This window comes from Nocardioides sp. (assembly GCF_047607365.1).
In the GTDB taxonomy this organism is placed as follows: Bacteria; Actinomycetota; Actinomycetes; order Propionibacteriales; family Nocardioidaceae; genus Nocardioides.
The window spans coordinates 1-50,333 of sequence record NZ_JASGDD010000057.1 but is presented as its reverse complement, the minus strand read 5'-3'; the positions used below and the strand labels follow the sequence as shown (position 1 = coordinate 50,333).

Below are 50,333 nucleotides of genomic sequence, written 5' to 3'. Positions count from 1 at the left end.
CGCGCGCCCGCCGCCGCCAGCGCGGCGAATGCGAGGAGCGCGGCCCAGGCGAGCGGCCCCTGGCGTGAGGCGGGCACCACGTCGGCGTTCCAGATCCCCCCGAGGGTGAGCACGGCCAGGGGGGCGGGCAGGCCGTCGGAGGAGGTCGCGAAGGCGCGATACCCCTCCGCGCCGGCCGCGGCGCCGGCATGCGCGAGGCCCGCGACGACCCAGGGCGCGTTGACGATCGCGACCGCCGCCAGCACCCAGGCGACCCGCGGGCGCCGGACTCCGCCGGCTGCGACGGTCACGACCAGGACGGCCGCGCAGACCAGCCCCGCGTTGGCGCTGAGGCTGCCCGCGGCGAGTGCCGGGACCAGCCACCACGGCGCGCCGTCCCCGCGGGCGATCCGCCGGCCGGCGACGGCCAGCCACGGCACCATGCCGTAGCCGAGGAGCAGGGGCCAGTGGCCGATGCCGAGGCGCTCGACGACGAACGGGTTCCAGACGGCCAGCGTGGTGGCACACAGGCGCGCCGTCGTACGCGTGCCGACGAGGGCGGCCGCCCCGGTTCCGGCGGCGACGAGCGAGCCGAGCAGCACGAGCTTCTGCAGCAGCATGCCCGGGAGCAGCTCGTCGAGGGCGGCGACGACGGCGTCGGAGGGGACGGCTCGCGGCAGCGCGCTTCCCAGCCCCAGCACGTCCGAGCGGCCCAGCGCCAGGTCGGGCACCCACGCCATGTCGCGCTGCAGGACGTAGCCCGGGGCCAGGGCCGGGCCGAGCAGCAGCGCGCCGAGCACCACGCTCCAGGCCAGCGGCCACCATCTCCTCCGCACGCCGGTGACCCTAACCGGTCCCGGCCGCCCGCCACGCCCTAGGAGCCGGCAGGTCTGAGGCTTGAGGGCCTGGTCCCTGACGGCTGGATCCTGCTCGAGGTGAGCCCTTGGCTGCCCGAGTCCAGCCGGTTGCATCGAGCGGCGCCTGCGTGGTCACCGCCGGGTCACAGTGAGCCAATCACGTTCTCTCCTTCACGGAGGATGCTCGACCAAGCAGCTCGTAGGCATGTCACCTAGACGACGAAATTCCAACGGGTGTCAGTGTCGTGGGCCGTCAGTGAGCGTCTGACCGCGGTCGGACTAAGCCCAGCGCGACAGGATCACGCGGGCGCAGTCACCCTCCAGAAGTTGCCGCGAAGGGTGACTGCCACAGGCGTTAGCGATGTGCCAGCTTTTCGGTGAGGGCCCATGCGGCAACTGATGCCACGGTGAGGCCACCGGAGATGGGCCCAGAGTTGCTTACGTGGTTGCTGTCCAATACCCAAGCGACCACGAGCGCGGGGGTGAGGCATAAGAGGAATCGGACTCCGTAGGGGATTCGCCAATACCGGTCCATCACTTCGCCTTGCAGTAGGTCGAGTTGCTGCTGTGACCCGCATGGAGGATCACCTCAGGGTACCTCGTGTACGTCAGCGTGAAGCATTGCTTGTGGTTGTGAGCGGCCCGGAGGTTGTCGAGGATCCCGTTCGCATACAGGTTGCCGGCGAGGCCGCACAACGTGGCGCTGATTCCGCCGAGGCTGAGACAGGCCGCGGCGAAGATGCCACTGACGACGGAGCTCGACTGCCCCGAGTGATCTGCGAGCTTGTCGTACAACTTCTCTGTGTCGGCCTTCGTGAGGTACTTGGTGCAGGTGAACAAGCCACAGTCGTTGTAGGTGGGGTCTGCGACCACCGGGTACTGCGTGTCCTCGGAGGCGAGGACCGACTGAACGATCTGACCGTCGACTAACTCGAAGCTGGTGGGAACAGGCTGTCCGGTTGCGTCGGTCGCCCAGGGTGCCTCAATGTCGCCGAGCAAGCTGACACCGTCCGAGCCGATGACGTCGATGCCGCCGTCGGTCCTCAACCTCAGAGCGGCTCCCTCTGGGAGGCTCACGGGGCCCCATGTCGGCGTGGGCGGCCGCGGTCTGCCCGGTTGCCGTGCTCAGGACCCGTACATCGCAAAGACCACTTCGTTCAGACTCGGCGCGACACCAATACCGGCGTCTGGCGAGCGTCGGCAACGCCACGAGGCGCGTGCTGGGAGTGCGGGAAGCGTTCCGGAGCTTTCCGGACTGACCACTAGGCTCACGAGGTGAGCATCACCCTGGACCGCCTGCGGCAGCTTCTCGGCAGCGGCGGGATCATCGCCATCGCCGTCGTGGTGATGAACCTCAGCACGTACGGCTTCCAGATGATCGCGGCCCGCCTGGTCGGTCCCGCGCAGTTCGGCTCGATCGCGAGCCTCCTGGCCATCAGCCTCGTCGCCTCGGTGCTCATGCTCGGCCTCCAGGCCACGGCCGCGCGACGGATCGCGGCGAGCCCCGAGGAGGTCGACGAGGTCGAGCACGCCATCCTGGCGCTCGGCTGGCGCGCCTCCCTGGCCGTGGCGCTCCTGCTGGTCGCGCTCTCCCCGCTCGTCGAGCACCTGCTGCACCTGCGCAGCGTCTACCCGGCCCTGCTGCTCGCGGCGGGGACGCTGCCGATGAACGTCATGGGCACCCAGGCTGGGATCCTCCAGGGCGAGCGGCGCTGGCGCGAGCTGGCCGTCGTCTACCTCGCGGCGGGCGTCCCGCGGGTCGTGATCGGCGTGGTCGCGCTCGCCGTCCGGCCCACCGAGGGCTCGGCCATGGCCGCGGTCACCCTCGGCTGGATCGCCCCCTGCGCCGTCGGCTGGTGGTTCCTCACCCGCGGCCGCCAGGCCCGGGTGCGCCGTCTCGGCCGACCGGTCGCGCTGCGCGCGGTGTCGACCGAGGTGGCGCACAGCTCGCTCGCGCTGCTCGGCTTCTTCGCCCTGGCCAACGTCGACATCCTCATGTCCCGCCACGTGCTCACCACCCACGCCTCCGGCCTGTACGCCGGCGGCCTGATCATGACGAAGGCCGTGCAGTTCCTTCCCCAGTTCGTCTCGATCGTCGCCTTCCCGGCGATGTCGACCCCGCGCGAGCGCCGGACCGCGATGCTCCGCTCGCTCGCGGTGATCGGCGTCGTCGGCGCGGTCGCCGTGGCGGGGTCGATCCTGCTGTCGGGTCTCGCGATGACGTTCGTCGGCGGCGCGGAGTACGCGCCGATCGAGGGGCGGCTGTGGCTCTTCGCCATCATCGGCACGCTACTCTCCGCGCTCCAGCTGCTGGTCTACTCGGTGCTCGCCCGGCAGAGCCGCCGCTCGACCTGGCTGCTGTGGGCCGCCGTCGTCGTCGTGGTGGCCGTCGGATGGTGGCAGGTCGACACCATGGACGACGTGCTCGAGCTGGTCGTGCTCACCGACGGCGCCCTCTTCGCGGCGCTGCTGGGGCTGAGCCTGTGGACGATGCGCGGCGACGCGACCGGCGCCACCGCTCCCACCGACGGGGCCGGGGCGTCAGTGGGCGGCGTCGTGCCAGCTGCGGCCGGTGCCGACGCTCACGTCGAGCGGCACCCGTAGGTCCGCGGCGGCGCCCATCTCGCGGCGCACCAGCTCCTCGAGCGCGTCCCGCTCCCCCGCCGCGACCTCGAGCACCAGCTCGTCGTGGACCTGCAGCAGCAGCCGCGACCGCAGCCCCGCCTCCTCGATCGCCTCCTGGACGTGGAGCATCGCGACCTTGATGAGGTCGGCCGCCGAGCCCTGGATCGGCGCGTTGAGCGCCATCCGCTCGGCCATCTCGCGCCGCTGCCGGTTGTCGCTGGTGAGGTCGGGGAGGTAGCGCCGCCGCCCCATGATGGTCTCGGTGTACCCCGACCTCCGCGCCTCGGCGACGACGTCGGCGAGGTAGTCGCGGATGCCCCCGAAGGTGAGGAAGTAGTCGTCCATCAGCGCCCGGGCCTCGCCGGGCGAGATGCCGAGCTGCTGGGAGAGGCCGAAGGCCGACAGCCCGTAGGCCAGGCCGTAGTTCATCGCCTTGATCTTCGCCCGCTGCTCGGTGCTCACGGGCACGCCGTCGGGGACCCCGAAGACGCGCTGGGCGGTGATGGTGTGGAAGTCGCGGCCCGAGCGGAACGCCTCGATCAGCTGCTCGTCGCCCGACAGGTGCGCCATGATCCGCATCTCGATCTGGCTGTAGTCGGCGGTCATGAGGGACTCGAACCCGCCCCCCACGATGAAGCCCTTGCGGATCCGGCGACCCTCCTCGGTGCGGACCGGGATGTTCTGCAGGTTGGGCTCGGTGCTCGACAGCCGGCCCGTGGCGGCGATCGTCTGGTTGAACGTGGTGTGGATCCGGCCGTCGGCCTGGACGGTCTTGAGCAGGCCCTCGATCGTGACCCGCAGCCGGCCCGCCTCGCGGTGCCGCAGCAGGTGGAGCATGAACGGGTGCTCGGTGGTCTCGTAGAGCCACTGGAGCGCATCGGCGTCGGTGGTGTAGCCGGTCTTGGTCCGCTTGGTGCGTGGCATGTCGAGCTCGTCGAAGAGCACCACCTGCAGCTGCTTGGGCGAGCCGAGGTTGATCTCCTTGCCGATGACGTCGTACGCCGACTGGGCGGCCCGCCGGACCTCCTCGGCCAGCCGCGCCTCCTCCGTCTCGAGGTGGTCGACGTCGACCGCGATGCCGGTGCGCTCCATCTTCGCGAGCACCCCGATGAGCGGCTGCTCCATCTCGGTGAGCAGCACGGTGCCCCCGGCGCCCTCGAGCTGACCCGAGAGCGCCTCGGCGAGGTCGAGGACCGCACGGGCGTGCAGCATCGCCGCGCGCGCGGCGTCGCCGCCGAGGCCCTCGGAGGTGTCGAAGAGCGCCCCCTGGTCGGAGGCCTCCTCCTGGCGCAGCTCGCGCCGCAGGTAGCGCAGGGTGAGGTCGGCCAGGTCGTAGGACCGCTGGTCGGGCGCGACGAGGTAGGCGGCCAGGGCGGTGTCCATCCTCAGGCCCCGCAGGTCCCACTCCCCCTGCCCCCACAGCGCCTGGGCTGGCCCCTTGGCGTCGTGCAGCAGTTTCGGCGCGTCCGGGTCGGCGAGCCAGGCGCCGAGCGCCGCGAGATCCTCCGGTGCCGCGGTCTCCAGGGCGACGTACGCCGCCTCCGACCCGGTCGCGAAGGCGATGCCCTCGACGTGCCCCGTCCCCGAGCCCCAGCCGCCCCGCACGTGCACGGCCACGGCCTCGCCGGCCACGGCCCCGAGGAAGCCGCCCAGCTCCCCGGCGGCCAGCACCCGGCCGCCGACGTCGAAGCCCTCCTCGGCCTCCGGCTCCGCGTCGGCCGCGCCGCCCACCACGTCGAGGATGCGGGTGCGCAGCTCGCCGCGGAACTCGACGTCGTCGAGGAGCTCCAGCGCCGCCTGGCGATCCCACTCGGCCCGCGCGAGCTCCGAGGGACCGAGCGCGAGCGGCAGGTCGCGGACCAGCGCGTTGAGCCGGCGGTTGCGGATCACGTCGCCCAGGTGGGCGCGCAGCGACTCGCCCGCCTTGCCGGTGATCTTGTCGGCGTGGGTGACGACGTTGTCGAGGCCGTCGTAGGTCGCGATCCACTTGGCCGCCGTCTTCGGCCCGACGCCGGGGACGCCGGGGAGGTTGTCGCTGTCCTCCCCCACGAGGGCGGCCAGCTCGGGGTAGCGCTCCGGGGGCACGCCGTACTTCTCCTCCACGGCCGCGGGCGTCATCCGGGCCAGGTCGGAGACCCCGCGCATGGGGTAGAGGATCGTCGAGCGCTCGGTGACGAGCTGGAGGCTGTCGCGGTCGCCGGTGAGGACGAGCACCTCCATCCCCTCGTCGAGGGCCTGGGTCACGAGGGTGGCGATGATGTCGTCGGCTTCGTAGCCGTCGACCTTGAGGAACGGGATCCGCCAGGTGTCGAGCATCCGCTCGATCAGCGGCAGCTGGCTCTTGAACTCGTCGGGCGTCTTGTTGCGCTTCGCCTTGTACTCGCTGTACTCCGCCATCCGGAAGGTCTGGCGCGACACGTCGAACGCCACCGCGACGTGGGTCGGCTGCTCGTCGCGCAGCACGTTGGTGAGCATCGAGGTGAAGCCGTAGACGGCGTTGGTGTGCTGGCCGGTGGCGGTGGTGAAGTTCTCCACCGGGAGCGCGAAGAACGCGCGGTAGGCCAGCGAGTGGCCGTCGAGCAGCAGCAGGCGGGGGCGGGTCTCTCCGGACATCGTGACGACCCTATCTTGGGCGTATGACAGAACTGCCCGCCGAGATCAGCATCCCCGACTTCCTCGCCGCACTCCCCGAGGGCGCCGGCCGGCTCAACGAGACGATGGGCGTGGAGCTGCGGGAGATCTCCGCCCAGCGCGTGGTCGGCACGATGCCGGTGGAGGGCAACACCCAGCCCTACGGGATGCTGCACGGCGGCGCCTCGGTGGTGCTCGCCGAGACGCTCGGCTCGGTCGGCTCGGGCCTGCACGCCTACCCGCTCGGCAAGATCGCGCTCGGCGTCGACATCAACGCCACCCACCACCGCCCGGCCTTCCCCGGAACGGTCGTGACGGGCACCGCGACGGCGGTGCACCTCGGCCGGACCAGCGCCGTCTACGAGGTCGTCATCACCGACGAGGCCGGCAAGCGGGTCTGCACCTCGCGGATCACCTGCGCGCTGATCGACCCGCCCGCGTAGTCGATGCCTAGCCGGCCGACTGCGCCCGGCGGGCGCGGCGGGCGGCGAGCACCCGCTGCGGCCGGTAGCCCGGCACCCGCTGGCTCACCGGCAGCTGCTCGGTGAGCTTGTCCCGCAGCGCCTGGGTGCTGCCGAGCCGGAAGGTCACCGTCGCCGCCAGCCCGAGCCGGGCGAGGTAGCGGTTGGCGTCGCGGGAGCCGCTCGGCGCGCCGCCCGTGACGTGCGCGATGCCGTTCTCCTCCGCCCACGTGGTCGCGGCGTCCATGAGGGCGTGGCCGACCCCCTTGCGACGGAAGCCGCCGACGACGTACGGCGCCACCAGCTGCACCACCGGGGTGAGGTTGAGCGGGGTGACCGTCGAGATCCGCATCAGGACCGCTCCGGCCGGCTCGCCGTCGTACTCGGCGACGACGATGCGCTCCTGGCCGGACTCCGCGGCGTCGCGGATCAGCGTGTCGATGTCGGTGACCTGCTCCTGCGCGTCGGCCCGCCGGAGCAGGTCGTGCCACAGGCCGGCCAGGAACACGGCATCCTCCGGCCTGGCGTCGCGCAGCGCCACCAGCATCCGGGTCATGCGGCTGTTCATGTGGGGTGTCAGCCTCTCGTGTGCGTCTCGTGGAGTCGCGCTCAGCCCCCGAGATAGGCCTTGGTGATCTCCGGGTCGTTGCGGAGCTCGCGCGCTGCGCCCTCCAGTTTAAGCGTGCCGGACTCGAGCACATAAGCCCTGTCGGCGATGCTCAGGGCGGCCCGGGCGTTCTGCTCGACGACCATGACCGTGGTGCCCGACTCGCGGATCCGCCGGATGGTGGCGAAGATCAGGTCGACCAGCACCGGCGCGAGGCCCATGGACGGCTCGTCGAGGAGGAGGAGCTTGGGCCGGCACATCTGCGCACGCGCCACGGCGAGCATCTGCTGCTCGCCGCCGGACATCGTGCCGGCCTTCTGGTGCAGCCGCTCGCGCAGGCGCGGGAAGAGCTCCAGCATCGCCTCCATGTCCTCGGCGACGGCCTCCTTGTCCTTGCGCAGGAAGGCGCCCAGGTCGAGGTTCTCCGCCACGGTCATCCGCGGGAAGATCCTTCGCCCCTCGGGCGACTGCGCGATGCCGAGCGTCACGATCTTGTCCGCCGCGACGCCGTCGATCCGCTTGCCCTGGAAGGTGATCTGCCCCTTCTTGGGCCGGAGCAGCCCGGAGATGGTGCGCAGCGTCGTCGACTTACCGGCGCCGTTGGAGCCGATGAGGGTGACGATCTCGCCCTCGTTGACGGTGAGGTCCAGTCCCTTGACCGCGGCGATGTTGCCGTAGGAGACGTGGACGTCCTTGAGTTCCAGCATCGGTTCGTCCTCAGTCCTGGTCAGTCTTCGTCGGCAATGGTGATGTGGTCGTCGCCCGCCGCCGAGCCGAGGTAGGCCTCGACCACCCGGGGGTTGGCGCGGACCTCCTCGGGACGGCCCTCGGCGATCTTCTCGCCGCGGTCGAGCACGGTGATCCGCTCGGAGACCCGCATCACGACGCTCATGTCGTGCTCGATGAGCAGGACGGAGATGCCCCGCTCGTCGCGCACCCGGTGGACGAAGTTGACGAAGGTCGCCGACTCGGCCGGGTTCATGCCGGCGGTGGGCTCGTCGAGGAGCAGCACCTTGGGCTTGAGTGCGAGGGCGCGGGCGATCTCGAGCCGCCGCTGGTCGCCGTACGACAGGTTGCGGGCGTAGTCGTCGCCCACCTTGCCCAGCCCCACGAAGTCGAGGAGCTCGCGGGCGAAGTCGTGTGCCTCCTTCTCCTCCCGCTTCTGCCGGGGAAGCCCGAAGACGGTGCTCCACACGCCCGACTTGAGGTGGGAGTGCATCGCGACCTTGACGTTCTCCTCGGCGGTCATGAGACCGAAGAGGCGGATGTTCTGGAACGTCCGCGCCAGGCCGAGCGAGGCGATCTTGTGCGGCTGGAGGCCGGTCACGTTGCGATCGCCGAGGATCACCCGGCCGCCCGGGTCGGGCTCGTAGAGACCGGTTAGGGCGTTGAAGAACGTCGTCTTGCCGGCGCCGTTGGGCCCGATCAGCGACACCACCGAGCGGTCGGGGATGACGAAGTCGACCTTGTTGACGGCGACGAGGCCGCCGAAGGTGACGCTGATGTTGCTGGCGACGAGCGCCGGGGGCGCCTCGACGGCGGTGGGGGCTGGGGTGTCGGTCGCGCTCACTTGGAGGCCTCCTCTGCTGACTCGACGAGCTTCTCGTCGGGCTCCTCGGCCATCAGGTCGTCGGGGCCGCCCTCGTGCATCACCGCGCGGGTGCGGCTCTCCGGGAAGAAGCCCTCTCGTCGGAACAGCATCATCAGGACGAGCGCGCCACCGAAGATCAGGAACGACAGGGACTCGAAGTTGATGCTGGTGCCGAGCGTGTCGTTGATGCTGTCGCCACCGTGCGGCAGCCACGTGGAGTTGAACATCGCGAGGCCCAGGGCCCCGACCAGGACACCCCACACGTTGCCCATGCCACCGAGGACCACCATCGCCAGAAGGATGACCGAGACGCCGAAGTTGAACTTGTCCGGGCCCATCCGGGAGAGGTGCTGGGCGTAGGCGACGCCGCCCAGGCCGCCGGCCATGGCGCCGACGGCGTACGCCGACAGCTTGACCCGGGTGAGCGGGACGCCCATCGCGCTGGCGGCGAGCTCGTCCTCGCGGATCGCTAGCCAGGCCCGTCCCATCCGGCCGCGCCGGATCCGGAGCGAGACGAAGACGATCAGGGCGGTGAGGATCGCGAAGAGGAGGAACTTGCCGACCGTGTCCGCCGAGGTCAGCGGACCCCAGCTCACTTCGCCGCGACGGACGCTGAGTCCTTCGACCGGGTCGATCGGCGAGATGCCCTGGGTGGCGTTGGAGAGGTTGAACCCGAGGCCGGCCTTGTCGCCGTTCTTGAAGACCTGCGGGATGATCTCACCGAAGCCCATGGTCACCAGCGCGAGGTAGTCGCCGCGCAGCCGGAGCGTCGGGGCGCCGATGATGACACCGAAGAGCGCGCACAGCGCCGCCGCGGCGATCAGCACCAGGATGATGTTGAGATGGATGCCCTGGTCGACGTCGTCGAGCGCGGGTGAGCCGCCGATGATGACGTTCTTGATCGGCACGAAGTAGGACATCAGCCAGGCGGTGCAGTAGCCGCCGAGCGCCCAGAACGCGACGAAGCCCAGGTCGAGCAGGCCGGCGTAGCCGACCACGATGTTGAGGCCGAGCGCGCTCATCGCCCAGATCAGGGCGTAGTTGAGCTGCCCGAGCGGGAGCCACTCCTGGAACCACTGCTGGGTGCCGCGGCCGGAGTCGGGCAGGAGGAAGCCGTACCAGATGAAGGCCAGGACGGCGAGGACGGCGAAGCCGAGCGGCCACCCGAAGGTCCCGAGGCTGAGGCTGCGGCGACTGGTGGAGGTCTCGGTGCTCACACTTTCTCCTTCGTCGAGGCGCCCATGAGTCCGTTGGGCCGGAAGACCATCACGAGGATGAGGATCACGAAGACGACACTCTGGGTCCAGCGCTGTCCGGCGCCCCAGTGCACGCCTTCGTTGAGCGCCTGGATGATGCCGATGAGCATCGCCCCGACGACCGCTCCGGGCAGGCTGCCGATGCCGCCGAGGACGGCGGCGGTGAAGGCGATGAGGCCGAGCTGCAGACCGAGGTCGTAGCGGGTGGTGCCGATGGACTGCTCGTAGACCAGGCCGGCCACGCCCGCGAGCGCGCCGCCGAGACCGAAGGTCAGGGAGATGATCCAGTTGACGTTGATGCCCATGAGCCGCGACGCGTCGGGGTCCTGGGCGACGGCTCGCATCGCCTTGCCGAGCCGGGTCCTGGTCACCAGCAGGGTGAGGCCGACGAGCACCGGGATCGTGACCGCGAGGACCACGATGAAGGAGTTCTGCACCGAGATGCCGAGGACCTCGAAGTGGCCCTTGGGAAGCACGGTCGGCCGCGACAGCTGGATCGAGCCGTTCCACTGCAGTCCGATGTACTGCAGCACGAAGCTCATGCCGACCGCGGTGATGAGCGGGGCGAGCTTGGGCGCGTGCCGCAGCCGGCGATAGGCAAGGAACTCGATGAGCATGTTCACGCCGGCACAGAAGGCAGGCACGATGATCAGGGCCGCGCCGAAGGCGGCCCAACCGGCGCCCCCGACGGACGTCTGGCCGAACCAGGTGGTGACGACCGCAGCGCTCATCAGGGTGCCGAGCATGAAGAGGTCGCCGTGGGCGAAGTTGATCAGCTCGATGATGCCGTAGACGAGCGAGTAGCCGAGGGCGATCAGCGCGTAGAGAGCGCCGAGCTGGATGCCGTAGACCAGGCTCTGGATGACCTGTGACGGGCCGTGGATGAAGTTCGCGAGCAGCCACGCGGCCACGCCCACGAGCAGGATGTACATGAAGACCCGCTCGACCGCTTGGCCGAGCCGGACCGGGTGCTTCGACACGATGTCGACGTTTTCCGCAGTGGTGGTGGCCATTGCTCTCCCTCGGTAAGGAGACGAGGGGCCGGCGCCGGGTGCGGCACCGACCCCCCGTCAATCACTGGTGCGGTCCTGACGAGGTCAGGAGACCGGCCAGCCCTTGAAGGTCGTCTCAGCGCCGCCGGTGGTCTTCTGGACGGTCATGTCGACCGCGTTGACGTCACCGGTCTCGCCGTCGATGGCGATCTCCTTGCCGAGGATGGCGTCGTCGGCGCTGATCGTGATCCCGTCGTGGAAGGCGTCGAGGACGCCGGCACGGGTGCCGTCGGAGGCCTCGATCGCCGCCAGGATCACCTGGAGGGCCTGGACGCCGTAGATGGCGTAGGAGTTGGCCGGGTCGGCGCCGCCGTGGGCCTCCTTGTAGGCGGTGAGGAACGCGCCGCCCTTCTCGGTCTTGGCGATGTCGCTGAGCGGCAGACCCGGGAAGGTGGTGAACATGCCCTCGGCCTCGGGCATGGTGTCGAGGGTGTCGGTGTACCCGGTCCAGCCGTCGGGGGCGAAGAGCTTCACCGTGGAGTTGTCGCCGAGGATGCTCACCTTGTCCTTGATCAGCTGGGCGCCGTTGTTGTCGAACACGCCACCGAAGTAGACGCAGTCCACGCCGTCGGCCTTCGCCTTGCTGAACAGGGCGTTGTAGTTGGTCGCCTTGCCGTCCCACGCCTGGGTCGAGTACTTGATGCCCTCGGCCTTGGCCTCGGCCGCGAAGGTCGAGGCGACGCCCTTGCCGTAGACCTCGGTGTCGTCGAGGACGAGGCAGTTGGTCACGCCCTGGTCCTGGATGGCGAACTGCGCACCGGCCTTGCCCTGGTAGTCGTCGGTGGTGACGACGCGGGCGTAGGTGCGGACGCCGCTCGGGTAGTACTTGTCCGGCTCGCCGGTGTCCCACTTCTTGGTCAGGCCGACCGCGGTGTTGGCGTGCGAGACCATGAACAGCGGGTCCTCGCCGCCGTTGATGGCCGGGATCTCGATGGCGGCGCAGCCCGAGTTGTAGGTGCCCATCACGGCGATCTCGTCGAGGTTGGCGAGGTGGTCGTCGGCGTTGGCCGCGCACTGCGCCTCGTCCCACTTGCCGGCGGCGGCGGTGGCGTCGTCGTACTTCTTCAGCTTGATCGTGTAGTCCCCGGCCTTGCCGTCGATCGAGTCGAGGTACTGGTTCATCGCGTCCCAGGTGGAGTCCGAGGCGGTCTGGGACGAACCCGTGAACGGGAGGTCGACGCCGATGACCAGCGTGTCCCCGCCACCGCCGCCACCGGCGGAGTCGCTGGAGCCACAGGCCGTGACAGTCAGGGCGGTGGCCGCCGCGGTCGCCAGAGCGGCGATCGCCTTGATGCGCGTGTTCATTCGTGTCCTCTCAACTGCCTCGTCGGCGGGGATGCCGGTGTGCCACCCTCTGGGCACGGCGAAGCTGGTTGAGCGTGAACCTAGAAGTCCGGGCAGGCGGTGTCAACGACCCTGGCGCGTCGGTAACGGTCCGAAACCAAGACGTAATCCCGGCGCGTCAACGGTCGGCGGAGGCGACGCCCGGACCGTGCTCGATCACGCCGTCGGCGACCTGGCGCATCGACAGCCGGAGGTCCATCGCCGTCTTCTGGATCCAGCGGAAGGCCTCGGGCTCGGAGAGCTTGAGCTGGGCCTGCAGGACGCCCTTCGCGCGGTCGACGGCCTTGCGGGTCTCGAGCCGCTCGGTGAGCCCGGCGACCTCGGCCTCGAGCTGCGCCAGCTCCTGGAAGCGGCTGACCGCGAGCTCGATCGCCGGCACGAGGTCCGACGCCGTGAAGGGCTTGACGAGGTACGCCATCGCGCCGGCGTCCCGCGCGCGCTCGACCAGCTCGCGCTGGCTGAAGGCGGTGAGCATCACGACCGGCGCCAGCCGCTGCCGGGCGATCGCCTCGGCGGCCGCGATCCCGTCGAGGACCGGCATCTTCACGTCGAGGATGACCAGGTCCGGCGTGTGCTCCGTGGCCAGGTCGATGGCCGCCTGGCCGTCCCCGGCCTGGCCGACGACGTCGTACCCCTCCTCGGCCAGCATCTCCGCCAGGTCCATGCGGATCAGCACCTCGTCCTCGGCGATGACGACGGTCCGGCGCGTGGGGCTCTGGCTCACGGGAGAAGGGTAGTACCCGCTAGGCTGAGGCGCTCAGAACGCCCCGGTAGCCCAATGGCAGAGGCCATGGATTCAAAACCCATTCAGTGTGAGTTCGAATCTCACCCGGGGCACTCAGGTTCTGCGGTAGGCGGGGGCGACCTCGTTGATCGCGTCGCCCATCCGGTGGATGCGCAGGGCGTTGGTGGAGCCGGGGATGCCGGGCGGGGCGCCGGCGATGACGACGACCAGATCGCCCTCCTCGACCCGCCCCACCTGGAGCAGCGCCTCGTCGATCTGGCGGACCATCTCGTCGGTGTGCTCGACGGTGTCGACCTTGAAGGTCTCGATCCCCCAGCTCAGCGCCAGCTGAGAGCGGGTGGAGGCCGACGGAGTGAAGGCGAGCATGGGGATCACGCCGCGCAGGCGCGAGAGCCGGCGGGCGGAGTCGCCGGTCGCGGTGAACGCGACGAGGTACTTCGCCCCGACCCGCTCCGCGACCTCCTCGGCGGCCTTGGCGATGATGCCGCCCTTGGTGTGCGGATCCCACACCAGCGGCGCGAGCGCGTTGCCGTCCTCAAAGGCGTGCCCCTCGGTGGCGGTGACGATGCGGGCCATCGTCTCGACGGTGTGCACGGGGTAGTCCCCGACCGAGGTCTCGGCCGAGAGCATCACCGCGTCGGCGCCGTCGAGGACGGCGTTGGCGACGTCGGAGGTCTCGGCCCGGGTCGGCGACGGGCTGGAGATCATCGAGTCGAGCATCTGGGTGGCCACGATGACCGGCTTCGCGTTGCGCCGGGCCTTCTCGATGATCCGCTTCTGCAGGAAGGGCACCTCCTCGAGCGGACACTCCACGCCGAGGTCGCCGCGGGCGACCATGAACGCGTCGAACGCCTGGATCACCTCGTCGAGGTTGTCGATCGCCTGCGGCTTCTCGATCTTGGCGATGACGGGCACGGTGCGCCCCTCCTCGCGCATGATCGCGCGCACGTCGTCGGCGTCCGCCGCGTTGCGCACGAACGACAGGGCGACGTAGTCGACGCCGAGACGCAGCGCGAAGCGCAGGTCCTCGACGTCCTTCTCGCTGAGCGCCGGCACGGAGACCGCGACGCCGGGGAGGTTGATCCCCTTGTTGTCGCTGACCGGTCCCCCGATCAGCACCTCGACGTGCACGTCGGTCCCGTCGGTCACGCCGGTGACGCGCAGCCGCAGCTTGCCGTCGTCGACGAGCAGCATGTCGCCGACCTTCACGTCGCCGGGCAGGCCCTTGTACGTCGTGCCGCAGATCGTGTCGTCGCCCAGCACGTCGCGCGTCGTGATCACCCAGGACTGGCCGCGGCGCAGGAACCACTTGGAGCCGTCGGCCGTCGGGCGGAACCGCTCGAGCCGGATCTTCGGGCCCTGGAGGTCGGCCAGGATGCCGACGCCCTTGCCGCTGGCGTCGGCGGCGGCACGGACCCAGCGGTAGCGACTCGCGTGCTCCTCATGGCCGCCGTGGCTCATGTTGAGCCGGGCGATGTCCATGCCGGCGTAGACCAGCTCCTTGATCCGCCGTTCCGACTCCGTTGCCGGTCCGAGGGTGCATACGATCTTGGCGCGCCTCACGTAGGCACACCCTACTCGGTTGGATCGATCACACCATCAGCGGTCGGTCGGTCGGCCGGATCGGCGCCGGCAGGGTGGTCGAGCCCGTGAGGAACCGGTCGACCGCGGAGGCGGCCGCACGACCCTCGGCGATCGCCCACACGATCAGCGACTGCCCGCGGCCGGCGTCGCCGGCCACGAAGACCCCGGGGACCGACGTCTCGAAGGCGGCGTCGCGCACGACGTTGCCCCGGCCGTCGAGCTCGACCCCGAGCTGCTCGAGCAGTCCGGGCCGCTCCGGGCCGAGGAAGCCCATCGCGAAGAGCACGAGGTCGGCGGGGATCTCGCGCTCGGTGCCCTCGATCTCGGTCAGCCGGCCCTCGACGAACTCGACCTCGACCAGCCTGAGCGCGCGGACGTTGCCCTCGTCGTCGCCGAGGAACTCCTTGGTGTTGACCGCGTAGACCCGCTCGCCGCCCTCCTCGTGCGCCGAGGAGACGCGGTAGAGCATGGGGTACGTCGGCCACGGCTGGCCCGCCGGGCGGTTGAGCGCCCTGCCGTCGGAGTCCGAGGGCCGCGGCATGATCTCGAGCTGGGTCACCGAGGCCGCGCCCTGGCGCAGCGACGTGCCCAGGCAGTCCGCGCCGGTGTCGCCGCCGCCGATGATGACGACGTGCTTGCCGGTCGCGACGATCTGGTCCTCGACCTTCTCCCCCAGCGCGAAGCGGTTGGCCTGCGGCAGGAACTCCATCGCCTGGTGGATGCCCTTGAGCTCGCGGCCCGGCGCCGGCAGGTCGCGAGGCTCGCACGCCCCGATGGCGAGGACGACGGCGTCGTACCGGCTCCGCAGGTCCTCGCCGGACAGCGCGCCACCGACGTCGACGCCGGTGCGGAAGACGGTGCCTTCGCGACGCATCTGGTCCAGGCGCCGGTCGAGGTGCTTCTTCTCCATCTTGAACTCGGGGATGCCGTAGCGCATCAGCCCGCCGATGGCGTCGGCGCGCTCGTAGACCGCGACGGTGTGGCCCGCGCGGGTGAGCTGCTGCGCGGTCGCCAGGCCCGCCGGACCGGAGCCGATGACGGCCACCGTCTTGCCCGAGAGCCACTCCGGCGCCTGCGGCCGGACCAGCCCGGACTCCCAGGCGCGGTCGATGATCGAGACCTCGATGTTCTTGATCGTCACCGGGTCCTGGTTGATGCCGAGCACGCAGGCGGTCTCGCACGGCGCCGGGCAGAGTCGGCCGGTGAACTCGGGGAAGTTGTTGGTCGCGTGCAGGCGCTCGATCGCGCCCTCCCAGTCGTCGCGCCAGGTGAGGTCGTTCCACTCGGGGATGATGTTGCCCAGCGGGCAGCCCTGGTGGCAGAACGGGATGCCGCAGTCCATGCAGCGGCTCGCCTGGGTGTTGATGATCGGCAGCAGCGCCCGGCCGATGCCGTCCGGGTAGACCTCGTTCCAGTCCTTGAGCCGCTCCTCCACGACGCGCCGCGTCGCGACCTGTCGCCCGGCCTTCAGGAAGCCCTTCGGGTCAGCCATGGAGCACCTCCATAATGCGCGCGGCGGCCTCGTCCTCGGACAGGCCCTCCTCGAGGGCCTCCTCCCGGGCCTCGACGACGCGCTTGTAGTCGCTGGGAATGATGAACGTGAAGCGCGTCAGCGCGGCGGCCCAGTCGGCCAGCAGCGCCTCGGCGACGTCCGAGCCGGTCTCCTCGGCATGACGGCGGACGAGATCGAGCAGCTCGTCGGCGTACCTCTCCGGGACCGGGCCGGTCTCGACCAGCTCGCCGTTGAGCCGGATCTCCTTGAAGTCGAGCACGAAGGCGTAGCCGCCCGACATGCCGGCCGCGAAGTTGCGGCCGGTCTTGCCGAGGACGACGACGCGGCCGCCGGTCATGTACTCGCAGCCGTGGTCGCCCACGCCCTCGGTCACGACGGTCGCGCCGGAGTTGCGCACGCAGCAGCGCTCCCCCACGCCGCCGCGGACGAAGATCTCACCCGAGGTGGCGCCGATGGCCAGCGTGTTGCCGGCGATGATCTGCTCGTTGGACGCGAAGGTCGCCGCGCGGTCGGGCCGGATGATGATCCGGCCGCCCGAGAGGCCCTTGCCGACGTAGTCGTTGCCGTCGCCCTCGAGGCGCAGCGTCACGCCGCGCGGGAGGAAGGCGCCGAACGACTGGCCGGCCGCGCCGATGAAGGTGAGGTCGATCGTGCCGTCGGGCAGGCCCTCGCCGCGGTAGCGCTTGGTGACCTCGTTGCCGACGATGGTGCCGACGGTCCGGTTGATGTTGCGGATCGGGAGCTGCGCGCGCACCGGCTCGCCGCTCTCGAGCGCCGGCTGGACCAGGGGCAGCAGGGTGGTGAGGTCGAGCGACTTCTCCAGCGCGTGGTCCTGCGCCTTGGTGTGGCGCAGGTCCTGGTCGGCGAACTGCTCGGGCAGCTCGACCTTGTGGAAGACGGGTGCCAGGTCGAGCCCGGACGCCTTCCAGTGGTCGATCGCGTCGCGCGCGTCGAGGACGTCGACCTGGCCGATGGCCTCGTCGAGGCTGCGGAAGCCGAGCGCGGCGAGGTGCTCGCGCACCTCCTCGGCGAGGTACAGGAAGAAGTTCTCGACGAACTCCGGCTTGCCGGAGAATCGCTCGCGGAGCACGGGGTTCTGCGTGGCGACGCCGACCGGGCAGGTGTCGAGGTGGCAGACCCGCATCAGGATGCAGCCGCTGACGACGAGCGGAGCGGTGGCGAAGCCGTACTCCTCCGCGCCGAGCAGGGCGGCGATGATCACGTCGCGGCCGGTCTTGAGCTGTCCGTCGGTCTGGACCACGATCCGGTCCCGCAGGCCGTTGAGCAGCAGGGTCTGCTGAGCCTCGGCGAGACCGAGCTCCCAGGGGCCGCCCGCGTGCTTGAGGCTCGTCAGCGGGGACGCGCCGGTGCCGCCGTCGTGACCCGAGATGAGGACGACGTCCGCATGCGCCTTGGAGACGCCGGCGGCGACCGTGCCGACCCCGACCTCGGCGACCAGCTTGACGTGGACGCGCGCCTCGCGGTTGGCGTTCTTGAGGTCGTGGATCAGCTGGGCGAGATCCTCGATCGAGTAGATGTCGTGGTGCGGCGGCGGGCTGATCAGGCCGACGCCGGGCGTCGAGTGCCGCGTCTTCGCAACCCACGGGTAGACCTTGTGGCCGGGCAGCTGACCGCCCTCGCCGGGCTTGGCGCCCTGGGCCATCTTGATCTGGATGTCGTCGGCGTTGGCGAGGTACTCGCTGGTGACGCCGAACCGGCCGGAGGCGACCTGCTTGATCGCCGAGCGCCGCTCGGGGTCGTAGAGCCGCTCAGGGTCCTCGCCGCCCTCGCCGGTGTTGGACTTGGCGCCGAGCCGGTTCATCGCGATCGCGAGGGTCTCGTGCGCCTCCATGGAGATGGAGCCGTACGACATCGCGCCGGTCGAGAAGCGCTTGACGATCTCACTCGCCGGCTCGACCTCGTCGATCGAGATCGGCTCGCGGCCGGTCGCGCTCGCGTCCTTGAACTTGAACAGGCCGCGGAGCGTCATCAGCCGCTCGGACTGCTCGTCGACGCGCGAGGTGTACTGCTTGAAGATGTCGTAGCGGCCCTGGCGGGTGGCGTGCTGGAGCCGGAAGACCGTCTCGGGATCGAACAGGTGCGGCTCGCCCTCGCGACGCCACTGGTACTCCCCGCCGATCTCGAGCTCGCGGTGGGCGGCGCCCACGCCGTCGCGCGGGTAGGCCCGCGCATGGCGCAGCGCGACCTCCTCGGCGATGACGTCGAGGCCGACGCCGCCGAGCTTGGAGGAGGTGCCGGTGAAGTACTTGTCGACCACCTCCTGGGAGAGGCCGACGCACTCGAAGAGCTGGGCGCCCGTGTACGACGACAGGGTGCTCACTCCCATCTTCGACATGACCTTGAGGACACCCTTGCCGAGCGCCTTGATGAGGTGCTTGACCGCCACCTCGGGCTCGACCTTGACGTAGTAGGCCTCGCGGGCGAGGTCCTCGACGGACTCCATCGCGAGGTAGGGGTTGACCGCGGCGGCGCCGAACCCGCAGAGCAGCGCGATGTGGTGGACCTCGCGCACGTCGCCGGCCTCGATGAGGAGCCCGACCTGGGTGCGGGTCTTCTCCCGCACGAGGTGGTGGTGCACCGCGGCGGTGAGCAGCAGCGACGGGATGGGCGCGAGCTCGGCCGTCGAGTGACGGTCGGAGAGCACGACGATCCGGGCGCCTCCGGCGATCGCCTCGCTGACCTCGGCGCAGATCTCCTCCAGGCGGGCCGCCATGGCGGCGCCACCGCCCTCGACGGGGTAGAGGCCCCGGGAGACGTGGGTGACGAAGCCGGCGTGGTCGCCGTCGCGGTTGATGTGCCGGATCTTCACCAGGTCGTCGTTGGAGATGACCGGGAAGGGCAGCACGATCTGGCGGCACGACGCCGGGCCGGGGTCGAGCAGGTTGGACTCCGGGCCGATCGAGCCGTTGAGGCTCGTCACGAGCTCCTCGCGGATCGCGTCCAGCGGCGGGTTGGTCACCTGCGCGAAGAGCTGGGCGAAGTAGTCGAAGATCAGTCGTGGCTTGCTCGACAGCGCCGCGATCGGCGCGTCGGTGCCCATCGAGCCGAGCGGCTCCGCCCCGGTGTTGGCCATCGGCGTGAGGATGACGCGCAGCTCCTCCTCGGTGTAGCCGAAGACCTGCTGGCGGCGGGTGACCGAGGCGTGCGAGTGGATGATGTGCTCGCGGTCGGGGATCTGCTCGAGCTTGATCAGCCCGGCGTGCAGCCACTCGTCGTAGGGCTGCTCGGAGGCGAGCTGGTCCTTGATCTCGTCGTCCTCGATGATCCGGTGCTCCTCGGTGTCGATGAGGAACATCCGGCCCGGCTGCATCCGTCCCTTGCGCACCACCGTGGCGGGGTCGATGTGGTCCAGGACCCCGGCCTCCGAGGCGTAGACGACCAGGCCGTCGTCGGTGACCCAGAAGCGGCCCGGGCGCAGGCCGTTGCGGTCGAGCACGGCGCCGACCTGGGTGCCGTCGGTGAAGACGACGTTGGCGGGACCGTCCCACGGCTCCATGAGCGTGGAGTGGAACTCGTAGAAGGCACGGCGCTTGGGGTCCATCTCGGCGTGGTTCTCCCACGCCTCGGGGATCATCATGAGCACCGAGTGCGGGAGGCTGCGGCCGCCGAGGTGGAGCAGCTCGAGCACCTCGTCGAAGCTCGCCGAGTCCGAGGCGCCGGTGGTGCAGATCGGGAACAGCCGCTCGAGGTCGCCGGGGATGACGTCGGACTCGAGCAGCGCCTCGCGGGCGCGCATCCAGTTGCGGTTGCCCATGACGGTGTTGATCTCGCCGTTGTGGGCGATGAACCGGAACGGGTGCGACAGCGGCCAGCTCGGGAAGGTGTTGGTCGAGAACCGGGAGTGCACGACCGCGATCGCCGACGCCATCCGCTCGTCGCGCAGGTCCGGGAAGACCTCGGCCAGCTGCGAGGTGGTGAGCATGCCCTTGTAGATCAGGGTGCGGCTCGACAGCGACGGGAAGTAGGCGTCGGTCTCGCTCTCGACGCGGCGGCGCAGGCAGAACGCCAGCCGCTCCAGCGCGAGGCCCGTCTGGCGGGAGCCGGCGGCGGCCACGAAGAGCTGCTCGAAGGCCGGCATGACGGCCAGCGCCGTCGGGCCGAGCGTCGCGGGCTCGACCGGGACGACCCGCCACCCGAGGACCTCCAGGCCCTCCTCGGCGGCGACCTGCTCGATCTGCGCCTTGGTCTTGGCGACGTGGTCCGGCTCGCCGGGCAGGAACGCCGTGCCGACGGCGTACGCGCCCGCGGGGGGGAGCTCGCCGAGCCCGCTCTCGGAGGCCACGGCGCGCAGGAACGCGTCGGGCACCTGGAGGAGGATGCCGGCGCCGTCACCGGAGTTGACCTCGGCGCCGGCGGCGCCGCGGTGGTCGAGGTTCTCGAGGGCGGTGATGCCCTGCGCGACGATCTCGTGGCTGGGGACGCCGGTCAGCGTGGCGACGAAGGCGACACCGCAGGCGTCACGCTCGAAACGGGGGTCGTACAGACCCTGGGCTGCCGGGAACGAGTGCTGGTAGGGCACAGGAAGATCTCCTGATCGGGTCGTCGTCCGTGTGGTCGTGCAGGTGGGACGGCTTTGGCCCAGGCGCGAAGCGTTACGTTACCACCGTGTGAACAGGCTCCGCATCCCGATAGACACTCTCCTCCCGTCCGGGATGCCTGCGGAGGCTCCAGACGAAGTACGCCGCCGCGGCGGCGAACAGCACGATGGAGGTCCACACGTTGAACCTCAGGCCGAGCACGTCGTTGAGCTCGACGTCGTCGATCCGGAGCGACTCGATCCAGCCGCGGCCGGCGCAGTAGAGCATCACGTAGAGCGCCATCACCCGGCCGTAGCCGATCCGGAAGCGTCGCTCCAGCCACAGGATCAGGGCGAACGCCAGCAGGTTCCAGAGGCACTCGTAGAGGAACGTCGGGTGGAAGGTGGCCGTCTCCGGCGGGTCGGTGCCGGCGGGCAGCGAGGCGAGGTAGGCGTCGGAGAAGTGGGCCCGGTCGATGGTCAGCCCCCACGGCAGGTCGGTCGGCTTGCCGTAGAGCTCCTGGTTGAACCAGTTGCCCCAGCGTCCGAGTGCCTGGGCGATCAGCAGGGTCGGCGCGACCGTGTCGGCGAGCGTCGCGAACAGGATCCGCTTGGAGCGGGCGCCGAGCCACGCGCCGAGCGCTCCCCCGCCCACGGCTCCCCAGATGCCCAGCCCGCCGTGCCAGACGTAGAGGATGTCCCACGCGCTGCGGCCGGGACCGAAGTAGAGGTCGTGGTCGGTGGCGACGTGGTAGAGCCGGGCGCCGACGATGCCGAACGGCACCGCCCACAGCGCGATGTCGGTGATCTCGCCGGACGTGCCGCCACGCCTGGCCCAGCGGCGCTCGGAGAGCCAGATCGAGGCGATGATGCCGAGGACGATGCACAGCGCGTAGCCGCGGATCGGGATCGGGCCGAGGTGCCAGACGCCGCTGCTCGGGCTGGGGATGGCGAGGAGGGTCATGAGCGGCGTCACGAGAGCGGGGCCTTTCCGTGCAGGATCGCGGTGAAGTCGGCGGCGAACTCGGCCGAGGAGGTCTCCATGTCCCACAGGACGGTGGAGGTGTGGTCGGGGCCGAGCGCGGTGATGGTCGTGCTGTGCGAGGTCAGGTCGTAGCCGCCGTCGGGCAGCTTGGTGCCGTCGTCGACGCTGACGGCCAGGGATCTCGCGACGGCGACGATGTCGTCGAGCTCGCCGGTCAGGCCGACGAAGCCGGAGCCGTAGCGGTCGAGGTACTTCCGCAGCACCGGCCCGGTGTCGCGCGCGGGATCGCTGGTGACGAACACGAGGTCGACGTCCTCGCGATCGGCCTTCGAGAGCCGGCTGAGCGCCACCGAGAGGTTGTTCATCACCAGCGGACAGTAGTCGTCGCAGTGGGTGTAGCCGAAGAAGACCAGCGTGAGGGGCTTGTCGGCCTCCGTCAGCGCGTACGACGTGCCGTCGGTGTCCTGCAGCGCGACGTCGGACACGCTGTAGGGGGCATGGGTGATCCCCGTGAACGCGCTCGACGACCCGCCTCCGCCGCATCCGGCGAGCACGAGGAGCGAAGCGACGAGGGCGAGCCCTCGACTAGCGCCCGCGAACACCAGCAGCCAGCTCCTCGGTGAGCGCGCGCAGCGCCCCGAGCCCCGCGGACCGGTCGGCGCCGTTCGACAGGAGGGTGCGCACGAACGCCGTGCCGACGATGACGCCGTCGGCCAGCTTGCCGAGCTCGGCCGCCTGGGCGCCGGTGCTGACACCCACTCCCACCCCGACAGGGAGGGACGTCGTGGCCTTGGTCCGCGCGATGAGCGGCCCGACGACGTCGGCGGTCGCCTGCTTGCCGCCGGTGACGCCCATGACTCCGGTGGCGTAGACGAACCCGCGGCTGGCGGCCGTGGTCATCGCGATCCGCTCGTCGGTGCTCGACGGCGAGACGAGGAAGACCTTGTCGAGGTCGTGGGCGTCCGCGGCGGCGATCCAGGCCTCGGCGTAGTCGGGGGTGATGTCGGGCGTGATCAGCCCCGCTCCCCCGGCGGACGCCAGGTCCCGCGCGAACCGCTCCACCCCCCTGTGTCCATTCCTACGGCCTGCTTCGCGACCGTAGGCCTCCACGGGGTTCCAGTAGGTCATCACCAGCGTCGGCGTGCCGGTCGCGGCGACGGCCTCGACGGTGCGGAGCACGTCCTTGATCCGCACCCCGCCGTCGAGCGCCTGCTGGGCGGCGGCCTGGATGACCGGGCCGTCCATCACCGGATCGCTGTAGGGCAGGCCGATCTCGATGACGTCGCAGCCCGCTTCGACCATGGCCTTGAGCGCCTCGATCGCGCCGTCGACGTCGGGGAAGCCGGCGGGCAGATAGCCGACGAGCGCCGCGCGGCCCTCCGCCTTGGCCGAGGCGAACGCCGCCGACGTACTGCTCGCGGTCACTTCGCCCCCTCGGCGATCTGCTCCTCGGACGCTGCGACGGGCGTGCCGTCGGGCTTGGCCTGGCCCAGGCCGAACCACTCGACGGCGGTGCCCATATCCTTGTCGCCCCGGCCGCTGAGGTTGACGAGGATCGTCGCGCCCGCAGGGAAAGTGGGCGCGATCCGGAGCGCGCCGGCGACGGCGTGGGCCGACTCGATCGCGGGGATGATGCCCTCGGTCCGGGCGAGGAGGGCGAAGGCGTCCATGGCCTCCGCGTCGGTGACCGGCTCGTAGGTGGCGCGGCCGGCCTTCGCGAGCCACGCGTGCTGCGGCCCGACGCCGGGGTAGTCGAGGCCGGCGCTGATCGAGTGCGACTCGATGGTCTGGCCCTCGTCGTCCTGCAGCACGTAGGTGCGGGCGCCGTGGAGGACGCCCTCGTCGTTGGCCGTGATCGTGGCGGCGTGGCGACCGGTCTCGTAGCCGTCGCCGCCGGCCTCGAAGCCGTAGATCCGCACGCCCGGGTCCTCCAGGAAGGCGGTGAAGAGGCCGATCGCGTTGGAGCCTCCGCCGATGCACGCGGCGACGGCGTCCGGCAGGCCGCCATACTGCCGGAGCACCTGCTCGCGCGCCTCGTCGCCGATGCCGCGGGTGAGGTCGCGCACCAGCGTCGGGAACGGGTGCGGCCCGGCGGCGGTGCCGAAGAGATAGGCGGTGTGCTCGACGTTGGCGACCCAGTCGCGGAAGGCCTCGTTGATGGCGTCCTTGAGCGTTGCGGAGCCGGTGTCGACCGGGATCACCTCGGCGCCGAGCAGCTGCATCCGGGCGACGTTGAGGGCCTGCCGCTCGGTGTCGACCTTGCCCATGTAGACCGTGCAGTCCAGGCCGAAGTACGCCGCCGCCGTGGCCGTGGCGACGCCGTGCTGCCCCGCGCCGGTCTCGGCGATGACCCTCCGCTTGCCCATCCGGCGGGTGAGCAGCGCCTGGCCGAGGACGTTGCGGATCTTGTGGGCGCCGGTGTGGTTGAGGTCCTCGCGCTTGAGCAGGATGCGGCGACCGACGGTCTCGGAGAGTCGCTGCGCGTGGTAGAGCGGCGAGGGCAGGTTGGCGTAGTCGCGCAGGATCGCGTCGAACTCCCGGACGAAGGTCGGGTCGGCCTTCGCCTCCTGCCACGCCTCGTCGATCTCGTCCAGGGCGCGCATCAGGGCCTCGGGCATGTACTTCCCGCCGAAGCCGCCGGCGGAGCCGCCGAAGAAGCCGCGCGCGTCGGCGTCGAAGCTGGTGGTCTCGCTCAGGTGGGTCGTCATTCGAGTCCTGTCATCGCGCGTACGGCGGCCTCGGGGTCGCCCTCCTTGACCAGCGCCTCGCCGACGAGGACGGCGCGGGCGCCCTCGGAGACGAACCGCTTGACGTCGACGGGGGTGAAGATCCCCGACTCGGCCACCTTGACGCAGGTGTCGGGGATGAGCGGGGCGAGCCGGCCGAAGACGTCGGCGTCGACCTGGAGGGTCTTGAGGTTGCGCGCGTTGACGCCGATCAGCGCAGGCCCGAGGCCGACGGCGATCTCGGTCTCGCGCTCGTCGTGCACCTCCACGAGCGCCGTCAGCCCCAGCTCGCCGGCGAGCTCGAAGAGCGAGCGCAGGCGATCGATGTCGCCCGGGAAGTTGGCCACCATGAGGAGCGCGAGGTCGGCGCCATGGGCACGCGCCTCGAGGAGCTGATACGCGTCGACGATGAAGTCCTTGCGCAGGATCGGCGTGTCCACGGCCGCGCGGACGGCGTCGAGGTCCGCGAGGCTGCCGCCGAAGCGACGTCGCTCGGTGAGCACGCTGATCGCGCCCGCTCCTCCCCGCGCGTACGCCGACGCCAGGTCGGCCGGGTCGGGGATGTCGGCCAGCGCGCCCTTGGAGGGGCTGCGGCGCTTCACCTCGGCGATGACGCTGCTGCCCGGCGTACGCAGGTGCGGAAGGGGGTCGCGCGGCGGATCGACGTCGGCGAGCATGGCCCGCAGATCGGCCTCGGAGGTGGCCGAGCGCCGCTCCCCGAGATCCTCGCGGACGCCCGCGAGGATGTCGTCGAGCACGGTCCCAGCCATGGGGGCAAGTCTGGCATGCCCCGGTCGTGGCCCACGAACCGATTCCTCCGGTCTCGGAGATGCCCTAGGGTTCGGGCCACCGCTCTGGCCACTCTCGGGCCAGGCGACCAGCGAAAGGAACGTCGCATGAGCTACGGAACCCCTCCGCCCCCGCCGCCCCAGTGGGGCGACCAGCAGCCGGCGTACGGCGGCCTCCCGCAGCCGCATCCCAAGGGCACGATGATCCTGGTCTTCGGCATCATCGGCTTGGTGTGCTGCATGCCCTTCGGCATCGCGTCGTGGGTGATGGGCAACAACGCGCTGAAGGAGATCGACGCCCGCCCGGGGGCCTACAGCAACCGTGGCACCGTCCAGGCAGGGAAGATCCTCGGCATCATCGCCGTCGTGCTGACCGTCGTCGGGATCATCGGCTACGCGATCCTGATCGCGATCGTCGCCTCGAACGGCGGCTTCGAGACCTCTCCCTGATCAGGGGGCGAGCCAGCTGCCCGCCGGCGTGTTGCGCAGCAGCGTGAAGAGCAGCGCGCCGGCGGCGAGCCCGGTCCACGCCCGCCGGGACCACTCGTCGGGCAGCCGGGGCGGCGGGCGGTCGCGCCAGCGGCTGACGAACCACAGGGCGAGCAGCACAACGGCGACCGGGATGCCGACGGTGACGAGCAGGTTGCTGGACAGCGCCTGGCCGACGTGGCCGTCGGTCAGGTCGTTGACCGCGCGCAGGCCGCCGCAGCCGGGGCAGTAGATCCCCGTGACCTTGTAGAGCGGGCAGAAGCCCCACGCTCCCTGGTCGTGCGGGTCGCGCAGGTGCAGCGCGAGGGTGGCGGCCGCGAGGCCGCCGATGGTCAGCGCGGGAGCGCGCAGGCGCTCCGCTCGCGACTCAGTGAGAGTCAATGCGAGTCACTGGCGAGGCGCGGCAGGATCAGGTAGGCGGCGAGGCCGATCAGGGTGACGACGACGCCGATCCAGAACACGAGGTAGCTCACCGGGGAGAGCATCAGGCCGACGCTGCCGATGACGAAGCCGAGCAGACCGATCGAGATGCCCGTCCAGGCGGCGGGAGTGTTGCCGTGATTGTCAGCCATGGTGCCGATCCTAACGGTCGTCCGGGTTCGTCACGTCGGTCGGGTCGCGCCCCTCGTCGAGGGCCCTCCACAGGTCCAGCGGGGTCTCGGGCCTCGTGTCCGCGGGGTCGCCGGGCGTCCGCGACTCGTCGGCCCGGCGGCCGCGGCGCCACAGCGCGATCACGACGACCAGCGCGACGACGGCGATGAGGATCGGGCCGGCGGCGTCGGCCATCAGCAGGCCCTCGTCGCTTCGGGCGTCACAGGAGCTGGTCCGCGTCGAAGCAGGTGCGGTCGCCGGTGTGGCAGGCGCCGTCGACCTGGTCGACCTTGAGCAGCAGGGCGTCGCCGTCGCAGTCGAGGCGGACCTCCTTGACGGCCTGGGTGTGGCCGGAGGTGGCGCCCTTGACCCAGAGCTCGCCCCGGCTGCGGCTCCAGTAGGTGCCCTGGCCGGTGGTGAGCGTGCGCTCGAGCGCCTCGTCGTTCATCCACGCGAGCATGAGCACCTCCCCCGTGTCGTGCTGCTGCACGATGGCCGGCACGAGGCCGTCGGGGGTGCGCTTGAGTCGGGCGGCGAGGTCGGGGTCGAGCACCGCTCCATTATCCCTGCTGCGCCACCCAGCTGCGGTGCAGCCGGTCGTACGCCGTCCCGGGCTGGGTCACGAGCTCGGTGTGGGGACCGCGCTGGACGATGCGCCCGGCGTCGACGACGATCACCTCGTCGGCCGCCTCGGCGGTGCTCAGGCGGTGGGCGATCGTGACGCTGGTGCGACCGGCCATGAGGCGCTCGAGCGCGCGGTTGATCCGCATCTCCAGGCGGGGGTCGACCGCGCTGGTGGCCTCGTCGAGCACGAGCAGGTCGGGGTCCGCCAGCTGGGCGCGGAGCAGCGCGACGAGCTGCCGCTCCCCCGCGCTCATCGACTCCCCCCGCTGTCCCACCGGCGTTGCGATGCCGAGCGTCAGCGAGGCGAGCCACCCATCGAGGCCGAGGGTCCTCGCCGCGGCGAGGATGTCCTCGTCGGTCGCGTCGAGGTCGCCGTACCGCGCGTTGGCCGCGAGCGTGTCGTCGAAGAGGAAGCCCTCCTGCGGCACGAGGACGACGCCGCGGCGCAGGCTCGCCTGGCCGATCTCCCGCAGGTCGACGCCGTCGAGGCGGACGACGCCATCGGTGGGGTCCATCAGCCGGGTGAGGAGCTTGGCGATCGTGGACTTCCCCGAGCCCGTCTCGCCGACGACGGCGACGCGCGTCCCCGGCTCGATGCGGAGGTCGAGGTCGTGGAGGACGGGGGCACCACCGGGGTAGGCGAAGGTGACGTGGTCGAACTCCACAGCGATCGGGCCGCGTGGCAGCGTGGCGGCGTCGGGGCCGGGGTCGGTGAGGTCGGCGGGCGTGTCGAGGACGCCGATGACGCGCCGCCAGCTGGCGATGGCGTTCTGGGCGTCGGTGAGGATCTGGGTGCCCATCTGGACGGGGTTGACGAACAGGCTCACCAGGAAGGCGAAGGCCAGGATCCTGCCGCTGGTGGTGTCCCCGACCCCGGGGAGGCCGGTGTGGGCGGCGAGCCAGATCCCTCCGAGGATCACGCCCGCGTTGGCCAGCCCGCCGCTGATCCCGCCGAGGCTGAAGCTGAGCACGGTGTAGCTCTGCGCACCGGTCTGCGCCGCCCGGTTGGCGTCGATCGCGGCGTCGATGCGCTGCTGGGTGCGGTCCTCGACGGCGTACGCCTTGACGACGGCGGCGCCGACGACCGGCTCGCTGATCGCGCTGAGCATGACCGCGATGCTCTGGCGGACGTGGGTGTAGGCGACCGAGAGCCGGCGCTGGAACCAGCGGATGCTGAAGAAGAGCGGGGCGAAGCAGAGCCAGACCATGAGCGCCAGGGGCCAGCTGTAGACCGCCATGACGACGGTCGCGACGAGCATCTGGCCGGCGCTCACGACCAGGATCAGGCCGCCGAAGACGAGGAACTGGCTGATCTGGTCGACGTCGCTCGTCACCCGGGAGACCAGTGCGCCGCGGCGCTCGGTGTTCTGGGTGAGCATCGGGAGCTCGTGGATGTGCCGGAAGGCCTTGATCCGCAGGCTCGCCAGGCCGCGCTCGCTGACGGTGAAGAGCCGGCTGGTCATGGCGTAGGAGGCGGCCGCGGTGAGGCCGATGGCCAGCGCCGAGACCGCCGCCGCGACGACGGTGAAGGTCACGTCGGGGCCGCGCCCGTCGCTGCCGCCGATGCCGTGGTCGAGCGTCTGCTGGACGGCGATGGGGACGACGACCTGGCCGACGCTGGCGAGCACGGCGAGGGCGAGGGTGCCGCGCAGGCCTTCGGTGAGCTCGGGGCTGTGCCGGATCCCGCGGCGGATGGTCTCGATCGCCCCGATGTCCGCACCCGTGTCGACCGTGGTCACGCGCCGGCCCCCTCGTGCTCGGCCTCGTAGGCGTTGACCAAGCGGGCGTAGTCGGCGTCCCGCTCGAGGAGCTGCGCATGCGTGCCGCGATCCGCGACCCGGCCCTCGTGCAGGTGGACCACCTCGTCGGCCAAGCCGATCGTGGCCTTGCGGTAGGCGACGACCACCAGCGTGCTGTCACTGGTCTCCCGCAGGCCGGCGAGGATGCGCTGCTCGACCTCGGGGTCGACGGCGCTGGTGGCGTCGTCGAGGACGAGCAGCCGCGGGCGGCGGATGAGCGCGCGGGCGAGGCTGATCCGCTGCCGCTGCCCGCCCGACAGCGAGGTGCCGCGCTCGCCGAGGCGGGTGTCGAGCCGCTGCGGGAGCGCGTCGACGAACTCCGCGGCCTGCGCGATCCGCAGCGCCGCCCACACCTCCTCGTCGGAGAAGTCGGCGCCCAGCGTGACGTTGCCGCGGACGGTGTCGTCGAAGAGGAACGCCGTCTGCGGGACGGTCGCCACGGCGCGGGCGAGCTCCCCCGGCGCGAGGTCGCGGAGGTCGGTGCCGTCGATCGCGATCGCGCCGCTGTCGGGGTCGACGAGGCGGGCGAGCAGGGTGGCCAGCGTGCTCTTGCCGGCTGCGGTGGCGCCGACGACGGCGGTCGTCCGGCCGGACGCCACGTCGAAGGTGACGCCGTCGAGGACGGGCGGGCTGCCGTCGTACGCGAAGGCGACGTCGCGCACGTCGAGGGCCGCGCCGGTCCGGGCGACGGCGAGCGAGGCTCCGCCGTACGCCGTCGACCCCTCCGCTTCGAGCACGGCCGTCACGCGCCGCCACCCGACGACGCTGCGCGGGAACTCGCCCAGGAGCCAGCCGATCGAGCGGATCGGGAAGCTGACGATGGTGAGCAGGTAGGCCACCGTGACGACGTCGCCCGCCTCGGTCGATCCGCCGCCGACACGGGCGACACCGACGATGAGGACGACCAGGACGCCGAGGTTGGGCAGGGCGGCCATCGCGGGGTCGAAGGCGGCGCGGATCCGGCCGGCGCGGATGTTCACGTCACGGAGCTGGTCGGCCTTGGCGGCGAACCGCGCGGTCTCCTCCGTCTCGCGGCCGAGGGTCTTGACGACGAGCGCGCCGTCGAAGGACTCGTGGGCGACCTCGGAGAGCTCGGCGCGGAGCTGCTGGGCGCGCGTCATCAGGGGGCTGGCGAAGCGCTGGTAGGCGAGGTTGGCCAGGATCACGGCCGGGAAGACGAGCAGGCCGACGAGGGCGAGGACGAGGTCGGCGGCGAACATCTGCACGACCGCGATGACCATCATGACGATCGTGCCGACCGCCATGGGCAGCGGCGCGATCGGAGACCACGCCGCCTCGACGTCGGAGTTGGCATTGGAGAGCAGCTGGCCGGTCGGGTGCTGGTGGTGCCACGCCAGAGGGAGCTCGAGATAGCGCCGCGTCACCTCGCGCCGGGTGTGGGCCTGCATGCGGTACTGCATGACTCCCGCGCCGAGGCGTCGCGCCACGATGCCGACCGCCCGCAGCAGGGCGACGCCGACGAAGAGCGCCGCGACGGCGACGAGGAGGCCCGCGCCGACGTGTCCGTCGTCGAAGTAGGGCAGCAGGACGTGGTCGGTGGACCAGCCGAGCACCCACGCGTCCGCGACGGTCAGCGCGCCGAAGAGGGCGCTGCCGATCGTCGAGACGGCGAAGATCCAGGGCTCCCGCCGGATCGCCACGCCCAGCACCTTGAGGCCGTCCCAGGTCGTCGCTCTCGTCGAGGACGGTGAGGAGCGAGCCACGAGGATCGACCCTACCGAGCCTCACCTACCGGACGGCGGGAGGATACGGTCGAGGTCGAGCGCGCCTAGGGTGTGTTGATCAATTCGGCGCCGTCGCGAGCGGCGTCCGGCGCGTGCGCTGGCAAGGCGGAGCGAGGAGCGATGCCGGAGGCATCGTGACGAGTGACAACGCCGCCAGGGCGCGTGCTGGGCGACGCGCAGCAGGCGTCCGAATTGATCAACACGCCCTAGGGGATAAACACGCCCAGGTCGAGGGACCCTCGACCGCCGCGCCGGCGCGGATCTTCCGCGAGGCTGGTGTCGCCCGAGGATCCCGGAGTGTCACCCGAGTCCTGACACATCACACGCGAAGGATTGCGTGATGTGCACTTGATTCGAACTGGTGTTCGAACTAGAATCCCTCCATGACCCTGCCCGCCACCGACGACCAGTCGTCCGCCGACGACGCCTCGGGCGTGCTCGCGGAGCTGCGCCGCTCCCAGGCACGGGTCCGGCGGGAGGAGGCCCTCCAGATCGAGCTCGCCACACGGTTCGCGTCCTTCCACGAGGTCGACCACTGGACCCAGGCGGCGTCGTTGGTGGAGCGGGAAGACGAGATCCCCGGCGCTGAGGGCGAGCTGCTCCTCGGCGGGGACGGCTGCCCGTGGGTCAGTGAGTTCGCCGTGACGGAGTTCGCGGCCGCGACGGGGCGGTCGCTCCGGAGCGGCCGGGTGTTCCTCGCCCAAGCGATCGAGCTGGTCCACCGCCTGCCCCGGACCTGGCGCGAGGTCAAGGCGGGTCGGGTCGAGGGATGGCGTGCCCGCCGGGTCGCCGAGGCGACGATGACCCTGCCCCGTCAGGCCGCGACCTGGGTCGACACCCACATCCACACCCGCGCCCAGGCAGTCGGCGTGGCGACGCTCGACCGGCTGGTCGAGGAAGCCCTGGCCCGGTTCGACCCCGAGCGACTGATCGAGGAGGAGCAGTCCGACCTCGCCGGCCGGCATGTCGAGGTCACGGTGCACAGTCGTGCCGCGACCAGCCACATCGAGGCAGTCCTCGACACCGACGACGCCCGGGCTCTCGAATCGGTGTTGAGCGAGGTCGCCGAACAGCTCCTCGCCTCCGAAGGAGCGGTCGACACGGTCGCGGTGCGTCGGGCACGGGCGTTGGGGATGCTCGCCCGCGGCGAGGTCACCGTCGGGGATCGGAAGGCCGCGACGGCGACCGTCGAACCGCCACAGTTGCGGATGGTCGTGCGGGTCACCGAGGGCGACACCCTCGCCACGATCCACTCCCTCACCGGCCAGCGACTCGGCATGGTCTCGATCGACCGCCTCCAAGCCTGGGCCGGCCGCTCATCAGTGATCGTGAAACCCGTCCTCGACCTCACCACCGCCACGACCACCACAGCAACCACAGCCACAGCCACAGCCACCGCAACCACCGCAACCACAGCCACTGGCCGGTTCGCCGAGGGCCGGCTCCGGGAGCAGGTCATCGAACGCGACCGGACCTGCGTCTTCCCCCACTGCGAACGTCCCGCCGAGGCCTGCGACCTCGACCACATCGAGGCGTGGCCACGAGGCTCGACCACCACCGCCAACCTGGCCCCGCTGTGCCGACATCACCACCGGGTCAAGACCCACACCGCGTGGCGCTACCACCGCATCGACCCCGGGATCTATGTGTGGACCAGCCCGCACGGACTGACCTTCCTCGTCGACCGCCACGGCACGCACGATCCCGCTCAGGGGCGGCGGGCGAAGCCTGCGTAGCCGTAGGACCACGGCGCGGCCATGCGCGGCAGGTCCTCGACGTAGGCGCTCTCCACCTCCGCACTCACGAAGCCGGCGGCGGCGAGGAGTGCTCGCGGGTCGCGGGTGAGATGGCAGCCGCCGAAGACCCGTTGCTGGGTGCGGTCGAGGCGGTGCTGCCAGGCGGCCACCTTCGGCTCCGGGGAGAGCCCGTGCTCGGCGAGGTGGAGGGTCCCTCCCGGTGCAAGCACCCGGGCCGCCTCCCGCAGCGCGCCGTCGACGTCGGGGATGGTGCACAGCGTGAACGTGGAGAGGACGCAGTCGGCCGCGCCGTCGGCGAGATCGATCCGAGCTCCGTCGAGACCGATGCGCTCGACGGGGACGGCTGCCGTTCGGCGTACGTCGGCGGACATCCGCCATGCCTCGTCCGACGGCTCCACGGCGAGGATCCGGTCGACCGTCGCCGGATAGCGTCCCACGTTGGAGCCACTCCCGAAGCCGAGCTCGACGACGGCCCCGTGCAGGCCGAGCATCGCGTGCTCGCGCAGGGGGTCGAGGCGCTCGTCGCCGCACGCGTGATCGATGACATGCGGGAGGATGCGATCGGTCCAGAGCCCCATGAGGCCGACTCTAGGGCGTGGGTCGCGCGCGGCTCGCCCGAGGAGTCGCTCTAGGAGCCGACGAGCACGGGGGTGGCGGTGCGGATCGTGAGGGCCTGGGTGGCGCCGGTGATGGTGACGGTGTCCGGGACGGTGGCCCAGGGGCCGTTGTCGATGCGGTAGTCGGCGCTCCAGGTGGTGTCGACGCTCGGCGCCACCTGGCCCTTCCTGCGGTACTCGTGGGTGACCTGGAGGTGCGGGTAGACGTCGCCCGGCTTGGCCGTGCGTTCCTCCTTCCCGTCCCCGTAGTGCCAGTGGAAGCTCGAGGCCTTGATGCGGAAGTCGACCCGGTGACCCAGGAGGGTGAGCGTGGTGTCGAAGGGGTCGGCGTGGGTGAGGAAGTTGGTCTCGAAGTTCACCAACGTCTCGCCGTTGGGCGGTTGGATCTGGAGGACGGAGGCGGGCAGGGGGACGCTGCGGAAAGCTCGGAGGATGTCGTTGAGCCCCGGTCCCGTGTCAGCACCGTCGGTGGCTTCAGAACAGTTGCTCACCGTTTCAATGACCGACCCGTCCGCCGCGTGTAGGTAGCCCGTCATTCGGGGCTCGCCGTCTGGACACACGGAAGAAGTGTCTAGGTCGCAGCTCGCTCCTCCGTAGTGGCACCAGGGTTCCCAAGTCCAATACGAGCCGTCATCCACCGCCTTGGCTCCGCCATCGCTGCCGGGTGTGCCGTCGCAATGTGTAGTTACCTCGACCCCACCACCGAACTGGCCGGGGCCAGAGCTTGCACTCCCCTCTACCGATGCCGAGCAACCGGCCGTGGCCAGTGCCGGCTGAACCGAAGGCCATCCCATGGCCAGGATGGACACGAATACCGTCAGGAGTAGCGCGCGCTTCATTCTGAAGACGCACCTAACTCACTCACGCTCCATTGATCGTCGATCGCCACCAAAACCATCGAGTACGTGCCTACGCCGCCCTGGATGGGGTGGTCCTTCGTTGAGTCCGGGTAGCGAGCTTTGGATTGCGTCGCTCGAACTGAAACGTCCACCGTCGCGATGACATGCTCACCAGCTTGGCCGACCTGTGCGCCAACGTGCGCGGCCGCGGTGCGACCGCCTTCGATATGACCCCCTGCATCGTAGATCGCATCAACGGCTTCGATGCCCCCGTTGCACCCCTTGCACCGCGACAGCGACAGGTCCCGGACGGCGTCAGTGTCGCCGCTGAGCTGGGCATAGTCGACAACGTCCCAGTAGTACCGAACGAACGCCTCGGCGCTCGCCTTCGCTTCGGCCTCGGTGGCGTCCTTCGCGGGTGCCTTCGCTGCTTCGGGCATCAGTGGGGGCGCGGGGGTGGGCGAGGACGTAGGGGATGCGGACGTGCCCGACGATGTGGGCGTCGGGAGCGCGGGTTGCTCGGACTCGCTCGACCCGCACCCGCCCAGCAGCACCGCGGCCACGACGCCGACCGTGGCGAGAACGACTTTCCCCATGGACCCTGGCCTTCCCGAGAGCATCACTCCGACCAGTGGAGTGATGAAACCGACGCTAGCCGCACCAAGCAGAGCCCGCCAGAGGCCAATAACGGCCTGTGGAGGAGAAGGTGGAGGAGAAGAGCGACGCACCGTGCGCGGTTCCCGGCACCGGCGGGGTCAGGGGGCGGTCAGGCCGGCGCGGTCGAGGTAGGGACGGGCGGCGGTGGTGACGGCGTCGAAGACGGCGCGGGTAACGGCCGCCCCCTCCCGGCGTACGGCGTCGGGCCGGACGGACACGAGGCGATCCAGCCGCACCTCGGACGGTCGGCCCCGCGGATCCCAGGCGCCGGAGCCGATGTCGAGCCAGTGCCGGCCGGCGCGGGCCTCCTGGGCGGCATCGCGGTCGTGATCCTTCGAGGTGAGGTACAGCCCCCAGAGCGCGTCGTGGGCCAGGTCGCGGGCGACCAGCAGCACGGGCCGGTCCTTGCCCTGGGCAGGGTCGTCCTCGTAGGGCACCCAGGTCCAGACGACCTCACCGGGGTCCGGGCGACCGTCCGGGTCCGGCGCGTAGTCGAAGGCGAGCACCGCGATCAGCGAACGGGGTGGCCGGCGGAGGCGAGGGCCGCCTTGGCGTCGGAGATGCGGACCTTGCCGAAGTGGAAGATCGTCGCGGCGAGGACGGCGTCGGCGCCCGCGTCGACGGCGGGCGGGAAGTGCGCGGCCGCACCGGCTCCGCCCGACGCGATCACCGGGATGGAGACCTCAGCACGAACGGCGCGGATCAGCTCGAGGTCGAAGCCGTCCTCGGTGCCGTCGGCGTCCATCGCGTTGAGGAGGATCTCCCCCGCCCCGAGCTCGGTCGCGCGGGCGGCCCACTCGATGGCGTCGAGCCCGGCGGACTTGCGGCCGCCGTGGGTGGTGACCTCGAACCCTGAGGGGGTGCCGGTGGCGCGCCGCGCGTCCAACGACAGCACGAGGACCTGGTTGCCGAACCGGTCGGCGACCTCGGCGATCAGCTCCGGGCGGTTGATCGCGGCCGTGTTCATCGCGACCTTGTCGGCGCCGGCGCGCAGCAGCCGGTCGACGTCGGCGACCGAGGAGACCCCTCCCCCGACCGTGAGCGGGATGAACACCTGCTCGGCGGTGCGCGACACGATCTCCATGGTCGTCGCGCGCCCCTCGTGGGAGGCGGAGATGTCGAGGAAGGTCAGCTCGTCGGCGCCCTCCGCGTCGTAGACCTTGGCCAGCTCGACCGGGTCGCCGGCGTCGCGCAGCGACTGGAAGTTGATCCCCTTCACCACCCGGCCGCCGTCGACGTCGAGACACGGGATGACGCGTACGGCGAGGCTCACGATCCGTCCCCGAGGGTCCGACCCAGGGTGAGGTCCAGCGCCTCGGAGAGCGACAGCGAGCCGGTGTAGAGCGCGGTGCCGGCGATGGCGCCCTCGACCCCGAGCGGGACCAGCTCCATGAGGGCGGCGATGTCGTCGATCGTCGTCACGCCGCCCGAGGCGACGACGGGCCTCGAGGTGGCGGCGCAGACGTCGCGCAGGAGCTGGAGATTGGGGCCCTGGAGCATGCCGTCCTTGTTGACGTCGGTGACGACGTACCGGGCGCAGCCCTCGGAGTCGAGGCGCGCCAGCGTCTCGTAGAGGTCGCCGCCGTCCTTCGTCCATCCGCGAGCGGCCAGCGTGGTGCCACGGACGTCGAGCCCGATCGCGACGCGGTCGCCGTACTCGGCGATGGCGCGCGCGCACCACTCGGGCTGCTCCAGCGCGGCGGTTCCGATGTTGACCCGGCGGCAGCCGGAGTCCATCGCGGCCCGCAGCGACTCGTCGTCCCGGATGCCACCGGACCGCTCGATCTTGATGTCGACGGCACGGGTCACCTCGGCGAGTACGTCGGCGTTGGAGCCGTGGCCGAAGGCGGCGTCGAGGTCCACGAGGTGGATCCACTCCGCGCCGAGCTCCTGCCAGCGCAGGGCTGCCTCGACGGGATCGCCGAAGACCTTCTCGCTGCCGTCGACGCCCTGGACGAGCTGGACGGCCCGGCCGCCCTTGACGTCCACGGCGGGAAGGAGTTCGAGGTAGGCGCTCACAGGGTCTTGATCCAGTTCTGGAGGAGGTGGTGGCCGGCGTCGCCGGACTTCTCGGGGTGGAACTGCGTGGCCCACAGCGGGCCGTTCTCGACGGCGGCGACGAAGCGGTCTCCCCCGTGCTCGGCCCACGTGACGAGCGGGGCCCTGGTGCGGTCGTTGGTGACCAGCTCCCAGGACCGTACGCCGTAGGAGTGGACGAAGTAGAAGCGCTCGTCCTCGATGCCGGCGAACGCTTGGGTGCCCGCGGGCACCGAGACCGTGTTCCAGCCCATGTGCGGGACGATCGGCGCCTGCAGTCGCTCGACGACGCCGGGCCATTCGCCGCAACCCTCGGAGTCGACGCCGTGCTCGATGCCGTGCTCGAAGAGGATCTGCATGCCGACGCAGATGCCGAGCACCGGCCTTCCGCCCGAGAGGCGGCGCGCGATGATCCGCTCGCCGCGGATCGCGCGCAGGCCGGCCATGCAGGCGGCGTACGCGCCGACGCCCGGGACGAGGAGGCCGTCGGCCTCCATCGCCCGGTCGAGGTCGGCGGTCAGCTCGACGTCGGCGCCCGCGCGCTCGACCGCGCGCACGGCGGAGCGCACGTTGCCCGACCCGTAGTCGAGGACAACGACCGAGGGAGCCGCCATCTAGAGGGCGCCCTTGGTCGAGGGGATGCCGGCCTCGCGGGGGTCGGGCTCGATCGCGGTGCGCAGCGCGCGGGCGAACGCCTTGAACTGCGTCTCGACGATGTGGTGCGGCTCGCGGCCGTCGAGCACGCGGATGTGCATCGAGAGGTGCGCGTGGTGCGCGATCGACTCGAAGACGTGCCGCGTGAGGGAGCCGAGGTAGGGGACGCCGGAGCCGCCGATGAGGACGTACTCCTGCCCGGCGGGCTCACCGGTGTGGACGCAGTAGGGGCGCCCGGACACGTCGACGACCGCCTGGACGAGCGCCTCGTCGAGCGGCACGGTGGCGTCGCCGTACCGGCGAATGCCGATCTTGTCGCCGAGGGCCTCGCGGATGGCCTGGCCGAGCACGATGGCGGTGTCCTCGACGGTGTGGTGGGCGTCGATGTGGACGTCGCCCTCGGCCTGGACGGTGAGGTCGATCAGCGAGTGCCGCGCGAGGGCGGTGAGCATGTGGTCGTAGAACCCGACGCCGGTGGAGATGTCGTGCTTGCCGGAGCCGTCGAGGTCGAGCTCGACGAGGATCTTCGACTCGCTGGTCTGGCGCTCGATGCGAGCACGGCGCGGAGCGCCTTCAGACGATGCAGAGGTCATGACGTCACCACTTCTGTCAGGGCCTGTGTGAGAGCAGCGCGGAAGGCGGCCATTTCCTCCGGCGTGCCGACGGAGACGCGCAGCCATCCGTCGGGACCAGTCTCCCGGATCAGCACGCCACGATCGAGCAGACCCTGCCACACGGCGTGCCGGTCGGCGAAGGTGCCGAAGAAGACGTAGTTGGCGTCGGAGTCGGCGACGGCGTGGCCCTGGCCGCGCAGCCAGGTGACCAGGGCGTCGCGCTCGCGGCGCAGCTCCTCGACCTTGCCGAGCAGCTCGTCGGTGTGGCGCAGTGCGGCGAGCGCGGCCGCCTGGGTGACGGCGCTGAGGTGGTAGGGCAGCCGCACGACGCGGATCGCGTCGGTGATCGCCGGGTGTGCGGCGAGGTAGCCGAGCCGCAGACCGGCGCCGGCGAAGGCCTTGCTCATCGTGCGGGTCACGACGAGGTTCGGGTACGCCGGCAGCAGCTCCAACGCCGACGGCACTCCGTCCCGGCGGAACTCGCCGTAGGCCTCGTCGAGCACGAGGACGCCGTCGACCTCGCCCAGCGCCTCGGCGAGGACGGCGACCGCCTTCGGGTCGAGCGCGGTGCCGGTCGGGTTGTTGGGGCTCGGCAGCAGGACGATGCTCGGCCGGACCTCGGCGATCAGGTCGCGGGCCAAGGCGTGGTCGAGGCTGAAGTCCTGCTCGCGCGTCCCGGCGACCCAGGTGGTGTTGGTGTCGCGGGCGTACTCCGGGTACATCGAGTAGGTCGGGGCGAAGCTCACCGCCGTACGCCCCGGGCCGCCGAAGGCCTGCAGCAGCTGGAGCATGACCTCGTTGGAGCCGTTGGCGGCCCACACCATCTCGGGCGTGACAGGGGTGTCGCCGGAGTCGCGGGTGAGGTAGGCCGCCAGCTCGGTGCGCAGCTCGGTGAACTCGCGGTCGGGGTAGCGGTTGAGCGCCGCGGCAGCCCGGGCGACGGACGCGGCGACGTCGTCAACGACCGCCTCGCTCGGACCGTACGGGTTCTCGTTGACGTTCAGCTGGACGGGGACGTCGAGCTGCGGGGCGCCATAGGGCTCGATCCCCTTCAGCTCGTCGCGGAGGGGTGGCGTGTAGGTCATGAGCTACTCCCCCGCGAACCGGATCGTCGCGCCGGCGCCGTGGCCGGGCAGGTCCTCGGCCTCGGCGAGGGTCCTCACGTGGCCGGCGACGACGGCGAGCGCGTCCCGGGTGTACTCCACGACGTGGATCTGCTTGCGGAACGTCCGCGCGCCGAGACCCGAGGAGTGGCAGGCGCAGCCGCCGGTGGGCAGCACGTGGTTGGAGCCGGCGCAGTAGTCGCCGACGGCGACCGGCGACCAGGGGCCGATGAAGATCGCGCCGGCGTTGCGGACCCTTGCCGCCACCGCGGAGGCGTCGCGGGTGTGGATCTCGAGGTGCTCGGACGCGTAGGCGTTGACGACGTCGAGACCCTGGTCGAGGTCGTCGACGAGGATGACGGCCGACTGCGGGCCGGCCAGCGAGGCGGCGATCCGCTCGCTGTGCGTGGTCGCGGAGACCTGCTTGTCCAGCTCGGCGACCACGTCGTCGGCCAGCGCCTCGGAGACGGTGACCAGCACCGAGCCGGACGAGCCGCCGTGCTCGGCCTCGGTGAGGAGGTCGGCGGCGACGAAGGCCGCGTCGGCGGAGTCGTCGGCGAGGATCGCGATCTCGCTGGGGCCGGCCTCGGCGTCGATGCCGACGAGTCCGCGGAGCAGCCGCTTGGCGGCGGTCACGTAGGGGTTGCCCGGCCCGACGACGAGGTTGACCGGGCGGCACGGACCGGCGCCGTAGGCGAACATCGCGATCGCCTGGGCTCCGCCGGCGGCGTACACCTCCTCGACGCCGAGCAGCGCGCAGGCCGCCATGATCGTCGGGTGCGGCAGGCCGCCGAACTCCTTCTGGGGCGGGGACGCGAGCGCCATCGACGGCACGCCGGCCACCCGGGCGGGCACGACGTTCATCAGGACGGTGGAGACCAGCGGGGCGTCGCCGCCGGGGACGTAGAGGCCGACACGGTCGATCGGGACCGAGCGGTGCGTGACGGTCGCGCCGTCGGCGACCTCCACGACGACGTCGTCTTCCAGCTCGGCCGCGCTGGCCGTCCGGAGCCGGGTGATCGACTCCTCCAGCCCCGCGCGGATGGCCGGGTCGAGCTCGGCGAGCGCTCGGTGGAGCGTCTCGACCGGCACCCGGAGGTCGGTCTGCTCGACGCCGTCGAAGCGCGCGTTGAGCTCGAGGATCGCCTCGACGCCCCGCTCACGGACCGCGTCGAGGATGGGCTGCACCGCATGCGTCGCCTTCTCGATGTCGAACTCCGCGCGCGGCACGACCGCGCGGTAGTCAGTGGATGCCTCGGCACCCCGGAGGTCGATGCGGCGGATCATGACCCAAGTCTAGATATGTTGGTGCGCGATGAGCGATCCGGTAAGCGCCGCTGGGACGACAGCCCTGCCCATGTTCCCGCTGAACACCGTGCTGTTCCCCGGGGTGAGCGTGCCGCTGCGCGTCTTCGAGGACCGCTACCGCGCGCTGATCCACCACCTGCTGCGGATCGAGGATCCAGCCGAGCGGGTCTTCGGCAGCGTCGGCATCCGAGAGGGCTACGAGGTGGGCGAGCACGGCGCGCAGTCGCTCTACCGTGTCGGCGTACGGCTTCAGCTGAGCGAGGTGGAGGCGCGGGCCGACGGCAGCTTCGACATCGTCGCGATCGGCCGCGACCGGATCCGGCTGGAGCGGCTGGACACGACCGGGGAGTTCCCGGTCGGGCACGTGAGCGACCGGCCGGCGCCGCAGGTCGAGGTCGACGAGGAGACGCTGACCCGCGCGCGGGCGACGTTCACCGCCTTCCGCGCGGCGGTCAGCGAGCTGCGCGGCGATCCGTACTCGGGCCTGCTTCCCCAGGACGCGGAGTACCTCTCGTGGACGCTCGCCGCCGTCGCTCCCCTGCCGCTGGCCGAGCGCCAGACGCTCCTGGAGGCCGACGACGCGGGGATGCGGATCACGCTGGTGAGCGACTACCTCCGCGAGGAGCTGGAGGCGATGAACGTCATCCCCTCCCTCCCCGCGACCGAGGTCGCGCGGACGCGCTGGTCGCCCAACTGACCAGAGTCCGGCACTCGGCTACTTGACGCTCAGGACGAGCTGGGCGTGGGTGACGGAGCCGTCGAGCCAGGCGCTGAGGCCGAGGCCCTGGAGGGGCTCGAGGTTGGCCTCGACCTCGGCGTCGGAGCCGGTCGCGTCGTTGATCGCCTTCTTGAGCTTGGCGAAGTCGACGTAGATCACCGAGCTCGCCTTGTCACCCTCGGGCACGACCGCCTGGAAGTCCTTGTCGTCGCCGAGCTTGCCGCCCTTGGCGAGCTGGTCGCGCAGGTCGGTGTCGAAGCCGAGGCTGACGGAGTCCTTGCCCGCCTTCGTCTCCAGGAAGGTCGAGCCGGGCGCGAGGGCGTCGAGCTTGGCGATGACGGCGCTGATCTTGTCGGGATCGCCCTTCACCCGGAGGGCGACGGGCAGCGACGACGGGTCGGCGGAGTTGATGATCTCCTCGACGTCCAGGTCGCCGCCCAGGACGAGCTGCAGGGAGTCGCTGGTGAGGGTCTCGAGGTCGGCGGGGGCGTCCAGGCCGGTGAACTCGCTGACCATGTCGTAGAGGCTCTGCGGGTCGAACTGATCGCCGCAGGTCTTCTTCAGGCTCTCGAGCGCGCTGTCCAGCCAGTTGTCGGAGAAGCCGATGCCGAGGACCGCGCTGACGTCGGCCGGGAGGTCGGCGACGTCGGCCGAGTGGGAGCCGATGGTGGTGATGCCGAAGTCTCCCGCGACGTCGAGCTCGAGGCCGTCGTCACCGAAGCGCACCGTCGCGCCGGCGCCCTTGAAGCTCTTCAGCGAGCTGGTGTCGGCGCCGGACGCCGCGTCGCTCGCCCCCGGGCACCAGGAGAGCGCCGACGAGCCGAGGTCCCCGCCCTCGAGACCGCCGAGATCCGACCCCAGCGACCCGAGGTCGGTCAGCTGGCCCGCGAGCGCCGACCCGGCGTCCGGCGCCGCGTAGGCGGTGAGGATGCCCGGGTCTCCGGCGGCGTCGGTCCACTTCTTGAAGTCGTCGTCGTCGGCCAGGGAGCTCTTCTTGGCCGCGGTGACGAATGTCTTGGCCTGGTTCTCGTCCTTGCCGAAGACGAGGAAGTCCCCGTTGACGGCGAAGGCGACGGGCTCCTCCTCCGACTCCGTGCACGCGAGCACGTCGTGGATCCCCGCGGTGGCCTTCTTGGCGTCCTTGATCTCCAGCGCCGCGACGACCTGCGGATCGGTCTTGCCGACGATCCCGAACGCGACGGTCGAGCCCAGCCAGGGCTTCACGTCCTTGTCGTAGTCGATGTCGCACCCGGAGCCCTCCGTGATCGACTCGACGAGCTTCCGGCGTACGTCCTCCTCGGAGGAGACGCCCAGCTCCTTCTTGAGCGAGGGGAACTTGTTGACCAGCTTGAGCGCCGCGATCTTCTGGCTGCCGCTGGGGTTCACGTCGAGCGAGACGTAGGCGATCGTGTCGGCGGGCAGCGCCTCGGCCGCCTGCGGACCGGCGTCGAAGAACGAGACCGCGGCCCAGGTGGCCGCACCCGCACCGACCGCCACCAGCGCGGCTCCGCCACCGATGATCCAACCCTTGACCGCCATCGACCCCACTCCTTCGCGTTCAGGCTGGGTCGGAGCCTACGGCCTGGCGGCGGGAGTTTCCCGGCGAAACGAGCAGGAACCATGCTCCGAGGGCGAGCGAGGCCGCCAGTGGGAGACAGGCACGCGCGGACCAGCCCGGCGGGGCCATGGTGCCCAGCATCCGGGTGCCGTCCGCGGCCTTCTTCGCCGCGGCCGTCGGATCGGGAGGAGCGCTGCTGACGCCGTGGTGATACATCAGCCAGGCGGCCAGGCAGGTGCCGGCCAGCACGGCGCCGATGGTGAGCAGCTCGCCGGCGCGGGAGCACCAGGCCGCGAGCAGCCCGATCAGCGTCCCGAGGATCAGCGCGATGACCGTGTACGACGCCGTGGCGGCGAAGGCGGCCCGGCTGCCGGAGTCCCACGGGTCGGGATACCAGACGTGGGCGGCGACGACGCCGGTCGGCGCGGTCCACCTGCTCGCCCACACCCAGCCGCCCACGACGCCGATGAGGGCGCACCACACGACGATGCCGGCGCTCCACAGCAGCCTCGTCACGTGAGGCAGCCCGGACCGAGGATGTGCTTGAGGTCGGCGAAGAGCGCCGGGCTGGGGGTGACGCGGAGGTTGTCACCCAGCTTGAGGGTGCGGGTGTTCTCGCGGGTCAGGAGCCGCAGCCGCACCTCGGTCAGGCCCGGATAGGTCGCGAGGACGTCGTGCAGCTGCTGCACCACCGGCGGAGTGCAGCGGGTCGAGGGCAGGCTGATCACGACCGGGCCGTCGGAGAGGTCGGAGAGGTCCGGCACCGTCACCTCCATCCCCCGCAGCTGGACGGAGTCGCGCTCCTTGTCCACCGCGGCGCGGACCCGGATGATCGCGTCCTGGGCGAGGACGGAGCTCACCTGGACGTAGATGCTGGGCCAGAGCAGCACCTCGACCGCGCCCTCGAGGTCCTCGAGGGTGATCGTGGCCCACGGGTCGCCCTTCTTGGTGATCCGCCGGTTGATGTTGGTGATCAGGCCGGCCACTGTCACCGCCTGGCCGTGCGGGATCGCCTCGTCGACGAGCAGCTGGCCGACGGTCGCGTCGGTGCCCTGGGCGAGCACGTGCTCCAGCCCGAGCAGCGGGTGGTCGGAGACGTAGAGGCCGAGCATGTCCCGCTCGTGGGCGAGGAGGGTCATCTTGTCCCACTCCTCGAGGTCGGGGATGGTCACCGAGATGCCGAACCCGCCGCCCATCTCCTCGTCCAGCCCGCCGAACAGGGAGTCCTGGCCGATCGCCTCGTTGCGCTTGATGTCGACGAACTGGTCGACGGCCGTCTCGTGGACGGCGACGAGCGCGCGGCGGCGGTGCTTGAGGTCGTCGAAGGCGCCGGCCTTGATCAGCGACTCGATCACCCGCTTGTTGCAGACCACCGCGGGGACCTTGTCGAGGAAGTCGTTGAAGTCGGCGAAGCGCCCCTTCTCCCGGCGGGAGGCGACGATGCCCTCGACCACGTTGAGGCCGACGTTGCGCACCGCGGTGAGCCCGAAGCGGATGTCGTTGCCGACCGCGGCGAAGTCGACGACCGACTCGTTCACGTCGGGCGGCAGGACGTTGATCTTCATCCGGCGACACTCGTTGAGGTAGATCGCCATCTTGTCCTTGTCGTTCTTGACCGAGGTCAAGAGCGCCGCCATGTACTCCGTCGGGTAGTTGGCCTTGAGGTAGGCGGTCCAGTAGGTGACGACGCCGTACGCCGCGGAGTGGGACTTGTTGAAGGCGTAGTCGGCGAACGGGACGAGGATGTCCCAGAGCGTCTTGACGGCGGCGGCGGGATAGCCGCGCTCCAGCATGCCGGCCTCGAAGCCGGCGTACTGCTTGTCGAGCTCCTCCTTCTTCTTCTTGCCCATCGCGCGGCGCATGTTGTCGGCGGCGCCGAGGGTGAAGCCGGCGAGCTGCTGCGCGATCGCCATGACCTGCTCCTGGTACACGATCAGGCCGTAGGTCTCCCCCAGGATCGGCTCCAGCGCCTCGGCGAGCGCGGGGTGGATCGGCTCGATCGGCTGGCGGCCGTTCTTGCGGTGCGCGTACTTGTTGTGGGAGTCGGCGCCCATCGGGCCGGGGCGGTAGAGCGCGGAGACGGCGGTGATGTCGGCGAACTGGTCGGGCTGCATCGAGCGGAGCAGGTTGCGCATGCCGCCGCCATCGAGCTGGAAGACGCCGAGCGTGTCGCCGCGCCCCATGAGCTCGTAGGTCGCCCGGTCGTCGAAGGGGACATCCTCGAGCACGACGGTCTGGCCGCGGTTGGCCGCGATGTTGGCGACGGCGTCCTCGAGCGTGTGGAGGTTGGACAGTCCGAGGAAGTCCATCTTGACCAGGCCGAGCTCCTCGCACTTGGGATACTCGAACTGCGTGATGATCTGGCCGTCCTGCTTGGGATCCATCAGCGGGACGATGTCGATGAGCGGCTCGCTCGACATGATGACGCCGGCGGCGTGCACGCCGGTCTGGCGGATCTGGCCCTCGAGACCGAGCGCCGTCTCGTAGATCTTGCGGACCTCGGGGTCGGAGTCGTGCAGCGCGCGGAACTCCGCTCCCTCGCCGTAGCGCTTGGACTCCGGGTCGAAGAGCTCGGGGAGCTTGATCGACTTGCCCATCACGTCGGGGGGCAGGGCCTTGGTGATCCGGTCGCCGATGGCGAACCCGTGGTCGAGGATGCGGGCGGCGTCCTTGATCGCGGCCTTGGCCTTGATCCGGCCGAAGGTGGCGATCTGGGCGACCCGCTCCGCGCCGTACTTCTCCGTGACGTAGGCGATCACCTCGCCGCGGCGGTGGTCGTCGAAGTCGATGTCGAAGTCGGGCATCGAGGGGCGCTCGGGGTTGAGGAACCGCTCGAAGAAGAGGCCGTGCTCCAGCGGGCACAGGTCGGTGATCCGCAGCGCGTAGGCCGCGATCGAGCCGGCGCCCGAGCCACGGCCCGGCCCGACCCGGATGCCGTTGTCCTTGGACCACTGGATGAAGTCGGCGACCACGAGGTAGTAGCCGCAGTAGCCCTTCTGGGAGATGATCGCGAGCTCGAAGTCGACGCGGTCACGGACCTCCTGCGTGAGCCGGTCGCCCGGGTAGCGCGCCTCGATGCCGCGCCACACCTCCTGGCGGAACCACGACTCCTCGGTCTCTCCCGCGGGGATGTCGGCCCGTGCCATGTAGCCGCCGGTCGACTCCACGAACTCGACGTTGCAGCGCTCGGCGATCAGCAGGGTGTTGTCGCAGGCCTGGATGAGGTCCTGGCTCCCCCACAGCTCGCGCATCTCCGCGGCGGACTTGATGTAGTAGCCCGAGCCCTCGAAGGCGAACCGCTTGCCGCCCTTGCTGTAGGGCGGCTCGGCCAGCCGGCTGCCCGACTGGACGCAGAGCAGCGCCTCGTGGGCGCTCGCGTCCTCGGGATTGTTGTAGTGCGAGTCGTTGGTGGCGATCGGCTGGATGTTGAGCGTCCGGCCGAGCTTGAGCAGGTCGTCGCGGACCCGCTTCTCGATCGAGATGCCGTGGTCCATCAGCTCGAGGAAGACCGAGTCCGCGCCGTAGATGTCCTGCAGCTCGCCGGCCTCGCGGACCGCCTCGTCCCACTGGCCCAGCCGCAGCCGGGTCTGGATCGCGCCGCTGGGGCAGCCGGTGGAGACGATGATCCCCCGGCTGTGCTCGGCGAGGATCTCCTTGTCCATGCGGGGCTTGTAGAAGTAGCCCTCCATCGACGCCCGCGAGGAGAGCCGGAAGAGGTTGTGCATGCCCTCGGTGGTCTCGGCCCACATCGTCATGTGGGTGTAGGCGCCGCCGCCGGAGACGTCGTCGCCGCCCTCCTCGGCGGTCTCGCCCTTGCCCCACCGCACCCGCTTGCGCTCCCCGCGCGGGGTGCCGGGCGTCAGATAGGCCTCGATGCCGATGATCGGCTTCACGCCGTACTTCTTCGCCTTGGAGTAGAAGTCGTAGGCGCCGTGGAGGTTGCCGTGGTCGCTCATCGCGATGCTCGACATGCCGAGCTCGCTGACACGGGAGAAGAGGCCGTCGAGCAGGCTCGCGCCGTCGAGCATGGAGTACTCCGTGTGGACGTGCAGGTGGGCGAAGTCCTCGGCCACGGATTGCCCTCCTCAGGGGTCGCTCGTCAGGGTGCGCGGAACGCCGTTGCCGCCGCAGCGGCGGGCACCTGGGGAAGGACCCTCAGCCTACGCGACGGCTGGCGACCATCCTCATCGACACCGCCGACATTTCCGCGACCTACACTCGGCCCCGTGACGAGCAGCGCTGCCGCCCACCCCCTGATCCCGCCGATCGTCCTCGACGGAGGCCTCTCCAACGCCCTCGAGGGCCGGGGTCACACACTGGGCGGCGATCTGTGGACCGCTCGGCTCCTGCGGGACGACCCCGAGGAGATCGCGGCGGTGCACCGCACCTACTTCGAGGCGGGCGCGCGGGTCGCCACGACCGCGAGCTACCAGGCGAGCGTGCCCGGGCTCGTCGCCGCCGGCTCGAGCCGCAGCGAGGCGGAGCGACTCATCCGGCTCAGCGTCCGGCTCGCCAAGGAGGTCGCGTCCGAGGAGTCCGGGCGGCTCGTGGCGGCCTCCGTCGGCCCCTACGCCGCCACGCTGGCCGACGGCTCGGAGTACACCGGGTACGCCGGCCGCGTGCCGCGTCAGGTGCTGCGGGAGTTCCACGCGCCGCGCCTGGAGCTCCTCGCGGCGGAGGACCCGGACCTGCTGGCCGTGGAGACGCTCCCGGACGCCGACGAGGCCGAGGTGCTGGTCGAGCTGCTCGACCGGATCGGGCTGCCGGCCTGGATCAGCCTCTCCGCGGACGCCGACCGCACCCGGGCGGGCCAGCCGCTGGCCGAGGCGTTCGCGATCGCCGCCGGCTGCCGGACCGTGATGGCCGTCGGCGCGAACTGCTTCGACCCCGCGGACGCGCTCGAGGTCGTCCGCCTCGCGGCGGCCACGACGGGCAAGCCGGTGGTCTGCTACCCCAACAGCGGCCAGGGCTGGCAGAGCGGGGTCGGCGAGGAGGCCGGCCACTGGACCGGCGACCAGTCCTGGTCGCCGTCGGCCGCGCCCGCGTGGATCGAGGCCGGGGCGGCGTACGTCGGCGGCTGCTGCCAGGTCGGCCCCGACGAGATCAAGGCGCTGGCCGCCGTCGTCGGCTGAGACGGCGGATCAGAGCAGGTCGCGGATGACGTCGAGGGCGTGGGCGAGGTCGTCGGGGTAGGGCGAGGTGAACTCGACGTACTCCCCGGTCTCGGGGTGGGTGAAGCCGAGCCGGACGGCGTGGAGCCACTGGCGGGTGAGACCGGTGCGGGCCGTGAGGGTCGGGTCGGCGCCGTAGGTGGCGTCGCCGACGCACGGGTGGTGGGTGGCGCTCATGTGGACGCGGATCTGGTGGGTGCGGCCGGTCTCCAGATGCACCTCGAGCAGGCTGGCGAAGCGGTGCGCCTCGAGCGTCGCGTAGTGGGTCACCGAATGCCTGCCGTCGGCCCGGATCGCCATCTTGTAGTCGGCCTTGGGATGCCGTCCGATCGGGGCGTCGATGGTCCCCTCGATCGGGTCGGGGTGCCCCTGCACGAGCGCGTGGTAGACCTTCGTCGGGGTCCGGTCGCGGAAGGCCTGCTTGAGGACGCTGTAGGCGTGCTCGGACTTCGCGATCACCATCACGCCCGACGTGCCCACGTCGAGGCGCTGCACGATCCCCTCGCGCTCCTTGGCTCCGGAGGTGGAGATGCGTACGCCGGCGGCGCGGAGGTGGCCGACGACCGTCGGTCCGGTCCATCCCGGACTCGGATGCACCGCGACGCCGACGGGCTTGTCGATGACGACGATCGCGTCGTCCTCGTGGACGATACGGATGCCCTCGACGATCTCCTCGTGGATCTCCAGGGGGTCCGCGAGGACGGGGATCGTGACGTCGAGCATGCTGCCGGCGCTCACCCGGTCGGACTTCCCGGCCGTGGCTCCGTCGAGGGAGACCAGGCCGTCGGCGGCCAGCTCGGCGGCCCGGGTCCGGGAGAGGCCGAAGAGCCGGGCGATGGCGGTGTCGACCCGCTCGCCCTCGAGCCCGTCGGGCACGAAGAGGGTGCGCTGCTCGCTCGCGCTCATGAGAGCTTCACGTCCCGCGTGGACTGCAGGATGATCAGCGCGGCGGCCACCGTGATGCAGCAGTCGGCGACGTTGAAGATCGGCCAGTGCGGCAGCTCCAGGAAGTCCACGACATGACCCCGGAACGGACTGGGCTCACGGACCATGCGGTCGACGACGTTGCCGAGGATGCCGGCCTCCAGCAGGCCGAACGCGAGGCCCCAGAGGAGGTCGGTGGTCTTGGCGACGACGAGCCAGGCGACCACCACGGCGGCGACGATCGCGACGCACGAGAGCAGGACCGTCAGGCCGGTGCCGGTGCTGAACGCCGCGCCGGGGTTGCGGGTGAGGTGGAGCTGGAGCAGCGAGCCGATCAGGTGCCTCGGCTCGCCGTCGCTGAGACGCGCGACCGCCAGGGACTTCGTGAGCTGGTCGACGCCCAGGCCGACGATCGCTGCGACTGCTGCGACTACCGTCGCTCTTCGCGCTGCTTGCATGGCATGCAGAGTGTGGCACGCGGGAACGCCATGAGCCGCATCTTGCCGATGGGCTCGCCACAGGACTCGCACACGCCGTAGGACCCGTCCTCGATGCGGACCAGGGCGCGCTCGATCTGCGCGAGCTTGTCCTTCTCGGAGTTGACGACGCTGAGCTCCTGGTCGCGCTCGAAGCTGGTCGCGCCCATGTCGGCCTGGTCCTGGCCGGCGCCGTCGCCGCTGTCCTTCATCAGCCCGGAGAGCTCGTTCTCCTGCGCCTCGAGGAGGGCCAGCGAGTGGTCGCGCTGCTCGGTGAGCTCGGCGACGATCTCGGCCAGCTCGGCCTGGGTCCAGGCCTCCTCGTCCGCCTTGACGACCAGTGCCTCGGGAGCCGACTCGACCGCTGCCTTCTTTGCCACGGGAGAAGTGTGCCCTGTGGCCGAAATGGCCTTCGTCGCGGGGGCCTTCTTGGCTGGCGCGGCCTTCGTCGCGGGGGCCTTCTTGGCTGGCGCGGCCTTCGTGGCGGCGGCCTTCTTCGCGGGAGCCTTCCTGGCCGGCGCGGCCTTCTTCGCGGCGGCCGCCTTCGTGGCCGGAGGCGGCGGAGACGCGGGCGGCTCCTTCTTCGCGGGCTCCGCCGCGACGCGGCCCGTGAGCTTGCGCGCGGCCGAGGACACCGTGCCGGCGATCGTGGGACGAGCCATGGTCCTGCCTCTCCTTCGTGGCGGGAGTGCCGCCCGGAGAGTAGCCGCTGCGCGCCTCGCCCTCAATGCGGCTCACCGCACGACATGCCCGATGGGTCACAAATGACCCGCGGCCGGCCCCTCCCGTGGAGAGGACCGGCCGCGGTGACGTCGTACGGGCTCAGGCGAGCCTCAGGACTGCTCGGACTCCTCGCCCAGGATGGAGCGCAGCCGCTTGGGGGCGGCGGGGCTGTCGTCACCCGACGGCTCGTTGGCCGACGTGCCGAGGGCCTCGAGCTGCTGGGTGAAGTAGCCCTTGAGGCGGGAGCGATACTCGCGCTCGAAGGAGCGCAGGTTCGCGACCTCCTGGTCGAGCTTGTCCTTCTCCCGCTCCAGGTCGCCGAAGAGCTGGGTGCGGCGCTCGGCGGTCTCCTGGTCGAGCATCTCCGAGCGCTGACGGGCGTCGGCCTCGAGGCGGTCGGCCTTGGCCTTCGACTCGGCCTCGAGCCGCTCGGCCTTGGTGCGGGCCTCGCCGATGATCTTGTCGGCGTCGTCCTTGGCGCCCTCGACGAGCTCGTCGGCGTTGCGCGTGGCGATCTCGAGGAGGCGGGCGGCGGCGTTGGAGGCCTGCGGCACGGTCTCCACCCGGAGGGTCTCGACGCCCTGCGCGGCGGCGACCGGGGCGGCCTCGGCGGCGGGCGGCGGGGACACGACGGCCGGCTCCGGCTCG

General features: G+C 70.9%; 46 protein-coding genes, 1 tRNA gene and 1 pseudogene. 7 read left to right on the top strand and 41 right to left on the bottom strand.

The features are described 5' to 3' along the window. Both QM572_RS05220 and QM572_RS05215 read right to left on the bottom strand, forming a co-directional pair. Positions 1-815: pseudogene (locus tag QM572_RS05220) on the bottom strand (hypothetical protein); the annotation flags it as partial. Positions 816-1,370: 555 nt separating this feature from the next. Next, positions 1,371-1,913: a hypothetical protein gene (locus QM572_RS05215; RefSeq protein WP_415090771.1), complete on the bottom strand. Its 543-nt coding sequence runs from the start codon at positions 1,911-1,913 to the stop codon at positions 1,371-1,373. Between the two features lie 198 nt (positions 1,914-2,111). Between QM572_RS05215 and QM572_RS05210 the strand changes: the two genes are divergently transcribed. Further along, complete coding sequence (locus QM572_RS05210) at positions 2,112-3,440, top strand: lipopolysaccharide biosynthesis protein (RefSeq protein ID WP_415090769.1); 1,329 nt, start codon at positions 2,112-2,114, stop codon at positions 3,438-3,440. Here the strand turns inward: QM572_RS05210 and polA are convergent. Further along, entirely contained in the window at positions 3,378-6,074 is a 2,697-nt protein-coding gene (gene polA / locus QM572_RS05205) for a DNA polymerase I (protein WP_415090766.1), read from the bottom strand. The genes QM572_RS05210 and polA overlap by 63 nt on opposite strands. Before the next feature lie 23 nt (positions 6,075-6,097). On the opposite strand from polA, the gene QM572_RS05200 reads away from it, so the two are divergent. Then, positions 6,098-6,535, top strand: a complete 438-nt coding sequence (locus QM572_RS05200) for a PaaI family thioesterase (protein ID WP_415090764.1) — start codon at positions 6,098-6,100, stop codon at positions 6,533-6,535. 7 nt (positions 6,536-6,542) lie between these two features. Here the strand turns inward: QM572_RS05200 and QM572_RS05195 are convergent, their stop codons facing one another. From QM572_RS05195 to QM572_RS05165, 7 genes are all read right to left on the bottom strand, one after another. Then, on the bottom strand, positions 6,543-7,121 hold the full coding sequence (locus QM572_RS05195; protein WP_415090762.1) for a GNAT family N-acetyltransferase: 579 nt from the start codon (positions 7,119-7,121) through the stop codon (positions 6,543-6,545). 41 nt (positions 7,122-7,162) lie between these two features. Further along, positions 7,163-7,867 (bottom strand): ABC transporter ATP-binding protein, encoded by a 705-nt coding sequence (locus QM572_RS05190; protein WP_415090760.1) that lies wholly within the window; start codon positions 7,865-7,867, stop codon positions 7,163-7,165. A 20-nt stretch (positions 7,868-7,887) separates the two neighbouring features. After that, the gene (locus QM572_RS05185) at positions 7,888-8,730 is read right to left on the bottom strand and encodes an ABC transporter ATP-binding protein (RefSeq protein ID WP_415090758.1); all 843 of its coding nucleotides are present in this window, start codon (positions 8,728-8,730) and stop codon (positions 7,888-7,890) included. After that, positions 8,727-9,968 carry a branched-chain amino acid ABC transporter permease gene (locus QM572_RS05180; protein ID WP_415090756.1) on the bottom strand — a complete coding sequence of 414 codons (1,242 nt, stop codon included), beginning with the start codon at positions 9,966-9,968 and terminating at the stop codon, positions 8,727-8,729. The genes QM572_RS05185 and QM572_RS05180 overlap by 4 nt, the downstream gene beginning before the upstream one ends. Beyond that, positions 9,965-11,020 (bottom strand): branched-chain amino acid ABC transporter permease, encoded by a 1,056-nt coding sequence (locus QM572_RS05175; protein WP_415090754.1) that lies wholly within the window; start codon positions 11,018-11,020, stop codon positions 9,965-9,967. The genes QM572_RS05180 and QM572_RS05175 overlap by 4 nt, the downstream gene beginning before the upstream one ends. Positions 11,021-11,104: 84 nt before the next feature. Beyond that, complete coding sequence (locus QM572_RS05170; RefSeq protein ID WP_415090751.1) at positions 11,105-12,364, bottom strand: branched-chain amino acid ABC transporter substrate-binding protein; 1,260 nt, start codon at positions 12,362-12,364, stop codon at positions 11,105-11,107. A 157-nt stretch (positions 12,365-12,521) separates the two neighbouring features. Beyond that, positions 12,522-13,127, bottom strand: a complete 606-nt coding sequence (locus QM572_RS05165; protein ID WP_415090749.1) for an ANTAR domain-containing response regulator — start codon at positions 13,125-13,127, stop codon at positions 12,522-12,524. Between the two features lie 40 nt (positions 13,128-13,167). Here QM572_RS05165 and QM572_RS05160 point away from each other — a divergent pair. Then, positions 13,168-13,240: transfer RNA gene (locus QM572_RS05160), tRNA-Leu, on the top strand. Between the two features lies 1 nt (position 13,241). Here the strand turns inward: QM572_RS05160 and pyk are convergent. The 8 genes from pyk to trpC form a co-directional block, all read right to left on the bottom strand. After that, positions 13,242-14,711 carry a pyruvate kinase gene (pyk, locus tag QM572_RS05155; protein WP_415090747.1) on the bottom strand — a complete coding sequence of 490 codons (1,470 nt, stop codon included), beginning with the start codon at positions 14,709-14,711 and terminating at the stop codon, positions 13,242-13,244. A 28-nt stretch (positions 14,712-14,739) separates the two neighbouring features. Beyond that, on the bottom strand, positions 14,740-16,224 hold the full coding sequence (locus QM572_RS05150) for a glutamate synthase subunit beta (protein ID WP_415090745.1): 1,485 nt from the start codon (positions 16,222-16,224) through the stop codon (positions 14,740-14,742). Beyond that, entirely contained in the window at positions 16,217-20,785 is a 4,569-nt protein-coding gene (gene gltB / locus QM572_RS05145) for a glutamate synthase large subunit (protein WP_415090743.1), read from the bottom strand. The genes QM572_RS05150 and gltB overlap by 8 nt, the downstream gene beginning before the upstream one ends. Positions 20,786-20,858: 73 nt before the next feature. Continuing rightward, positions 20,859-21,758: a prolipoprotein diacylglyceryl transferase gene (gene lgt / locus QM572_RS05140; RefSeq protein ID WP_415090741.1), complete on the bottom strand. Its 900-nt coding sequence runs from the start codon at positions 21,756-21,758 to the stop codon at positions 20,859-20,861. Next, a complete protein-coding gene (locus tag QM572_RS05135) occupies positions 21,755-22,369 on the bottom strand; it encodes an SCO family protein (protein WP_415090739.1) in 615 nt (204 codons plus the stop codon). Before QM572_RS05135 ends, lgt begins: the two co-directional genes overlap by 4 nt. After that, entirely contained in the window at positions 22,353-23,192 is an 840-nt protein-coding gene (gene trpA, locus QM572_RS05130) for a tryptophan synthase subunit alpha (protein ID WP_415090737.1), read from the bottom strand. Before trpA ends, QM572_RS05135 begins: the two co-directional genes overlap by 17 nt. Then, positions 23,189-24,475 (bottom strand): tryptophan synthase subunit beta, encoded by a 1,287-nt coding sequence (trpB, locus tag QM572_RS05125; protein WP_415090735.1) that lies wholly within the window; start codon positions 24,473-24,475, stop codon positions 23,189-23,191. Before trpB ends, trpA begins: the two co-directional genes overlap by 4 nt. Continuing rightward, complete coding sequence (gene trpC / locus QM572_RS05120; RefSeq protein ID WP_415090733.1) at positions 24,472-25,263, bottom strand: indole-3-glycerol phosphate synthase TrpC; 792 nt, start codon at positions 25,261-25,263, stop codon at positions 24,472-24,474. The genes trpB and trpC overlap by 4 nt, the downstream gene beginning before the upstream one ends. A 126-nt stretch (positions 25,264-25,389) precedes the next feature. Between trpC and QM572_RS05115 the strand changes: the two genes are divergently transcribed. Beyond that, a complete protein-coding gene (locus QM572_RS05115; protein ID WP_415090731.1) occupies positions 25,390-25,731 on the top strand; it encodes a DUF4190 domain-containing protein in 342 nt (113 codons plus the stop codon). Here the strand turns inward: QM572_RS05115 and QM572_RS05110 are convergent, their stop codons facing one another. From QM572_RS05110 to QM572_RS05085, 6 genes are read right to left on the bottom strand one after another with little or no spacing between them, the layout of a single operon-like run. After that, positions 25,732-26,151 (bottom strand): DUF2752 domain-containing protein, encoded by a 420-nt coding sequence (locus QM572_RS05110; RefSeq protein ID WP_415090729.1) that lies wholly within the window; start codon positions 26,149-26,151, stop codon positions 25,732-25,734. It abuts the gene before it with no gap. Further along, entirely contained in the window at positions 26,148-26,342 is a 195-nt protein-coding gene (locus tag QM572_RS05105; RefSeq protein WP_415090727.1) for an HGxxPAAW family protein, read from the bottom strand. Before QM572_RS05105 ends, QM572_RS05110 begins: the two co-directional genes overlap by 4 nt. A gap of 10 nt (positions 26,343-26,352) precedes the next feature. Continuing rightward, on the bottom strand, positions 26,353-26,556 hold the full coding sequence (locus tag QM572_RS05100; RefSeq protein ID WP_415090725.1) for a hypothetical protein: 204 nt from the start codon (positions 26,554-26,556) through the stop codon (positions 26,353-26,355). A gap of 25 nt (positions 26,557-26,581) precedes the next feature. Then, positions 26,582-26,914: a phosphoribosyl-AMP cyclohydrolase gene (gene hisI, locus QM572_RS05095; RefSeq protein ID WP_415090723.1), complete on the bottom strand. Its 333-nt coding sequence runs from the start codon at positions 26,912-26,914 to the stop codon at positions 26,582-26,584. Between the two features lie 7 nt (positions 26,915-26,921). Then, the gene (locus QM572_RS05090) at positions 26,922-28,724 is read right to left on the bottom strand and encodes an ABC transporter ATP-binding protein (protein WP_415090721.1); all 1,803 of its coding nucleotides are present in this window, start codon (positions 28,722-28,724) and stop codon (positions 26,922-26,924) included. After that, on the bottom strand, positions 28,721-30,508 hold the full coding sequence (locus QM572_RS05085; RefSeq protein WP_415090718.1) for an ABC transporter ATP-binding protein: 1,788 nt from the start codon (positions 30,506-30,508) through the stop codon (positions 28,721-28,723). The genes QM572_RS05090 and QM572_RS05085 overlap by 4 nt, the downstream gene beginning before the upstream one ends. 404 nt (positions 30,509-30,912) lie before the next feature. Here QM572_RS05085 and QM572_RS05080 point away from each other — a divergent pair, with 404 nt between their 5' ends. Further along, positions 30,913-32,265 (top strand): HNH endonuclease signature motif containing protein, encoded by a 1,353-nt coding sequence (locus QM572_RS05080; RefSeq protein WP_415090717.1) that lies wholly within the window; start codon positions 30,913-30,915, stop codon positions 32,263-32,265. Here the strand turns inward: QM572_RS05080 and QM572_RS05075 are convergent. The 10 genes from QM572_RS05075 to hisD form a co-directional block, all read right to left on the bottom strand. Next, the gene (locus QM572_RS05075; protein ID WP_415090715.1) at positions 32,238-32,864 is read right to left on the bottom strand and encodes a class I SAM-dependent methyltransferase; all 627 of its coding nucleotides are present in this window, start codon (positions 32,862-32,864) and stop codon (positions 32,238-32,240) included. The two genes, QM572_RS05080 and QM572_RS05075, sit on opposite strands and share 28 nt — an antisense overlap. A 50-nt stretch (positions 32,865-32,914) precedes the next feature. Next, complete coding sequence (locus tag QM572_RS05070) at positions 32,915-33,394, bottom strand: hypothetical protein (RefSeq protein ID WP_415090713.1); 480 nt, start codon at positions 33,392-33,394, stop codon at positions 32,915-32,917. A 344-nt stretch (positions 33,395-33,738) separates the two neighbouring features. Beyond that, complete coding sequence (locus tag QM572_RS05065) at positions 33,739-34,305, bottom strand: DUF6318 family protein (RefSeq protein WP_415090711.1); 567 nt, start codon at positions 34,303-34,305, stop codon at positions 33,739-33,741. Between the two features lie 192 nt (positions 34,306-34,497). Continuing rightward, positions 34,498-34,905, bottom strand: a complete 408-nt coding sequence (locus tag QM572_RS05060; RefSeq protein ID WP_415090709.1) for a type II toxin-antitoxin system PemK/MazF family toxin — start codon at positions 34,903-34,905, stop codon at positions 34,498-34,500. A 5-nt stretch (positions 34,906-34,910) separates the two neighbouring features. After that, complete coding sequence (gene hisF, locus QM572_RS05055; RefSeq protein ID WP_415090706.1) at positions 34,911-35,672, bottom strand: imidazole glycerol phosphate synthase subunit HisF; 762 nt, start codon at positions 35,670-35,672, stop codon at positions 34,911-34,913. Beyond that, on the bottom strand, positions 35,669-36,418 hold the full coding sequence (priA, locus tag QM572_RS05050; protein WP_415090703.1) for a bifunctional 1-(5-phosphoribosyl)-5-((5-phosphoribosylamino)methylideneamino)imidazole-4-carboxamide isomerase/phosphoribosylanthranilate isomerase PriA: 750 nt from the start codon (positions 36,416-36,418) through the stop codon (positions 35,669-35,671). Before priA ends, hisF begins: the two co-directional genes overlap by 4 nt. After that, positions 36,415-37,050, bottom strand: coding sequence for an imidazole glycerol phosphate synthase subunit HisH (hisH, locus tag QM572_RS05045; RefSeq protein WP_415090701.1), 636 nt, complete (start codon positions 37,048-37,050; stop codon positions 36,415-36,417). The genes priA and hisH overlap by 4 nt, the downstream gene beginning before the upstream one ends. Continuing rightward, positions 37,051-37,683 carry an imidazoleglycerol-phosphate dehydratase HisB gene (gene hisB, locus QM572_RS05040; protein WP_415090699.1) on the bottom strand — a complete coding sequence of 211 codons (633 nt, stop codon included), beginning with the start codon at positions 37,681-37,683 and terminating at the stop codon, positions 37,051-37,053. It abuts the gene before it with no gap. Beyond that, a complete protein-coding gene (locus tag QM572_RS05035; protein WP_415090697.1) occupies positions 37,680-38,789 on the bottom strand; it encodes a histidinol-phosphate transaminase in 1,110 nt (369 codons plus the stop codon). The genes hisB and QM572_RS05035 overlap by 4 nt, the downstream gene beginning before the upstream one ends. Before the next feature lie 3 nt (positions 38,790-38,792). Beyond that, a complete protein-coding gene (gene hisD, locus QM572_RS05030; RefSeq protein WP_415090694.1) occupies positions 38,793-40,094 on the bottom strand; it encodes a histidinol dehydrogenase in 1,302 nt (433 codons plus the stop codon). A 28-nt stretch (positions 40,095-40,122) separates the two neighbouring features. On the opposite strand from hisD, the gene QM572_RS05025 reads away from it, so the two are divergent. Beyond that, complete coding sequence (locus tag QM572_RS05025) at positions 40,123-40,812, top strand: LON peptidase substrate-binding domain-containing protein (protein WP_415090692.1); 690 nt, start codon at positions 40,123-40,125, stop codon at positions 40,810-40,812. 18 nt (positions 40,813-40,830) lie between these two features. Here QM572_RS05025 and QM572_RS05020 read toward each other — a convergent pair whose 3' ends face one another. Genes QM572_RS05020 through dnaE form a run of 3 tightly spaced genes read right to left on the bottom strand, consistent with a single transcriptional unit; the run spans position 40,831 to position 46,464 of the window. Beyond that, positions 40,831-42,372 (bottom strand): DUF3352 domain-containing protein, encoded by a 1,542-nt coding sequence (locus tag QM572_RS05020; RefSeq protein WP_415090689.1) that lies wholly within the window; start codon positions 42,370-42,372, stop codon positions 40,831-40,833. A gap of 19 nt (positions 42,373-42,391) precedes the next feature. After that, entirely contained in the window at positions 42,392-42,907 is a 516-nt protein-coding gene (locus tag QM572_RS05015; RefSeq protein WP_415090687.1) for a hypothetical protein, read from the bottom strand. Then, the gene (dnaE, locus tag QM572_RS05010; protein ID WP_415090684.1) at positions 42,904-46,464 is read right to left on the bottom strand and encodes a DNA polymerase III subunit alpha; all 3,561 of its coding nucleotides are present in this window, start codon (positions 46,462-46,464) and stop codon (positions 42,904-42,906) included. The genes QM572_RS05015 and dnaE overlap by 4 nt, the downstream gene beginning before the upstream one ends. A 153-nt stretch (positions 46,465-46,617) precedes the next feature. On the opposite strand from dnaE, the gene mmuM reads away from it, so the two are divergent. Then, complete coding sequence (mmuM, locus tag QM572_RS05005; RefSeq protein WP_415090681.1) at positions 46,618-47,523, top strand: homocysteine S-methyltransferase; 906 nt, start codon at positions 46,618-46,620, stop codon at positions 47,521-47,523. Positions 47,524-47,532: 9 nt separating this feature from the next. Here the strand turns inward: mmuM and QM572_RS05000 are convergent, their stop codons facing one another. The 4 genes from QM572_RS05000 to QM572_RS04985 all read right to left on the bottom strand — a co-directional run. After that, the gene (locus QM572_RS05000) at positions 47,533-48,468 is read right to left on the bottom strand and encodes an RluA family pseudouridine synthase (protein ID WP_415090678.1); all 936 of its coding nucleotides are present in this window, start codon (positions 48,466-48,468) and stop codon (positions 47,533-47,535) included. After that, positions 48,465-48,944: a signal peptidase II gene (lspA, locus tag QM572_RS04995; RefSeq protein ID WP_415090676.1), complete on the bottom strand. Its 480-nt coding sequence runs from the start codon at positions 48,942-48,944 to the stop codon at positions 48,465-48,467. The genes QM572_RS05000 and lspA overlap by 4 nt, the downstream gene beginning before the upstream one ends. Then, a complete protein-coding gene (locus QM572_RS04990; RefSeq protein ID WP_415090674.1) occupies positions 48,917-49,624 on the bottom strand; it encodes a TraR/DksA family transcriptional regulator in 708 nt (235 codons plus the stop codon). Before QM572_RS04990 ends, lspA begins: the two co-directional genes overlap by 28 nt. 171 nt (positions 49,625-49,795) lie before the next feature. Next, the coding region (locus tag QM572_RS04985) for a cell division protein DivIVA (RefSeq protein WP_415090672.1) at positions 49,796-50,333 on the bottom strand (538 nt) is incomplete at its 5' end.

What these genes read in the sequence shown, in the direction of transcription:
- polA (WP_415090766.1), bottom strand. Translation starts at nt 6,074, where the DNA reads ATGTCCGGAGAGACCCGCCCCCGCCTGCTGCTGCTCGACGGCCACTCG.
- QM572_RS05200 (WP_415090764.1), top strand. Translation starts at nt 6,098, where the DNA reads ATGACAGAACTGCCCGCCGAGATCAGCATCCCCGACTTCCTCGCCGCA.
- QM572_RS05195 (WP_415090762.1), bottom strand. Translation starts at nt 7,121, where the DNA reads ATGAACAGCCGCATGACCCGGATGCTGGTGGCGCTGCGCGACGCCAGG.
- QM572_RS05190 (WP_415090760.1), bottom strand. Translation starts at nt 7,867, where the DNA reads ATGCTGGAACTCAAGGACGTCCACGTCTCCTACGGCAACATCGCCGCG.
- QM572_RS05175 (WP_415090754.1), bottom strand. Translation starts at nt 11,020, where the DNA reads ATGGCCACCACCACTGCGGAAAACGTCGACATCGTGTCGAAGCACCCG.
- QM572_RS05170 (WP_415090751.1), bottom strand. Translation starts at nt 12,364, where the DNA reads ATGAACACGCGCATCAAGGCGATCGCCGCTCTGGCGACCGCGGCGGCC.
- QM572_RS05150 (WP_415090745.1), bottom strand. Translation starts at nt 16,224, where the DNA reads ATGGCTGACCCGAAGGGCTTCCTGAAGGCCGGGCGACAGGTCGCGACG.
- trpB (WP_415090735.1), bottom strand. Translation starts at nt 24,475, where the DNA reads ATGACGACCCACCTGAGCGAGACCACCAGCTTCGACGCCGACGCGCGC.
- trpC (WP_415090733.1), bottom strand. Translation starts at nt 25,263, where the DNA reads ATGGCTGGGACCGTGCTCGACGACATCCTCGCGGGCGTCCGCGAGGAT.
- QM572_RS05115 (WP_415090731.1), top strand. Translation starts at nt 25,390, where the DNA reads ATGAGCTACGGAACCCCTCCGCCCCCGCCGCCCCAGTGGGGCGACCAG.
- QM572_RS05105 (WP_415090727.1), bottom strand. Translation starts at nt 26,342, where the DNA reads ATGGCTGACAATCACGGCAACACTCCCGCCGCCTGGACGGGCATCTCG.
- QM572_RS05100 (WP_415090725.1), bottom strand. Translation starts at nt 26,556, where the DNA reads ATGGCCGACGCCGCCGGCCCGATCCTCATCGCCGTCGTCGCGCTGGTC.
- QM572_RS05080 (WP_415090717.1), top strand. Translation starts at nt 30,913, where the DNA reads ATGACCCTGCCCGCCACCGACGACCAGTCGTCCGCCGACGACGCCTCG.
- QM572_RS05075 (WP_415090715.1), bottom strand. Translation starts at nt 32,864, where the DNA reads ATGGGGCTCTGGACCGATCGCATCCTCCCGCATGTCATCGATCACGCG.
- hisH (WP_415090701.1), bottom strand. Translation starts at nt 37,050, where the DNA reads ATGGCGGCTCCCTCGGTCGTTGTCCTCGACTACGGGTCGGGCAACGTG.
- hisB (WP_415090699.1), bottom strand. Translation starts at nt 37,683, where the DNA reads ATGACCTCTGCATCGTCTGAAGGCGCTCCGCGCCGTGCTCGCATCGAG.
- QM572_RS05035 (WP_415090697.1), bottom strand. Translation starts at nt 38,789, where the DNA reads ATGACCTACACGCCACCCCTCCGCGACGAGCTGAAGGGGATCGAGCCC.
- hisD (WP_415090694.1), bottom strand. Translation starts at nt 40,094, where the DNA reads ATGATCCGCCGCATCGACCTCCGGGGTGCCGAGGCATCCACTGACTAC.
- QM572_RS05025 (WP_415090692.1), top strand. Translation starts at nt 40,123, where the DNA reads ATGAGCGATCCGGTAAGCGCCGCTGGGACGACAGCCCTGCCCATGTTC.
- QM572_RS05020 (WP_415090689.1), bottom strand. Translation starts at nt 42,372, where the DNA reads ATGGCGGTCAAGGGTTGGATCATCGGTGGCGGAGCCGCGCTGGTGGCG.
- QM572_RS05000 (WP_415090678.1), bottom strand. Translation starts at nt 48,468, where the DNA reads ATGAGCGCGAGCGAGCAGCGCACCCTCTTCGTGCCCGACGGGCTCGAG.
- lspA (WP_415090676.1), bottom strand. Translation starts at nt 48,944, where the DNA reads ATGCAAGCAGCGCGAAGAGCGACGGTAGTCGCAGCAGTCGCAGCGATC.
- QM572_RS04990 (WP_415090674.1), bottom strand. Translation starts at nt 49,624, where the DNA reads ATGGCTCGTCCCACGATCGCCGGCACGGTGTCCTCGGCCGCGCGCAAG.